Genomic DNA, 57,671 nt, shown 5'->3' on the forward strand with positions numbered 1-57,671 from the left:
ATGTGCAGGGACACGCTCACCGGTGTCGTCGTACACCAACGCTATGGACTCAACTTCGACGTGCGCGACCTCGGAGACGCGGGGAACTGACCCTCCAGGTCGCGAACCACGACCGTCGGACGCACCCAACGGAAGGACAGGGCCGCGGCTCCCCGCGGCCGGAGTGACATGAACGACACCGACCGACCGGGCCACCGCCGTCCCACCTGTCCGAGCTGCGGGGCCACCCGAGGGCCCGGCGCCGTTCCCTATCAGGATGCGAGCCACGGCTTTGCCGTCTACACCTGCGCGTCCTGCGGTGAGCAGTTCGAGACCTGGTCGGATGACCCGACGTCGACAGACGGACCCACCGAGACCGACGTCGCGGGACGGTAGCCGGGCCGTCACTCGGGCGAGGCGCGCCGAGGCCCTCGAGGGGCGGCGGACGCCGGTTGGTGCGGTCCGGACTGGGTACGCCCTCCGTGGACGTCGGATCGCCGTCGTCGGCCCAGCAACGCCTACCTCAAGGAGTGCCCGTGTCCACGGACGCCATCGTGCTGCTCAAGCAGGATCACCAGGACGTGCGCAAGCAGTTCCGCGCCTTCCGCAAGCCCGACCAGAGCGCGGTCCAGAAGCAGCGCATCGTCGACACGATCCTCGAACTGCTCACCGTCCACACCTATGTCGAGAACGAGGTCATGTACCCGCGGGTGCGGGACCTGCTGCCCGACCTCGAGGATGACGTCCTCGAGTCCTACGAGGAGCACCACGTCGCGGACGTTCTGTGCATGGAGCTCGCGGCGATGGACGCCACGGACGAGCGGTTCGACGCGAAGACGACCGTGCTCATCGAGAACGTCGAGCACCACATGGCCGAGGAGGAGCAGGACTGGTTCCCGAAGGTGCGGCAGGGCCTCGGGCGCAAGCAGCTGCAGGAGCTCGGTGAGGAGCTGATCACGGCGCGGAAGAAGGCGCCACGGCGACCCGAGCAGCCGAGTGCGATGAAGAAGGCCATCGACGCCGTCGTCTCCTGACTCGAACGGCACGGACGGCCCAGCGGCCCGGGTCCGGTGCGCATCGGCTGATGACGCCGGGACCCGGGCCGTCCCGCTCGGGCGACGTGCCGGTCAGAGCCGGATGGTCTCGACGATGTCGCGCCACCCGGGGTCATTTCACGTCTTCAGGCCGGCCACGTCCGCCAGAGCCCGGGGGACGGCGCGGGCGACGTCGCGGGCCAGGTACCCGGGCTCCCGATCCTGGAGCAGCCACCCGGCTCGGGCGTGGGCCCAGGCCCCCCAGACCGCCGCCTGGCGGGGCTCGCCGCCTCGGGCGAGCAGCGCCGCGACGAGGCCCGCCTTGACGTCACCGGACCCGGCGGTTGCCAGACCCGTGGGTCCCGAGGAGCAGGTCCACGCACACTGGTCCGGTGTCACGACGTGGGAGACGTCCGCACCACTCAGCACGACGGCACCGGACGCCTCGGCCACGGTGCGGCAGGCCTCCAGCTCCTCCTGCTCGATCGCATCGTCGTCGTCGTGTCCGAGCATGGCCGCGAGCTCGGTCATGTTGGGCGTGAGCACGACCCTGCCGGAGAGGTGCCGCACTCCACCGAGGTTGCCGGTCAGGAAGGCGGTAGCCAGCGCGTCGAGCACCACGGTCGTGTCGAGCCCCGGCACGACGTGCTCGCAGAGGAGACTGGCGCCAGCGGGGCTCCCCAGCCCGGGACCGACCAGGACGACGTCGACGCCTTCCGCGAGCTCAAGCACGCGGTCGGCGCCCGAGACCGCGAGCTCGCCGTCCTCGAGTGTGGGGAGCGCCTCGACATAGGCCTCCGGCAGGGCGATGGCCAACGCTGCCGCGGTATCTGCCGCTGTCGCCACCTGCACCTTGCCCGCGCCGGCCCGGAGTGCCGTCTCCGCAGCCAGCAGCACGGCACCGGTCGTCTGGCGCGCCCCACCCACCACCAACAGCGTTCCGCGGTCGGACTTGTCCCCGTCCTCTTCCGGGAGCGGCCACGATCGCAACAGCTCGATGTCGATGGTCTCTGGCTCGGCACGGCCCACGGTCACGACGTCCTCCAGCGCTGGTCGGCATCGGCGGGATGCTCGGCTGCCGTCTGCTCGTGGGTCTCCTCGGCTGGGGAGTCCGCCAGGTGCCGGGTGTCCGCAAAGACGTCCAGCACCAGGGAACCGTCCGGTCGGCGCCCATACCGCGTCAGCGAGCAGTTGCCCAACGGCTCGTTCCGGTCGAGCTCGAGCAGCGTCCTCTCGTCCAGACCCTCGAGGGCGAGCCGGAAACTCATGATGACGGCCTGGTGGGTGAAGACCCAGACCACCTTGTCGGCGTGCGAATGGGCGAGGTCGAGCAGCAGGAACCTGACGCGCAGGGCGACGTCGGTCCAGCTCTCTCCTCCGGGAGGGCGGTAGTAGAACTTGCCGAGGCGTGAGCGCCGTTCCGCCTCCTCGGGGTGGGACTCGCGGATCCCGAGGCCGGTGAGGCCGTCGAAGGCTCCGAGGTCGCGCTCGCGGAGGCGTTCGTCGTGGACGGGCTCCAGGCCGATCGCCGCGGCAACGGGCCGGGCGGTCATGGCGGCCCGCGCGTAGGGCGAGGTGAGCACCACGTCAGGGTGCGCGTCGGGGTGGTCGAGCAGGTGCCGGGCCAGCACGTGCGCCTGGTCCTCCCCCCTGTCGGACAGGGGGGTGTCGGGGTCGCGGGTGTCGAGCTCGAGCCGTCCCGCCCCGAGCGAGCGTGCCCGTGCGTCTGCGACGTTGCCGACACTCTCACCGTGCCGGACGAGCACGAGCTCGCGCACCTGTCCTGCCCCCACGGCATTCGTCGTCACTGCGCCTCCCCTGCTACGTCCGGATCGTCCTCGAACTGGTCCAGTCCGGCCACGAGCTCCCGGACGGACGACACCTGTGCGACAGGTACCCCACGACCTCGTGGCCAAACTCGGCGAGGCCGATACGTCGGCCTTCGTGAGGGTGCACGAGCTCGCCCCCTCGGTCGTGGCGGGGGACCGTCCGAGGAGCTGGTCGGCCGCCCCCCCGCCACTCGTGCCTCCGTGCCAGGTCAGCCCTGCGCCTGGTTCTTCACCGTGTCGGCCGACTCGGTGGCGCTCTGGCGCACGTCGTCGGCTGCCTGCCTGCCCTCCTGCTTGACGTCCTCGGCGGCCGACTGCGCCGTCGCCTTCACGGACTGGACGGCGTCCTGGGCAGGCTCCTTCAGGTGCTCGGCCGACTCGCTGGCGACGTTCTTGGCCTCCTGGACCACGGGCTCTGCCTTGTCCTTGAGCGTCTGCGACAGCTGGCGCTCCTTCTCGGATGCAGGCATGAGCGACCCCACGAGCCAGCCGGCCGCCACCGCGATCAGTCCGGCTGCCAGCGGGTTGCCCTGCGTCTTGCGCTGGACCGTCCGGCCGGCGTGCGAGGCCGTGTCGCCGACCGCGTGCGTGAGGTCCGACGTCGTGTCGCCGGCGTCGGACGCCGATCCCATGATGCGGTCTCTGACCGCTCCGGCGCTTCCCTTGACCTTCTGGGCCTGGCGGTGTGCCACGTGCGAAGGGCTCACCGACTCACCGAGGGCATTGACGTCCCGGCTGAGCTCCTCACGGGTGCGTTCGATGTCCGCCCGGATGGCATCCGGGTCATTGGTGCTCGGGTAGTTCGTGCTCATCGTGTCTCCTCGTTTCCCTTGAGCGCATCGGGCACCCGCTTCGCGGTCTCCGCCGTGCGCGGCAGTCCTTGGATCTCCTTGGTGGTGCGGCGGCCCATCGCGGCCAGCACGGCAGCGACGACAGCCCACACGGCCATGACGATGACGGCCGCCCACCCGCGGTTGTCGAGAGCGCCCGAGAGCCACTCCCACACCGCCAGCGAGAGGAACAGCACCGCCATCCAGCCGGCGAGGGCGGCGCCTCCGAACATGCCGGCCGCCTTGCTCGCGCGCGACGTGGACTCGCGCAGCTCCGCCTTGGCCAGGTCCACCTCCTGACGGAGCAGCGTGCTGAGCCCTTGGCTGATGTCGCCCACCAGCTCCCCGAGCGACGCGCGCTCCGCCTTCTCACGCGAGCTCTCGTGACCACTGGCGTCATCGAAGTCCGCGTCCGGAGGCCTGTAGCTGCTCGCCAGAGGTGTGTTCGTCACGGCAGGGTCGGCGGTCGCGTAGGACGCTGCTGTCGCCGCACCATCCGGAACGTCCCGGCTCCCGGCGCCCTCGGGCCATGGGGTGCTCATCAGCGCACCCCGCCTCGGCCTTCGGTGGCGCTCTCGTCGACGTCCTCGGACGTCATACCGTCGGTCATCGACGTCACCGCGTGGGTGTCACTGTCGCGCACCCCGACGGAGTAGGGCTCCCGGCGTACTGGAGGCACGCGGACCGCCGCCCCATCCGAGGTGGTCGCGCCAGACCCGGCGTATGCGCTGTCGACCGCTCGGCCCTGGTCCCGTGCCACGTCCCCCGAGCCGCCGGAGTCGCTCGAGTCCCCGGTCAGCCCGCGGGTCATGCGTCCGCCGACGACGCCGAGAACGGCGGCGCCCACCAGGAACGCACCAGGACGGCGTCGCGCGAACGAGCGCAGCTCCTCGAGCATGTCCCCCGGCTGCCGGTCCTCCAACCACTGGGCCGCGGTCCGGGCGCGGTCGGCGGCCTGACTCACCGCCTCACCGGCCATCCCCTGCTGCGAGCTGCTCGACGCCATCTGGTGGAGCTCGTCGGCAAGCCCGCGGAGCCCACTGGCGGCCCGCTGGCCCTGGGTCGACGCCTGGGCGTCGAGCTCGCCGCGCAGCTGGGAGAGAAGCCCGCGCAACTGGGTCGACGCCTCCGCAGCAACGTCCTTGGCGCCTGAGGCGGCCGTCGCCGCCACATCTCGTCCGCTGTCGGCGGCGTCGGACGCAACCGACTTGGCCTCGGAGCCGACGCTCGTCCCCGTGCTGCCTCCGCCGGTCCCGTTTCCGGTCCCGAACCCAGGTCCGGTCGTCGTCGCCGGGTCCGTTCCGGCGTAGCCGGAGGCCCGCGTGTCGGAGTCAGAGGTCGAACTCACGGGCGGACTGCCCGCGGTCGACGTCGATGCGGTGCCGGTGGTCAGGTCGTCCGGCACGGTCGTCTCATACGGTCGTTCGGTCATCGGTGTTCCCTTCCTTGGTGCCCACCCAGCCGGCCCCCTGCTCGAGCCGCTCGTGCGCGCAGGTCTGTCTGGTCCCTCGGGTACCCAACGCTGGACGTCCCAAGCACATCGGGACCACCTGCTCGCGCCGTCGACCGGTGGGGTATGTCGAAGGGTTCAGATGGGAGTCACGTCCCTACCCACCTTCGCGCCGCGGACGGGTCACGACTCCCCGGTGAAGGCGTGGACGAGCGCCCGCGCCAGCGCGGCCACGCTGGTGCCCGCTTGGGCGGCCGCCCTGATCAACCGCTCCTCCGCTGACTCGGGGTCGAGGTCGCGGGCGCTCACGAGCAGTCCGATCGCCTGGTCGACGTAGGCCTGCCCCTTCAACCGCGCAGGTCCCTGGACGGCCTCGAGCCGAGTCGAGAACGAGAGGTCGGCGTTGGACACCGCGTCAGGCGCCCACCCCCCGAAGAGCCGGGCGAGCTCGCTCTCGGCCCCCCTGAACGAGGTCGGTGCCCCGCCGTAGAGGTTCACCCCGCCGGTCACGACGCCCTCGCGGCCGAACGGGATCGACAGCGTGCTCCGTACGCCGGCGGCTGCCGTCGCCTGCGCGAAGAGCTGCCACCTACCCTCGTCGAGGAGCGTCTCCGCGTCCGTGCCCACGGTGCTGTCCGTGTCGACCGCCTCGATGCACGGTCCGCCGTCGACGTACTGAACCGCATCCATGACGGCGATCTCGCGGGTCGTGGCGACGTAGGTGAGCACCAGCTCCTCGGCCAGCAACGTCAGGCTCACCCCGACCAGGCTCGGGACCTGCCTCTTCGCCTCGGCCGTCAGCTCGGCCAGATCCTCGCGGAGCTCGGTGTCGCCGAACCGCTCGAGCTCCGCAAGCGCCTCATCGGTCTCTGGAATCGGTTCCATCGACGCTCGTCACCTCCTTGTCGTCGGTGGCCACGCGCCGCCGGGTCGACCACGCTGCTCCTCCGAACTCTCCTGACCGACACCTTCCCAGCGTCCACGCCCCTCAAACCTGTCTCGTCGTTCGTGGCCCGCACCCCCGCTGTCCACCGTGAGACGGCCGCGTCGACGGGTACCGCGATCCGACACCAGCGCCGTGCACATCCCGCCTGTGACTCTGGGTCGGCGCAGCGTGCGGTGGGTACGTGCGGAATGGACGTCGACGGCTGTGGCAGCGGCCGCAGCCGACGTGGACCAGTGCCGGCGTCGATGACGTCGTTGCCGAGACCGTGACGAGACCGTGACGAGACCGTGACAGGAAAGTCGACATGAACGAGACCACGACCGAACGCCGGTCCGCCCACCTTCGAGAAGTGGCCGTGGACTACCAGAAGCTGGCAGAGCAGCTCGCGAGGTCGGACGACTCCAACCCCTTCGTCGCGGTGGCGAGGCTGGCGTTCGTACGGGTGCCCGGGGCCGATGCCGCCAGCATCACGACCCTGAGGCACGATCGATTCGTCACCGCCGCCGCGACGAACGACGTGGCGCGCGCGGCCGACAGGATGCAGTACGAGCTGGGCTCCGGCCCCTGCGTCGACGCCATCGTGGACCGCGCCATCTACCATCCCCAGGATCTCGCCGATGACCCCCGCTGGCCCGAGTACGGGTCGAAGGTGGTGGCAGAGCTCGGCCTGCACAGCATGCTGTCGTTCCGCATGAACGTCGAGACCACCGGGGTCATAGCCGGACTGAACCTCTATGGCCGGCAGCCGGATGCCTTCGACGACCATGACCTCGCCGAGGGGTTGCTGCTCACGACGCATGCTGCCCAGGCCGTCACTGCGGCTCACTTCCGCGATCGCGCCCAGAACCTCGAACAGGCCCTGGCGTCCAACCGCGACATCGGCACCGCGATCGGTGTACTCGTCGCCCAGCACAAGGTCACCCGGGACCAGGCGTTCGACCTGCTGCGCATCGCCAGCCAGAACAGCAACCGCAAGCTGCACGAGGTCGCGCTGGACGTCATCGACACCGGCACAGTGAACGTGACGCCGGACAGTGGTGGCGTGGGCGGTGCTCAGCCGTAGCGCCGCGTCTGCGCAGCGCAGAGGCCTACACTGAGACTGCGTCGCGCCGCTTCGTTGAATGGTAGGTGGATCGCCATGCGTTCCTTCCCGCGACGATCGTCCGCGACGTATCCCGTCGCCGCCCTGGCCCCCGCCGTCCTCGTCGCGCTCGCCCTTCCCACCGCGACGCCCGTCTCCCTCGGTCAGGCCGGTACGGCCACCCCGCTCGTCGAGTCCGCCGCCACGGTTGCCACCACGCTGAGCCCGAGCGCCCAGGCCGAGGCGGTCTACAACCGGATGACGACGGCCCAGCGAGTCGGGCAGCTCTTCATGGTCGGAGGTGCCGTGACCGGTCTCGGTTCGGCCACGACGACCGCGATCAGCACGTACCACGTGGGCAACCTCATCCTCACCGGCCGCACGACCGCGGGCGCTCCGCCGGTGCGCTACCTCACAGGTCGAGCCGACACCTTGACGACGACGGCGGCGACGGCCGGGGTGCCGCTGTTCATCGCCTCGGACCAGGAGGGCGGATACGTCCAGGTCCTGCAGGGGCCGGGCTTCTCGCGCATGCCGACCGCCCTGACGCAGGGCACGTGGTCCGACACGTCGCTCACGGCATACGCCAGGACCTGGGGCGCGCAGGTGATGCGCTCGGGCGTCGACGTCGACCTCGCACCGGTGATGGACACGGTCGCGAAGAGCTTCGCGAGCCTCAACAAGCCCATCGGCTACTACCAGCGGGAGTACGGGTACACCCCGACGGTCGTTGCCGACAAGGGCACGACGTTCCTCAAGGGAATGAGAGCATCCGGTCTCGCGATGACGGCCAAGCACTTCCCCGGGCTCGGACGGGTGACCGGCAACACCGACACGACGGCGGGAGTGACTGACCGGGTGACCACCCGCACGTCCACCGACATCACGCCGTTCCGAGCGGCGATCAGCTCCGGCGCGCACCTGCTCATGGTGTCGTCCGCGTACTACGCGCGAATCGACTCGTCATACCCGGCCGTCTTCTCCTCCACGGTGGTTCGCGGGATGATCCGCGGTGACCTGGGCTTCTCCGGCATCGTGATCAGTGACGACCTCGGCAACGCCAGGCAGGTCGCTGTGTGGTCGCCGGGCGCACGTGCCATCGGCGTCATCAACGCGGGCGGTGACATGGTGCTCACGGTCAACCCCTCCGTCATTCCAGCGATGGTCAAGGCAGTGAGTGCACGGGCCGCCTCCGACAGCGTGTTCCGTGCAAAGGTCCAGGCCGCGGTCCTGCGCGTCCTGACGGTCAAGGCCCAGTACGGGCTGCTCGCGTCGCGCCTCCCGGTCACGGGGAACTTCGGCCCACTCACCAAGACGGCCCTGCAGCGCTGGCTCGGCATCGCACAGACGGGCGTCTTCGACGCGGCAACCATCCGCGCCCTGCAGGCCCGGGTCGGAGCACCTGTCGTGGGCGTCTGGGGACCGCGCTCCATGGCAGACCTGCAGAGCTATCTCGGCCTCTATCTCGACGGTGCGACGACGTGGAACACGCGAACCGTCGCCGGCCTCCAGCGCTACCTCGTCACCCAGCTCTGAGGACCGCCGACCCCTTCCCGCTCCTACGACGGCCTCCGGCCGAACGGGGGCCGACCCTCGACAGCAGGCGAGAGGCGGTGACACCGCACGGGTATGTCCCCCGACGTGAGCCGACCCGCAGCCCCTCCAGGCCCTCCCATCCACGGGATCGTGCGGTGACGGGCGCGGTGCGCCTGACGGACGTGGCCACCCCTGCGTCTGAGGTCGAGGCACTCGTCGAAGCCCTTCTGCACCGGCGCCGCGACGGTCGAGACCCGGTGGCGACGACCCACCTCGTCCGAGCGCTGCCTGACGCCTTCCCGCTCCCCGGCTCGGGTTCGACCCGCATGCTGTGGGAGTCGCTGGCATCCGTCGCTGCCGTCGACCTGACGGCGGCCCGCACCCTGGAACCCCACCTCGACGCCTTGGCGATCCTCGCGGAGGCGCGCTCGGGGGGTCACGCGGTCCCCTCGGCCGTCCCCGACGATGCCTCGTGGGGGGTCTTCGCCGCGGAGGGCCCCGGCGTCCGGCTCGAGGCGCACGACGACCGGGGCGGTGCCGTCGGCACCGTCAGGCTGCACGGGACGAAGCCGTGGTGCTCGCTGGCCGGATCGCTGTCGCACGCCCTCGTCACCGCCTGGGACAGCGACACCACGAGGCGGTTGTATGCCGTCCGCCTGGGTTCGTCGAACGGCGTGACCGTCCAGACCTCGACGTGGTTCGCCCGGGGCCTGACCGCCGTGCCCAGCGGTCCGGTCGACTTCGATGGCGCCGAGGCGTTCCCGGTCGGTCCGACGGGTTGGTACCTCGAGCGCCCCGGGTTCGCCTGGGGTGGCATGGGCGTGGCGGCCGTCTGGTACGGGGGCGCGGTGGGCGTCGCCCGCCGCCTGCTGCGCCGGGGACGCGAGCCCGACCAGATCGCGCAGATGCACGTGGGGGCCGTCGACGCCGGCCTGTGGGCGGCCCGCGCGTGCCTCGACGACGCCGCGGCCCGCGTCGACGACGGCCGTGCGACGGGTGATGACGGCGGGCTGCTCGCCCTGCGCGTCCGGCACGTCGTGGCCCGTGCCGCAGAGTCCGTGGTCGAGCGCGTCGGCCATGCGACCGGGCCGGCACCCCTGGCGCTCGACGACGACCACGCCGCGCGCGTCGCGGACCTGCAGCTCTACCTGCGGCAGGAGCATGCCGAGCGCGACGAGGCGGCCCTCGGCCGCCAGGTCCTCGACCGTCACGTCCTCGACGGCGGCGGCGGCACCGACGGCCCACCGTGGTGACCGGCGCGCGGCCCTTCACGCACTCCGAACCGGGCACGGCGGAGAGCCGGTGGCGCGAGCGACCCGAGTGGGCCGACCTCGAGCACGCAGACGCACTGCTCTCAGGCCGTGGGCGCCTCGTCGTCGTCGCTGCGCACCCAGACGACGAGACGCTCGCTGCGGGCGGACTCCTGGCTCTCGCGGCACGCGCAGGACTCGAGGTGACGGTCGTGCTGCTCACCGACGGTGAGGCGTCGCACCCCGATTCCCCGACCCTGTCCCGCTGCGACCTGGCCGTGCTCCGGGTCGAGGAGTCCCGCGCGGCGCTGGCTCGACTCGCGCCGTCCGCGACGATCGAGAGGCTCGGTCTGCCGGACGGCCGCCTGGCCGACCACATCGGCGAGGCCGTCACGGGCCTCGTCGACGTCGTCGGCGAGCGCGGCGGCGACACCGTGGTCGTCGCCCCGTGGCGGCACGACGGCCACGCTGACCACGACGCGGCCGGGTGGGCAGCGGGAGTGGCGTGCGGGCGTACGGACGCGGTGTTGTGGGAGTACCCCCTCTGGCTGTGGCACTGGTGCGAGCCGGCGCGCGCCCCCTGGTCCGACCTCCACGCCCTGGCCCTCGACATCGACGTGCTGGCGGCGAAGCAGGAGGCCGTGGCGCTGCACCGCACCCAGGTGGCTCCGGTCTCCAACGGGCGCGGCGACGAAGCCGTCCTCCACGAGAACATGCTCGCCCACTTCGCACGGCCCTTCGAGACCTTCCTCCGACTGGACCTGCCGAACGACGACAGCCTCGACGAGCTCCACGACTCGTCCAGCGACCCGTGGCAGGTACGCACGAGCTGGTATGAGCAGCGCAAGCGGGCGGTCACGTTGGCGGCCCTCCCCCACGAGCGCTACAGCCGCGGAGTGGAGGTCGGCGGCTCGGTCGGGGCGCTGGCGGAGACCATTGCGACACGATGCGATCGGCTGGTCGTCGTCGACGAGAGCGAGGCCGCCATCGCCGCCGCGCGGTCCTCGCTGCGAGGACTCGACCACGTCGACGTCGTGCGCGCCAGCGTCCCCGAGGACTGGCCTGCTGGCCTGTTCGACCTCGTCGTCGTCTCGGAGCTCGGGTACTTCCTCAGCCCGGCACGGTTGCGGCGGCTCGTGAGCCGGGTCGACACGTCCCTCACGGACGACGGCGCGGTCGTGCTGTGCCACTGGCGGCACCCCGTCCGCGGATGGCCGCTCGACGGCCCGAGGGTTCACGAGCTGTGGACCGGCTCCTCCGCCCTGCCCGTCGTGGCCACGCACCTCGAGGCCGACTTCCGGCTCGACGTGCTGTCGAGGTCCACGGCGCACCGGGCGGGCTCGCCATGACAGCCCACCTCCCCCGTCCCCTGACCCACGTGCACGTGATCGTGCCGGCCAACGACGAGGAAGCCCTGCTGTCTCGCGCCCTCGGCTCCATCGACGACGCCGTCGCGGAGCTGCACCGGTCCCGACCCGACGTCCACGCACGCGTCGTGCTCGTCCTCGACGCCTGCGTCGATCGCTCACGCGACGTCGCGGCCCAGCATCGCGACGTGGTCGTCGCTGAGGTCGATCGTCGGTGCGTCGGTGCCGCTCGTGCCCACGGCGTCGTCGTCGCGACGGCCGACGTCGCCGAGCCGGACACCCGTCGTCACTGGCTGGCCGGCACGGATGCGGACTGCGTGGTGCCCGCCGACTGGCTCGTCCGGCAGGTCATGCTCGCCGACACGGGCCTCGATCTCGTGACCGGCACCGTGCAACCCGACGAGGAGCTCGACCCAGACTGCCTGGCCCGCTGGCACGCCCTGCACCAGCTGCGCGACGGTCACCCGCACGTCCACGGCGCCAACCTCGGCGTCCGGCTCTCTGCCTACCTGGCGGCCGGCGGATTCGAGCCGCTCCCGGTCCACGAGGACGTGCGCCTCGTCGAACGCGTCCGTGCGTCCGGGGCCGCCTGTCTCGCCAGCTCATCGGTGCACGTGCGGACCTCGGGCCGCACGCGGGGACGCATGTCCGGCGGATTCGCCGACTATCTCGGGGCGCTGGCTGCCCAGGGTGCACTCACTGGTTGAGAACCCGACACCCTGCCGGCAGGCCGCGGCGCGCTGACGGGTATGTGCGCTGCGTGGAGCCGATACCCCAGACCCGTGACGCGCTGCGACGAATGGCACTGCGTGGAGACGTCGACATCGCCGGCCAGCTGACCACGGTGAGCGAGAGCCTCACGTCCCTCGTGCCGGCCATCGTCGCCTTCAGCATCGGCATCGCCCGCCACGACGTCACGCTGACCTACGTCTCGAGCAGCCTCGAGGCCGCCTGGCTCGACGGGGTGCAGTACGTCGACGACGGTCCCTGCGAGGAGGCGGCCCGCAGCGGTGAGGTCGTCGCCGTCGACCACCGCGAGCTCCTCGACGAGGGTCGCTGGCAGCTCTTCGCCCAAGCCGGCGCCGCTGTGGGGATCCGGAGCACCTTGTCCCTCCCCGTCCTCGACGCGTCACGCGTCATCGGTGGCGTCAACCTCTACGGCAGCGGCAACGACACCTTCGTGGGCCGTCACGACGAGGTCGCGGCCCTCGTCGGCGGGTGGGCAGAAGGCGCGGTGACGAACGCCGACCTCAGCTTCCGGACACGGGTCGAGGCCACCGACGCCCCCCGACGCCTCGAGGAGGTCGAGACGGTCCGTGCCGCGGTGGACGTGCTCGTCGACGAGAAGGGCGTGTCCCCGGAGGTCGCGGAGAGCAAGCTCTACGAGGCCGCCGCGCGGGCCGGCATACCCGTCGTGGCGCTGGCGCTCATGGTGATCGGGCAAGGTGGCGAGAGCGGAGGTCCGTGACCTCCACATCGGGCCGGCGCGGTGCCATCATGCCCCTATGACCACGTACCGTCCCGACACGACGGGGGGCGACGTCTTCGATCTGGACGCCGCGACCGTCGTCACGACTCTGGCCCGGGTCCTGGCCGAGACACCCGGAGTGCTTCCCACCCTCCACGAGATCGTCACGAGGTCGGTCGACCTCGTGCCCTGCGACTGGGCGGCTGTCGCCGTCGCGGAGCGCTTCACGGGGCGACGGGCCCGATTGGCCGACTCGACCGACGAGGCGCTCATGGAGAGCGTGGCCGAGGCCGCGGCTGACGCAGGCCACAGCCCGGGCCTGGCCGCCTTCGAGGCCGCCGAGACCGTCCGGTGCGACGACCTCGCGCACGAGTGCAGGTTCACGGCATACGCCACGCAGCTCGTCGCGCGCACGCCCATCCGCGCCGTGCTGTCGGTCCCGCTGCGCTTCCACGACGCGACGGTCGGCGTGCTCACCCTCTACAGCGCCCGGCCCCACTCCTTCGACGAGTCGTCGGTGGCGCGGGCCACTCTCGTCGCCGAGCACGCCGCCATCGCGGTCGAGGCGGCCCGCAACGACGACCGCACTGTCCAGCTGCAGGCGGCCCTGGAGCACAGCCGCACCATCGGGGCCGCGATCGGGATCCTCGTCGAGCGTCACCGCATCCTGCCCGACGAGGCCTTTCAGATGCTGCGCGAGGCGAGCCAGCACACGAATCGCAAGCTCGCGCAGGTGGCGACGGACCTTCTCGAGACCGGAGCCCTCCCCCCGGTGTGACCACGTCGCACCTGGGTGTCCGTCGTCTCTGACGGCGGACGGGGTGGCGACGACCCGCCGCGTCGTCCGGCCCCTATGCGGCCGGAGGGAGGAGCTGGGCAAGAGCGTCACCCATGCGGTCCCGGCTCGCCCCGTTGCGCCCGATGTTGCCCAGGCCGAACTGCAGGTTCGAGGACAGCGTCACCTCGACGGTGCCCGGGGCGACCTCGCGGATCCGCGCCGTCACCTTCTCCCCGAACGACAGCACCATCCGCCCGGCGGTGAAGACGAAGATGCCGGTCGCGGTGTCCGCAGAGAGATGCTGCAGGCCCGCGCGTCGCGCTGCCTCCTCGAGGGCCGTGACCGCCTCCCCGCTGCTCGCACTGAAGGTCATCGACCGCGTGTTCCTTGCGCTCATCCCACCGCTCCTCACCTCGCGCCATCCGCGACTCCCCGGCGGGGCTCGACTCGAGGGTCGGCCCATCGGCAAACCCTCACGCGCATGCGACGAGAGTAGCGACACGACGGCGGCGCGCGATGCTCCAGAGCAGCGAAGTGGGAGATCCTGCGCAGTGGCATGCGGCGACGTCCAGCGCCGCCCGACGACGCGCGTGGTCCCGAGCTGCCGCGTGTCTCCTCCGGACCGACGGCCGGGAGTCCTACATTGGGGCATGGCAGACATCATGCTTGGCCTCTTTGCGATCGTTGCCGGCGGCTTCATGCTCTTCGCCGGACAGCTGGCGCTGCGTCTGGTCCTCCCCATCTGGGGCTTCTTCGCTGGGTTCGCTTTCGGAGCGGGGCTTTTCGCGGAGCTCGCTGATGAGCGTGTCCTCGGCACCGTGCTCGGTTGGGTGGCGGGGTTCGTGTGCGCCCTGATCTTCGCCCTCCTCGCGTACCTCTACTTCGCCGTGGCGGTCGTTCTGGCCATGGCTGCGTTCGGCTTCGCGATCGGATCGGGCCTCGTCGTCGCCTTGGGTATCGACTGGAACTGGGTTGCGGTCCTGATGGGGGTCGTCGTCGGCGCGGTGCTCGGCCTGGTGGCGGTCATCGGCAACCTGCCGATGATCGTGCTGGCTGTCGTCAGCTCGATCGCCGGGGCCGTCAGCATCGTCGCCGGTCTCATGCTGTTGGTGGGGGCGATCGACTCCGCCGACTTCACCCGGGGCACCTTCACTCAGGCGGTGCACGCCAACTGGGGCTGGTACCTGACCCTGCTGGTCCTTGCCCTGATCGGCATCGTCGCCCAGACGCGGCAGCGCCTGGCGATGCGCCGCACCATCCAGGAGACCTGGTACGTCGAAAGTCGATGACTCGTGTCGGCGGGTCCGTCATCATCGACGCGTGCCGAGGCCGGGCGGGGAACCTTGGTTGGTGCGCGTGGCCCGTTCTCTCAGCGGCGTTGGGTAGGCGGCCCTGGGCGGCGTCGTCGCCCAGCTCGCTCGCCGGCACGTCGTACCGAGCACAGGACGATCGCTCGCTCCGGTAGTAGGTCCACTGTTTGTGCTTCACGACGTACCGTCCGGAGTTCTCCGTCGCAGGTGCCGGGCGTTCCCTCGGCGTAGACCTTTCGCTGATCTCCCCAGAGCCAGCGCCTGGCCGAACACGGACGGCTGATCGGTCGTGTGGCTGGAGGGGGGCATCATCACCGCCGAGCCGAGCACCTGGTTCGACACGCGTCCTCCACGGTCCGACGCAGCCTGCCGGCGGACAGTACCTCGGGTCTGTCACAGCGGGCTGGGAAGCGAGAGCGGGCGCCCGGTTCGTCGAGCACGGCGACGAGCAGCCGACCGCCTTGGACGTGGGAGCATGCCCGCGCGATTGCGCACCGCGCAACTCCGGGGGTTCGATGATCGGTATGCGCGTTCGGCACGTCGGCGGACAACGGTGGGCTGTCGCCGCAACGGCTTTCGTGGTGTTCTGCGTTGGTCTCGCGGGCTGCGACGCGGGCCGCGCCGCGAGCGACCCGAGCCGGCCGACGAACGGCCCGCTCGACCGCACCGTGCGTGTGCTGCAGATGAATCTCTGCAACAGCGGACGCGCTGACTGCTACTCCGGCGGGCGTGCCGTCAGCATGGCGGTTGCGCTGGTCCACGAGCACCAGCCGGACATGGTCAGCCTCAACGAGGTCTGCCGCGATGACCTGCCGGTCCTCGAGCAGGCGATGTCTGCCACCGTTCCGCCGACGACGGTCGTCTCGGCGTTCACGTCGGCGAAGGACCGTCAGACCGATGCACCGGTCCGCTGCCAGAACGGCCAGGAGTTCGGCGACGGCGTGCTGGTCGTGGTCTCGCCCCCGGCAGTTGGCTCCCGCAGCTACAGCGGCGTCTACCCGGTGCAGGACCCCCATGACCCAGAGGAGCGCGTCTGGGCCTGCATCGCCCTGGCCACACGTTTTACCGCCTGCACCACGCACACCACCAGCGTCGACCCGACGATGGCGTTGAACCAGTGTCGGTACCTGGTCAGCTCCGCGGTGCCGAGGATCAGCCGCCGCACGCGAGCCGGCCCGATCATCGTCGGCGCAGACCTCAACCTCGCGGCTCGCGGCTCACCCAGCCCAGAGGCCTGCTTGCCCGGTGGCTACCAGCGCACCGACGACGGCGGTCTTCAGAGCGTGATGGTGAGTCCGGGTGTCGGGGTGGTAACGCACTCCGTCATCGACATGCAGGGCACCACCGACCACCCCGGCCTGCTGGTCGACCTCGACCTCTCGCGCTCCTGACGCGTGCCGCATCCCTCCCCTGCTCATCCGACGGCAGCAACGGACTCGAGCCATGGGGGTGCAGGTCCGCGACGCGCAGCGTGGTCGAGCGGTTCTCCGTCCTCACCCGTCGCGCACACCGGTCGTCAGCCAGCACGCATGGGGCGCGACAACCCCACACGCAGCAAGGCCCCGCTCGGCTGGTACCCGGGCGGGGCCTCGCGTCAGATGAGCACGCTCTTATGAGTGGATCGATCGCCTGTCAGGGGCCAGGGCCCCGGCGAGTGCAAGCTCTGCGTCCTCGTCCGAGTCGGCCGCGAGCACCGGGCTCGACACGCCGTCGATGTCGAGGGACTCCGCCAAGGCGTCGGCCTGGACGGTGGTGGCGAGCGGCTTGTGCTTGATGAAGGCCAGGACCAGTGCGGCGAGCAGGGCGAGCGGGGCCATGAACAGGAACACCGGGGTGAGGGCGTCGTTGTAGGCGCCGACGATGATGGTCTGGATCTGTTCGGGCAGGTGGTGGACCAGGTCGGGCGTGAAGCTGTTCGTGCTGCCCGTCGTGGCACCCGAACCGGCGGGAAGACGCTCGGCGAGCATGCTGGAAAGGTTGCTCGCGAACACCGACCCGACAATCGCGGACCCCAGCGAGGCACCGACCTGACGGAAGTAGTTGTTCGACGCCGTCGCGGTTCCGACCACCTTGAGCGAGAAGGCGTTCTGCACGATCAGAATGAGATTCTGCATCGTGCAGCCCAGACCGACGCCCATGATCGCCATGTAGCTGCACAGGACCCAGACGGCCTGGCCCGGCGTGATCGTGGACAGCAGCACGAGCGCACCCGCGACGATGACCATGCCGGCCACCGGGTACCACTTGTACGTGCCCGTCCGAGAGATCAGCAGGCCCGTGACGATGGAGGTCACCAGCAGGCCCGCCATCATCGGGATCATGAGCAGGCCGGCCTTGGTCGCCGAGGCGCCCGTGGCCATCTGCAGGTAGGTCGGCAGGTAGGCGATCGCCCCGAACATCGCGATGCCGGTGATCAGGCCGCCGAGCGTGGCGAGGTTGAAGTTCCGGTTGCGGAACAGGTACATGGGCATGACCGGCTCGGCGACCCGCAGCTCGACGAGGACGAACGCGACGCCCGCGAGGACGGCTCCGATGATCAGCGCGATGATCTGGGGTGAGGCCCAGTCATAGGTCGATCCGGCCCAGGTGGTCGTGAGCACCAGGCAGGTCGTGGCGACCGCGATCAGGGCCATGCCCAGGTAGTCGATCCGCGGCTTGCTCGTCACGCGGTGCGGCAGGTGGATGAACTTGACCGCAGTCAGGATCGCGAGCAGGCCGAGCGGGATGTTCATCCAGAACGCCCAGCGCCAGCCGGGGCCCTCGGTGAAGAACCCGCCGAGCAGGGGGCCGGCGACGGAGGACACCGCGAACACGGCTCCCATGACCCCGTTGTACTTGCCCCGCTCACGCGCCGGCACGACGTCGGCAATGATCGCCAGCGCCAGGATCATCAGGCCGCCACCGCCGAGACCCTGCACGGCGCGACCGGCGATCAGGGTGGACATGCTGTCGGCGAGCCCGCCGATCACGGAGCCGACCAGGAAGATGCTGATCGCGGCGACGAACAGCCACTTGCGGCCGACGAGGTCGCCGAGCTTGCCGTAGACAGGCATGACGATCGTCGACGCCAGGATGTACGCCGTGGTCACCCAGACCATGTGCTCGACCCCGTGCAGCTCACCGACGACGGTCGGCAGGGCCGTGGAAAAGATCGTCTGGTCGAGCGAGGCGAGCAGCATCGCGACGAGCAGGCCGGCGAAGATGAGCAGGATCCCGCGCTGGGACCCCTTGTGTTCCGACGGAGCGTTTCGCTCCGCGACCGCTGTGGTCATTCCAGGTTCTCCCATGCTTGAAGCAGGAGCGCGTTGGCGCGTTCCTCGATCTGGTCGGCCGGTGCGGTCTGTTCCGCCACGGTCCATTCCTTCATTGCGACGCGTGTCGCCCCGGCGGCAGCGGCGAGAAGGACGTCGGCCCAGGCCGGGTCCGCCCCGCTCAGCACACCGCGCTCTCGCGCGACGTCACGAAGCGCTGCCGCGAACGCGTCCTGCGCGTCGGTGATGCGCCGGACCGCCGCCGCGAACAGGTGCGGGTGCCGGTGGAGCAGCTCGTGTCGCTCGTCGCGCCGGCCCCCCTGCACCACAGCGGTGCCCACGCGCTCGACGAGCAGCCGCACGGCGACCTGCCGCAGCGTCAGGCCGTCCGCGGCGGCGAGCACCTCCGCCACGACGTCCCCCGCGTCGCGGACGTCGTGCATGCCGAGAAGGGCCTCGTCCTTGGACTCGAAGTAGTTGAAGAACGTTCGCGGAGAGACGTCGGCTGCGGCGCTGATCGCCTCGACGGTGGCGCCGTCGATGCCCAGCTCGAGCGCCAGGTCGAGGGCGGCGTCCGCGATCCGCCGACGCGTCTCGACCCGCTTGCGCTCGCGCAGCCCAGGCTCTTCAGGCCGTCCCGTGAATTCTTGCATGACTGCATTATTGCATAGATGCACCCTTAGGCTCGACGACGTCGGTTGCGTCCTGCGGCGTGCCACCGTAGACAGGCGCCCCCGCCGCCGGCGCGCTCCTGCCGGTCCAGCAGTTAGCCGAGCGTCGCGTCTGTACGGGCGCGCCACCGTGCCAGCCCGCCTGCGTCATCAACGACACAGGCCAGCTCCCAGGGCATTGACTTGAGACCATTGGGGTCGGGCAGGGCACACGCTTTTCGAGGTCTGCGCCCCGGCGTCCGCAAGGGGACGCAGGGGCGGCGGCACGCTCCCGTGGGCTGGGGCCGAACGCCTCTGGACGAGGCGGACTGGGCACGAATGACACCAGAACCAAGACCACGCCGCCCTTCTCTCACCCACAACGCGCCGTGGCGCGCAAGCGGGGCGCTCGGCGAGCAGGGTCGGGTCGACAACGACGTGTCGCAGCGCCCTCCCCCGGCTGCCCCGTCCGGACGCGCCGGCAAGGCACCGTGATGGCCGCGAGCGGCCCCACGCGCCCATCCGATCCGGCGCCGGACGGTCGCGTGGATCACCGCCTGCCGCGGGACCCTCTCAGCCCTTGCACCGACGGCAGAGGTGACCTCAGACGACCAGGCTCAGCAGCATGATGAGCGCGAAGCCGAAGACCGAGATGACGGTCTCCATCACGGACCACGACTTGATCGTCTCTCCGACCGTGAGTCCGAAGTACTCCTTGACGAGCCAGAAACCTGCGTCGTTGACGTGGCTGAAGAAGAGCGAGCCGCACCCGATCGCGAGCACGAGCAGAGCTAGGTGACTCGTCGTGAGCGTCGATGCGAGGGGACCCACGATGCCGGCCGCCGTGATCGTCGCGACCGTCGCCGAGCCGGTGCCGAGCCGGATGAGCACGGCCACGAGCCAGCCGAGCAACAGGACCGAGATGTTCACGCCGGTGGCCCAGTCCTTGATGACGTTGCCGACGCCGGCGTCGATGAGCGTCTGCTTGAAGCCACCGCCGGCGGCAACGATGAGGATGATGGCGGCGATCGGGGGCAGGCTCGCACCGACGGTGGAGCTGACCTGTTCCTTGTTCATGCCGGAACCGAGCCCGAGCACGATGTAGCAGAACAGGACGGAGATGAGCAGGGCCACGGTCGGGGTGCCGAAGAAGTCGATGATCGTGCGGGCACCGCTCTTCTTGTCGGTGACGAGCAGCTTGACGATGGCGTCGATGAGCATGAGCATCACTGGGAGCGTGATGCCGATGATCGCGGCCGCGAAGGAGACGCGTCGACGGCCGGGAGGAAGGGGTGCCTCGAGGTCGTCGAACCCGGCGACGGGACCGCCCCTCCCGCGGTCGGTGGGGATGGCGTCCTCGTTGCCCGGGGTGGTGGTCCTGTCGGAGACGCCGACCCGTCCGCCGCCACCTGCGCTGCTGCCCACCCCGGCGCCGACGGGGACACGGGAGTCCGCGTCGACGAACTTGGGCACCCACTGGTCCACGTAGTGGGCGAGCAGCGGCCCCGCGACGACGACGGTCGGGATGGCGATGATGATGCCGTAGAGCAGGGTGCGTCCGAGGTCGGCATTGAGCAAGCCGATGGCCGTCAACGGCCCAGGGTGCGGCGGCACGAGGCCGTGCAGGACGGACAGTCCGGCGAGCGCTGGGATGCCGAGCTTCATCAGGGACAGCCCGGTGCGCCGGGCCACCAGCAGGATGACCGGGACCAGCAGCACGACCCCGACCTCGAAGAACAGCGGCAGGCCGAGGATCGCGGCGATGAGTGCCATGACCCAGGGCAGCCGGCCGGGGCGCACGCTGCCGACCATCGTCGACACGATCCGGTTGGCACCGCCCGAGTCCTCGAGCAGCTTCCCGATCATCGCGCCGAGGGCGATGAGGACGCCGACCGCTCCGGTCGTGGTGCCGAACCCGTCGAGGAAGCTCGCGACGACGTCTCCGGCTGGCATCGTCGCCACGGCCCCCAGAACGGCGGAACCGAGCATGAGCGACAGGAACGGATGGACCTTGCCCACGGTGATCAGGAGGACGACGGCGAGGATGCCGAGGATGCAGGCGGCGACGAGCTGGCCGTCACCGGCATACGGCACGTCGGGTGGCGCCGCAGGCAGCGCCGAGAGCGACGTCAGGGGGCCGAGGCTCGGGTGCAGGATCATGGCTGGTTTTCCTTTCGCAGACCGAGGGCAGAGAGGGCGCGATCAAGCACTTGGGCAGCGGTGCCCTCGTTCGACACGGAGATACCCGGCTCGTCGTCGCCCAGCGGCTCGAGCGTGGCGATCTGGCTCGGCAGGAGGGACGGGGGCATGTAGTGACCGGGACGGTGCTCCATCCGGTCGCGGATGACGTCAGGCGCCGCAGTGACGTGGAGGAACCGAACGTGCGGCCGATCGCGCCGCAGCAGGTCCCGATAGACGCGCCGCAGCGCAGAGCACGTCACGACAGCGGACTCGCCCGCAGCCTCCTTGGCGCTGATCCAGCTGCCGATCGACTCCAGCCACGGCCAGCGGTCCTCGTCGGTCAGGGCCTCGCCGCCGCGCATCTTGGCGACGTTGGCCTCCGAGTGGAACGCGTCGCCCTCGGCGAACTCCCACCCCATGACCACTGAGATCCCTTTGGCGAGAGTGGTCTTCCCGCTTCCTGACACCCCCATGACGATCACGACATCAGGATCCGTCGTGCCGGAACGGGACCGTGCGGCATTGTCGACCACGGGACAAACGTAGCGCCCTTGTACGCGTAGAAGGAGAATGAGGCCCCAGCTGTCCGGCGATGGCTTCCGCGGAACGTTTCACGGCAAGACCTGAACCGCCCGGGAGACGACGGGCTGCGCCATGACGGTGTGGAAGCCCGGAACCGGACCGATGGTCGACCTCTGTGGATCGGGGCGGTGCGTCGGTGCGGGCCCGGACTGTCACGGTCGGTCTGGAAGGGCGACGCCGCGAAGCACCAGGTCGACGACGCCGTCGGCCCAGGCCGCTCGGGCCCTCCCGTGCTGAAGGAGCTCGCCGAGGTAGACGCCGAAGAGCACACTGGCGAGCGCCTCGGCATTCGTGCCGGTGCGGATCCGGCCTCCTGTGACGTCGGCATCGATCTGCAGCTGGAGGGCCTCCAGCCGGGCGACCAGGCGTGCGCGGAGGGCCGCACCGAAGACCGGATCGGAATCCGCAAGCACGGCTGCGATCGAGCCCCGGCCGAGCTGCTCCTCCACGAGCACCTGCACCTGCTCGAGCAGCCACCGCAGCTTGTCCTCGACCGGCAAGTCCGGTGACGGGAAGGGCGCGTCGTCCACCAGGCCGAGCGTGGCTGCAATGAGGGCCTCGCGATTGGGGAACCGTCGGTAGATCGTGGTGCGCGCCACTCCCGACCTTTCCGCCACCGCATCGATGTGAACGGCTTGGGGACCGCGCTCGCGCAGCAGCTCCAGAGCGGCGCGTGAGATGCGCACGTCAACCCTTGAGTCACGGGGACGGCCAGGTGAGGAAGCCACCATCAATCCTTCCGGGAACAAAACACGATCCGATATCGCTACAGACAGTGTAGCGATATTGAGGAAGACACCACGCACGTAGTGAGGAGCCATCATGACCCCCGGAGAAGTCCTCGTCCCAGCTGCCGCCGCGATCGTGTTCGTGGTCGCCTGGTTCGTCGTCGGCCTGATCGACGCCACACGACCCGGCCGGCCAGCCCCGCATGCCGCCCGTCCGCCTGCCACGACGGATACCGCGCAGGCGCAAGCCGATTCGTCCCGGCGCGCTGAGCACGCTCTGCCTCGCTCATGACGACCGTGCCGCGCGGCATCGCGGTGAGTGCCCCGCGCGGATCGCCACGGCATACCCCCACAAGAGAACCGAGTAGCGGGCGGAGACGCCCGCAGACGAGAAGGAGGAGGACGACGTGGTCGTCTACAACGAACTGATTGCCATCACGGCGGGAGCAGGACTACTGGGATTCGCCTGGTTCCTCGCGCACCTCATCCGCGGCAGACGCATCGACAGCGAGGGCTGGGCCGGCTTCTTCGGCGTCACGGGGCTGCTGCTGCTGGTGCTGGGTCTGCACACCACCGTGACCTGGCCCTTCGGTGCCGACGGATTCGAGTACGCCAACATCGCCTTCGGCCAGCCGGCAGCAGGCTTCGGCGCCCTGCTCCTGTTCGCCGCCGTGTACCTGTGGCGCCACCGGACGCTGTTCGCCGGTGACGTCGAGGAGGCCAGCTCGACCGCGATCGCGGCCCTGAAGCCGGTCGCTGTGTTCGTCGGTGCCCTCGGCCTGGCCATGGGCGTCCTGGCCGTCACGTTCGTACGCTTCCAGCTCGGCGCCGCACCCCCGGAGGAGCCCATCAGCGGGCGGTTCGGCCACCTCCCCCTCCTCGAAGCCCTGTTCCTCGGAGGCCTCTGGGGAGTCGTCGCCTTCGGCGCCCTGCTCTTCGCCATCGCCCAGCTGACCAACCGGATCTCCCTGCTGCGCTGGGCGGTTCGCGCCTGGGTCGTGGGAGGCGCAGTGTTCCTGCTCTTCGGAGCGATGAACTTCTACACCCACATCGGCATGTACTACAACATCGCCCACGGGACCACACATCTGTGGTGACGACCGCTACCGCCTCCACCGAGGCACTCAACCAGGCAGGCGGAGGTGAGGCGGCGACAGTGATGACGCCCGTCGGGGGCCTGCTGACCTCTGCTGCGTGACCCCGGCGAGGACTTCTGCACCGCCGACCCGTCTACCGTCGCCAGTGGCGTATGCACTGTCACGAAGAACAGGCAGATGGGCCTGGCTGTCGCCCTAATGCCCCTCCGCCGGATGCCGTTCTTGGTCGGTAGCCCGAGGAACCCCCTCCGCATGCGGCCCGACTGACTCGTACGTCCGAGGGACCAGAACCGCCGCCCTCAAGTGGGGCCGAGCGGTTCCATTGCGACAGTGACGCGCTCGTGTCAGCGGACGACGCAGGTGGTCACCACCGTCGCGCCCTTGCTGGCGGTGACCTTCGCGCGGAGGGCGGCCGCCTCCAACCGATCGCTGCCCGTTCGTACCGAACTTCGCTGATCCGTGAACACGGGCGGCATGTGGCTTTTACCCTGACCCGGGATCATCGGACTGGGAGGGCGAATGTCCAAGGGAGCAACGCGCGTCGCGGCGGCCAAGGGGCGAGTGGCAGCCATGGTGCTGATACTTGTTGCGGCGTTGGTGCCGGTGCTGGGAGAGACCTCTGCCGGGGCCGCCCCTGGCGCGCCATCAGGGTTGGCGCCGACGGCGGGAGCGGCAACGACGACATCCCCCCTGCTGTCATGGAGTCGCCTCACTGGTGCCACCGAATACGACGTTCAGGCATCTCTGACGGCGGACTTCTCAACGACGCTGTTCTCACAGTCCACGACGAACCGCCAGATGGTACCCACGAGCCTGCTTCCAGACGGCACGGTCTACTGGCGCGTTCGCGCGAAGGACTCCTCCGGCGCCGGCGGGTGGGCCTCGACATCGATGACCGTCAAGCCGCCTGCAGCGCCGACACCAACGGGGCCGGCGAACGGCGGCCCGACGCTCAAGCAGCCGTCCAGCCCACCGGTCCTGTCGTGGAAGGCCGTTCAGGGCGCGGCGATGTACCAGGTGGAGGTTGACCCGGACGGCGACTTCATCGGCGCCGCTGTCTACTCGACCCAGACCACGTCCTTGGTGCTGCCCGACCCCGTCGCCAACGGCACCTACGCCTGGCATGTGCGCGCCCAGCTCACCAACGGCCTCTACACCGCCTTCGGACCGGCCTGGAAGTTCACCATCGGCGCCCTCGACCAGGTGACCGCGACGTCGCCGGCCGAAGCCTCGGCCGTTGAGGACGTCTACCTCGAATGGCAGCCGGTCAAGGGCGCCAAGACGTACGAGCTCCAGGTCAGCACCGACCAGGACTTCAACACGATCATCGACAGCAAGACCAACATCAAGAGCACCCGCTACAGCCCGGGGCAGACCTACCTCAATGACCAGTACTACTGGCGGGTGCGCGCCCGGAACAACCAGGACGAGACGATCGACTGGGTCGCGGTCACGCCGCTGAAGAGCTTCCAGCGCAACTGGCTCGAGAAGCCCACTCTCGTCTACCCGCCGAGCAGCGCGGCGTCGGTGGTGGGCGATGACCTGTACTTCCAGTGGACGCCGGTCGTGCACGCCACGCGCTACCAGCTGGACATCGGCACCGACCCGAACTTCTCGCCGAGCACCTACCAGACGTGCATCACCGCCTCGACGACGTTCACGGTCGGGTACCTCGAGGGCCGGGACACCGCCTGCACACCCTCTCAGGGTGTCGTCATGTACTGGCGGGTCCGCGCGCTGGATGCCCCTGCCAACGTCCAGGGCATCTACAGCTCGATCTCGACCGTCCTCTACGCCTCTTCCGCGGTCCAGCGGGTCAGCCCGACGAACGGTGCCACCGTTGCGGTGCCCACCATGACGTGGCAGGCGGCGCAGGATGCGGAGAAATACCGCCTGACCGTGGTCGACCGGCAGGGAAACACCGTTACTCAGGTCGACACCTACGCGCTCAGCTGGACGCCGTCGGGCAACTCCGGCTGGGATCCGGCCAGGGGCCCGTACGGCTGGACGGTCCAGGCGGTCGACGCCGACGGGAAGACGTCCCCGAAGTACGGCAACTGGACGTTCGACCTCAGCCCGACGGCCGGTTCTGCGACGAGCCCGGAGCCGACCTACTCCGCCGGCCCCACTCCGCGGTTCCCGACTCTGACGTGGACTCCGGTCACGGGAGCGGCCTACTACCGCGTCGACGTCGGCGTGCACAGCAGCGGCTTCTGGTTCACCTCCGCCTCTGCCCCGCTCACGAGCTCGAACTGGCCGTATGCCGCCGCGAGCGACACCGGGAAGTCGCTCATCACTCCGGGCCAGTACGACTGGCAAGTGGAGGCGTTCGCCAGCAACGGTGCGCCTCTCGGGCGCGGCAGCGTCGGCACGTTCACCATCAGCGAGCTCGCTCCGGTCGCCGGCCGGCAGATCGCCCTGACGGGGCAGCGACTCGACACGCTGACCGCCTGCTCCTTCTACCTCGACGCGCCGACGGGCTCGCGCATGTGCGAGAACGTCCCGGCCACTCCAGTGCTCGACTGGCAGCCGGTCACGGGCGCTGCCTACTACATGGTCTACATCGCTCGAGATCGGGAGCTCACCAACCTCGTCCAGACCGCGAGCACTGTCGGCACGAGGTGGACTCCCACCTCCTCGTTCGACATCGAGGCCTTGGCCGACAGTCAGGCAGGCCAGGCGTACTACTGGTACGTCCGCCCCTGCAAGGCGGTGAATGTCTGCGCGCCGGACCCTGTCTCCACCGTGAACTCTGCCACCAACGCGTTCAGCAAGCTGTCGCCGCGCGTTGCGCAGCAGTCTCCGCCCAACGCCAGCACCGTGAGCAACGCGGTGACGTTCACGTGGGCGGACTACCTCGCAACCAACCTCGCCACCACGTACGGCGAGACGGGCGAGAAGAGCAACCAGGCGGCCATGCAGTACCGCATCCAGGTGGCAACGACGAGCTCGTTCTCCAACCTCCTCGACAACCAGGTCGTCGACCAGGCGACGTATACCGCGTGGGACCGGACCTATCCCGAGGGAACGTCCTACTGGCGGGTGCAAGCGATCGACGCTCGGGGCAACGGTTTGCAGTGGTCGCAGACGTGGTCCTTCACCAAGTCGAGTCCCGCGCCTGCGCTGACGTCGCCGCAGGGAGCGGTCGGGCCCCGCACGACCGCGTGCCCCAGCGCCACGGTGACGGCCTCCTGCACCTCCGGTACCTCGCCATTCGTGTGGGCCCCGACTGACTTCGCCGGCGGCTACCAGCTCGAGGTGTACAAGAACGACGACGCGAACTGGTCGCCCTCCAACCGCGTCATCAGCGTGATCACGAAGCAAGCGGCCTTCGCGAACGCGACACCGCTGCCCGCCAGCTCGTCCGCGTACGTGTGGCGGGTGGCTCGACTGGACGCGGACGGCCGTCCCGGGCAATGGTCCGCGCCCGGTCGGTTCTACTCGATCGGAGCCTCGCCGACGCTCACCACACCGACGACGGGATCGATGGTCAATGGCTTCGCGCCGTACTTCGCGTGGTCGCCGACAACGGGAGCTGTCAGCTACCGCTTCGAGCGGCGGGCGGCGGGCACGACGACGCTCACCGAGCAGGTCGCGACGAACGCCCAGGCGTACGCGCCGACGCGGATCATCGACTCCGGAAGCTGGCAGTGGCGCGTCGTCGCCATCGACGTCCAGGGCGTCGAGATCGGCTCCAGCGAATGGCGTCCCTTCGTGGTGGACAACGCCCGCGGCACCTTCACCGCCATCACACCCCGGCGCGTCCTCGACACCCGAACGGGCCTGGGAGCCGCGAAGGCGAAGGTCAGTGCTGGCGGGGTCGTGAACGTCAGCGTCCCCGGTCTGCCCGTCGGCACCACATCGGTCATCCTCAACGTCACGGCAATCGCTCCGACCACGTCGGGCTACGTGACGGTCTATCCCGCCGGCGCCGCTCGCCCCAGCACCTACAACGTCGTCTACGCCACAGGGCGAAGTGTCCCGAACATGGTGGCCACGAAGGTGGGGCCCGGGGGTCAGGTCTCCCTGTACAACTCGTCCGGATCGGTCGACCTGGTCGCCGATCTCGCCGGCTACTTCGCGCCCGATCTCGGTGCCGGTTTCACGTCGGTGAGGCCTGCGCGGGTCATGGACACGCGCTCCGGAGTCGGAGGCCAGAAGGGGGCCCTCGTTGCGGGCAAGGTCGTGACCCTCAAGATTCCTGGCATCCCAGCGGGTACCAAGGCGATCACGGCCAACGTCACCGTGACGGCGCCCACCGCGAATGGCAGCCTGTCGCTCTACCCGTACGGGGTGACCCGCCCCAACGTGTCGAGCCTGAACTACGTCAAGGCCCAGACTGTGTCCAACCTGGTGACGGTAGCTGTCGATGCCGGTGGTCGGGTCAACGTCTACAACGCGGGTGGCTCGACCCAGGTGATCGTCGATCTCGTCGGCTACCACTCGGTCGGGCAGGGGAACAAGTACCTGGCGGTCGGTCCGAGCAAGTTCATCGACACCCGGATCGGAATCGGTCTGCCCAAGGCCAAGGTCACGGGCGGCACGACCAGGTCTGTCGTCATCCCAGGCCTTCCGGCCGGAACGACTGCGGTCGCTCTCAACGTCACCGTGTCCGCTCCGACGAGGGCCGGCTTCGTGACCGTCTTCCCCTCCGATGCAAGTCGCCCGTCACCGTCCAGCATCAACTTCGCCGCCGCTCGGACCATATCCAGCATGGTGGTCGTGCGTCCGGGCGCGGGGAACAAGGTGAGCTTCTACGTGAGCAGTGGCGCAGCTGACCTGGTGGTGCACGTCGTTGGCCGCTACACCCCCTGAGTAAACCTCAGCGCGCGGAACCTGAGGACACCTCTGACCCCGTTTCGGCCCAGGCCGTAACGGGGTCAGAGGCATTGGAGCCACCGAGTTGTGGCTCACAGGGTCGGCGACATCCGAACGCGACACTCGCGGTGTCAGGCTGGCAACCGGGGCAGCGATTCGGACTTGAGTCCGTTTGCATGATGGTGGTTGAACCATGAATCAGCCTTGTGTCGTCGTGTCAAGCACCCGTTCCGGCCGTATCGGCCCCGTGGCCGAACGGGTCTCCGCCCAGGCGCCCACGGACGAGTGGCAAGTCGAAATCGTCGACCTCTCGACCCTCCGTTGTTCGACGATGACGACGAGTCCAAGAACGACGACTACGCCAAGCCGCACACCAGGGCCTGGGTCAAGCAGGTCTTCGACGCCGACGCCCGCGTCGTCGTGACTCCGCCGTACAACCGCAGGTTCCCGGCCCCGATCAAAACCGATCGACTACCTCTTCGCCGAGTGGCATCACCGCCTCGGTCGGGTCCGTCGGCGACTCGTACGACACCGCCGTCGCCGTCGCCGTCGCCGTCGCCGAGGCACTCAACCGGCTCTTCAAGTCCGAGCTCATCCGCCGCCAGGGCCCCCGGCGGACCCTCGAGCACAGTCGGACACCTGCGCGCCGAAGCCCACACAACATGACAGCCCCCGACCAGCGTTTCCGCTGATCAGGGGCTGTCTGGTGCTGGTGGGCGATACTGGGTTTGAATTTCATTCCGGCACAATCGTGAAATCTGGCGCTGACCTCACAATATGGACTCTGACCTGCGACGATGCTAAACAGTGGCGCGTTCTTATCGTGGACAGGAATCCCCAGGGAAGTACTCTGGTGGTCCACGTCTGGTCCACGAAAGGCGAATCTGTGTCCACCCCGAAGCGTCAGTTCGGCGCGATCGAGCGGCTTCCCTCCGGCCGCTATCGCGCCAAGTACCGGGGGCCGGACCTCAAGCGCCACAACGCTCCGCACACCTTCGACTCAAGGATGGACGCCGAGGCCTGGCTCACTGACGAGCGCCGAAGGATCAGCCGAGGCGAGTGGGCTCCCCCGGTGAAGCCACGGGATGCACCAATGGCCGAGACCCTGGGAACCTACGCCGAGAAGTGGCTGCGGCGACGCGACCTCAAGCCGCGCAGCCGCGAGCACTACAGATCCATCCTGAACCGCCACATTTTGCCGACGTTCGGCGACGTGCCGCTCAAGGCAGTGACAAGCGAGGTCGTCCGCGACTGGTACGCAGACCTGGAACCAGATCACCCGACATTGCGAGCACATGCCTACTCGCTACTGCGGACCATATTCGCCACCGCGGTCACCGACGAGAAGATCACATCGAGCCCATGCCACATCCGCGGCGCGGGCACGACTAGACGCGCCCGCAAGATCCAGCCGGCCACGCTGTCCGAACTCGAGGTCATCACGGCGTCACTCCCGGTGAAGTACCGGCCGCTGCTCATGCTGTGCGCCTGGTGCGCTCTCCGTTTCGGCGAAGCGACCGAGTTACGCCGGAAGGACCTTGACCTGACAAACGGCGTGATCCACGTCCGACGTGGCGTTGTCCGCGCCGAGGGCCAGACGATGGTCGGATCTCCCAAGTCCGAGGCCGGTGTCCGCGACGTGGCCATCCCGCCCCACCTAATGCCAATGCTCAAAGCCCACGTCACGGCGATGCCGATGCGAGGTAAGGACGCACTGTTGTTCCCCGCCACCGATGGCGTCTCGCACATCGCGCCGAGCACCCTCTACAGGGTCTTCTACCCGGCCCGGCAAGCCGCTGGACGGCCGGACCTTCGGTGGCACGACCTGAGGCATACCGGGGCAACGTTGGCCGCACAGACCGGTGCGACGCTGGCCGAGCTCATGGGCCGTCTCGGTCACTCAACGCCGCAGGCCGCTCTGCGCTATCAGCACGCCGCACAAGGCCGCGACGCCGAGATTGCCGCCGCGTTGTCACGTATCGCCGAAGCCACCAAGTAAGCCCCCGCATGCCACGCCTCGCACCGGGCCGCCCGACGGGGTCACATCCGCGCACAGAACGGTGCCTCCCTTCAGCCGCTTGCCGGGCCCGAACGTGGCCCGGCCCCTGAGAAGCCGACACATCCGTGTCCTTTCGCCCAGATAGACGCACACTCGAGCACCTTTGGGAGGGAGCGGGGTACGTCAGCCGAACGGTGCAACTGGCGTTTCGCGGTTAGCGGTTCTCCGCTTATCGCATCCGGTCGGCGAAGGTGATCGGGGGACCGCATGCCGGCCCCCGACCGAGCCGGGCGCTTCGCCTCCGGTGCCTCCGGGCAGACGGGGGTCAAGTCCGTATCGGTGGTGTACGACGGTGATCCGTCGGGGTCGTTCGGTTAGGCGGTGATCGCCGCGGCGATCAGGTCGTTGGTCACCTCCTCACGATCGTCGTCGGTGGTGCGGTCGGTCAGGACGGCTCGGGCGTTCTTCAGCGCTTCCAGGCCGAGGTAGCGGCGTTGTTCGGCCCACTCGTCGTGCTGCTCGGCCAGCACCGCTCCGACGAAGCGGATGATCGCCTCCCGGTTGGGGCGCCGCTCTCGTCAAGCGGCGGCGGCCGTGGTGCCTGGTCGTGGTGGTTCTTGGGCTTGGAGGTCGCGGAGCATGGCTCTGTACACGACGGCGGCGAGGTGACGCTTCAGGCACCGTCGGGCTTCGGCTGCGCTCTTGCCTTCAGCGCGTTTGCGTGCGAGGTAGGTGCGGGCGTCGGGGTGCCAACGTGCCTGGGACCGAGCGATCGTGTACAACGCGCGGTTGAGCTGACGGTTGCCGCCGCGGGCGAGGCGATGACGGGTGGTGTTGCCGCTGCTGGCAGGGATCGGCGCGGAGCCGGCGTGGGCTGCGAAGGCGGCCGCGGAGGGAAAGTGCCGGGCGTCGTGGGTCTCACCAAGGATCTTGGCGGCGGTCAGTTGTCCTACGCCGGGAATGGCGAGCAGGTGCTCGTGGGTGTCCTGGCGCAGCTGGTTGGCGATTAGGACCCCGAGTTCGGCAGTCTCCTTGCCCAGTGCAGTCAGCCGCCTGATCGCCACCAGCGCCAGGTGTGCCCGCACCGGGTCGCTGGTCCTTTCCTTCATGGCCAGCACGCGGGCGCGCTGCAGGGCGGCCTTACTGGTTAACGCTCCGGTGACGGCCCGGTGACCGGGACACAGGCCAATCAGTAACGCGTGCAACCGGTTCCGCACACGGATCTGCTCTTGCACAAGCTGGTCCCGTGCGTCGACCAGCAGCTTCATGTCCGTGTTCAGATGCGCCGCGTCCATCCGAGGCAGGGTGTCCTCGCGGATGGCGACGCGGGCGATGATGATCGCGTCACCCTCATCGTCCTTCCCTCGGCGACGACTCGTGCGTCGTCCGTGGGCGGTCAGGTGCGTGGGGACGTCGACGACCTCCTCCCCGGCAGCCAGGAGCAACAGCGTCAGCGGACGGCCGAAACCCTTGGCTCCCTCCACGGCGATCTCCCGAGGAACGGGCAGCGCCTGCACCCAGGTCAGCATCCGTCCCAGCTCGGAACGGTCTGTGCCTGTCTCGAGCTGGGCAACGACCCGGCCTCGGGAATCGACTGCCGCGGCCGCATGGACCTGGCTGTGCGCGTCGATACCGACGGTGATGACATCTCGCATCAGCAACTCTCCTTCAACCCATCGACGATGAATGTTCGTGGTGGTCGAGGACAGTCCTGCCGTTCGGTCAGCACGCCGCTCTGAGGTCACGCGACCACCGGTGTAGCGAGAGCCCGGAGGGACTGGCCCTAACCGGGTCAAGGCCCTGCGGCCCGACAGAAAGATTCCGGGTCACCCCCGGGCTCCCAAGGCTCAGACAACCACGCAGGAAGATGCCGACGACGTCGGTGCGGCGGCGGATCTCACGGTTGAGGCGCTCGTTCGGGTTGTTGGACCAGATCTGGCGCCAGATCTCCTTCGGGAAGACGGTGAAGGCGAGGATGTCGGCGCGGGCGAGCTCGAGGTGCTCGGCCACGGCGGGGAGCTTCTCGTACAGGCCCTCGAGGACCCGGTCGAACTGGGCGTTCACGGCCTCGGAGTCGGGCTGGTCGTACACCGAGTGCAGTAGCGCCTTGACCCACCCCCACTGCGACTTCGGCGTCACGGCCATGAGGTTCGCGGCGTAGTGGGTGCGGCAGCGTTGCCACGACGCGTCCGGCAGGGTCGCCCCTATGGCCTCGACGAGGCCGGCGTGCGCATCGCTCGTGACAAGCGCGACGTCCTTGAGGCCGCGGGCCGTCAGGTCCCGGAAGAACCCGAGCCAGCCGGCGCCCGATTCTGTTGTGGCCGTGTGGATCCCGAGGACCTCACGGTAGCCGTCAGCGTTGACACCGGTCGCGACCATCACCGCCACCTTCACCACACGGCCGGCCTCGCGGACCTTCATCGTCAGCGCGTCGGCCGCGACGAACGTGAACGGCCCCTCGTTCAGCGGTCGGGTGCGGAACGCGGCGACCTGCTCGTCGAGGTCCCGGGCCATCACCGACACCTGCGACTTCGACAGGCCGGTGATGCCCAGGGTCCTGACGAGCTTGTCCATCCTTCGGGTGGACACCCCGAGCAGGTAGCAGGTCGCGACCACCGTGGTCAGGGCCGCCTCCGCGCGGCGGTGCCGCTCGAGCAGCCACTCGGGGAAGAACGTCCCTTCGCGCACCTTCGGGATCGCGACGTCGATGGTGCCGGCGCGGGTGTCGAGGTCACGATGCCGGTACCCGTTGCGGGAGGTGACCCGGTCCGGGTTGCGGGTGCCGTACTCGGCGCCGCACACGCTGTCGGCCTGCGCCGAGAGCAGGGCGTTGATGAAGGTGCCGAGCAGCTCGCGCATCAAGTCGGGACTGGCCTGGGCCAGCTGCTCATGCAGGAAGACGTCGGGGTCGATAATGGGTCCAGCGGTCATCGTGGTGTCCTTCTTCGAGTCGTTGTGAGAGATCACTCGAAGGATCACAGCGGTGACCGCACCTGCCGTCAGCAGGACACGCTCACCGGGATCGTCGTACACCACTCTGCTGGACTCAACTCAGACGGGACCGCTGACGGTCTGGTTGACAGGGGTGGTGTGGGGTTTTAGGCCGCGTGTGCGGCTGCGTAGATGGTCTCAAACTCGATGGGCGTGAGCTTGCCGAGTGGTCGTTGTCGGCGTCGGCGGTGGTATGTCCTTTCGATCCAGGTGACGATGGCCAAGCGCAGCTGCTGGCGGGTGTCCCAGCGGCGGGTGTCCAGGACGTTCTTCTGGAGCAGGGCGAAGAAGCTCTCCATGGCGGCGTTGTCGGCGCTGGAGGCGACCCGTCCCATCGACCCGAGCAGCTCGTGCCGTTCGAGCTCGTGAACGTAGCGTCGGGATCGGAACTGGGCGAGTTCAATGGGTCGTTGTGGACCACGCAGCCGGCGGTGACGTCGGGGCCGCCGCGGCGCGTGACGGCCATCTGGAGGGCGTCGACGGCCAGGTGTGAGGTCATCCGGTCATCGATCGAGTACCCGACGATCCGACGCGACCACGCGTCCTTGACGGCGCACAGGTACAGCTTGCCCTCGCGGGTCGGATGCTCGGTGATGTCGGTCAGCCATAGCCGGTTCGGCTGCTCTGAGGTGAAGTCGCGTTCGACGAGGTCATCGTGCACCGGCGGTCCGGGCCGGCGTGACTTGCCGCGTTTACGGGCGTGCAGGGACACGATCCCAGCTTGGGAGCACAGCCGCCACACCCGCCGCTCGGACAGGTCGTGGCCGCCGTCAGCGAGCTCGTCGGCGATGAACCGGTAGCCGAAGCCCGGGTCGTCGGCGTGGACCTCGACGGCGGCGTTGGTGGCGTAGGCGTCGACGAGGTGGTGCTCGCTCACCGGTGCGGCAGCCCAGGCGTAGAACGCTTGGCGGGAGAAGCCCGGTACCCGGCAGGTCACTGCGACGGGAATCCCGTCAGCAGCAAGGTCGCGGACCAGCGGGTAGCTCATTTTGGGGACTGACCCAGCTTCAGGTTCGCTTGGGACAGGTAGGCGGCGGCTCGACGCAGGACCTCGTTCTCCTGCTCCAGCAACCGGTTTCGCTTCTTCAGCTCGCGCAGCTCCTCGGACTCCTGCCGTGTTGTGCCGGGTCGGATCCCGTCCTCGACGTCGGCGGTCTTGAGCCAGTTGCGCAGGCAGGACTCGGAGATCCCGAAGTCTCTGGCGACCTGGCCGAGCGAGGCCTCGCCGCGCCGGGCGAGGGCCACCACGTCGTCGCGGAACTCCTTGGGGTGGGCTGCAGGCATGGTGAACATCCTTCCAGCGGCGACCTCCGTCGCCACAGGTCAGGTGTCAACCAGACCGTCAGCAGTCCCGGCTCCTGGCTGAACCTCGTCGAGGGCTGGTTCGGCATCATCGAACGCCAAGCCAGCCACCGCGGAACCTTCGGCTCGGTCAAAAACCCGACGCGAAGATCCGCGCCTTCACCGACGGCTGGAACGACCGCTGCCACCCCTTCGTATGGACCAAGACCGCTGAGCAGATTCTCAAGAAAGCGAACCGTCAGACCACTTCAAACACGAGCCACTAGACGCAGCCTGGCGGGCCGCCTATCACCGCCGCGAGCGATAGCGCACCCTCCACCGGTCCCCATCAGCCGGAGATCATCCTCTGCAGTACGCGGACCTGGTCGAGCACGAGCGGCTGCACGTTCGCCGCCACCTCCGGGTTCTCAAGTCTGAGCTCTTCGTATGCATGCACCAGTCGGTCGATCCCGACGCGATAGTCGTCCGGTTTCGGTACACCGAAGTGTTGCTTCGGAATAGGGTGAGTGATTCTGTCCCACATGTCCATGAATCGTTTGTAGTCAGTTCCCCATCCTTCTGTGACACCGTCGCCAGTGAACGTTGTGTCCGCTTTAATGGGGTCGCGCCACGTAACGTCGTCGCTGGCGCTGGCCCGCACCTTGACTACGAACCCGGATACACTTGGATGGTCGGAGAGCAACAGCACCCCGGTTTCCGGATCTATAGAGAAGTCGAGGTCGACATAGGTAACCACACCCTCCGGATGTACGGAAGCGACGCCGGTCAGACCTACCGGCTGCACATCACCGACATACCAATTGACGTCTACCGCCGATGGCCCGTCGGTTGTCCCGGCCCCGCCGAGTCCGTACACAACAGGTGTGTAGGTTGCGGTGGTTAGCGTCTGTCGCCTCTCCCAAGTGAATGGGCCCGCCCATTCCCATCCCGGGGCAAGGCGCCGCTCGGAAGACAGGACCTTCTGCACTTTTGACTCCGCCTCCTTTATGGAGACCCATGGAGCGTACGCACGGCCCACCCGCACACGCACGTATCCCGGCTTCTCTTGCTGCACGGATTCTTGGCTCACTGTCACGGTTGCCAAACCACGCGAGGTGTCGACTCTGAGGTCGGCATCGGCGCATGGGAAGACAATGCGACCGGCGTACCAAACGGCCGTTGCGGTGCCTTCAGGAATGTCCTTTACCACGTGCACAACAAGGCCACAGTTGTCACGTTCCGTGCCGACATTCGAGAGACCGCCGTCCCATCGAGAAGACCAATTGAAGTCGAAGGGCTGCCGATACTCGACGTAGACGCGGCCGCGCGCGGCGGGATCCTCGTCTATGGGGTGATAAACCAAGAGTTCCGGGTCGCCCCCAACTCGGTGGCCGGCCGGGTGGAGGGTGACGAGCGAGCTGTCGCCGCCCTCGTATATGTGTCGTACCCGTCCTGTGGCCTCGAGTGCTGCGGGCTTGGCGAAGTGGAGGTTGGCCCGAGAGAGCATCGGACCGGCCTTCAATGCGTTGGGGAAGTTGTCAATGGCCTGATCGGGTGTCAGCACCAGCGTTGGGTCTGCTGCACCGAAGGCGGCAGAGGACATCAGGTCGTAGGGATCCCCGTACACCTCAAATCTTTCCCCCGTGCCCGACCAATCTGCACCAGTATTCAAAAGCCCATACGTGTGGAAGAAGCCTAGAGCATGTCCGATCTCGTGACAGAAGAAGGTCCGATCCCCGGTTGTGGGAAGAATGCACGAAGATCCAGGCCCCTCGGCCCCGTGCGTGCCTGCGTCGTATCCCACTCCACCTGCCGACCCAGGATGAACGAACACGATCAGGCCGTCGTAGGGCGCCAGATCCACGCCGGCGTTCTGCGCCGCCGCTCGCGCAACATCCAAAATCGCCCCACGGCTGGTCTTGGCCTGTCCCGGCGGTTGTGGAGGCGGCAAGGTGACGTCGTACGACCCGAAGAAGTCTAAGCGTGAAAAGGTGAACCAGCCCTCGGCGTTCTCATCCCAGTACCTGAAAACTGAACTCTGATCACTCAGCATCAGCCGCGTAGCCTGTTCGATCGTCACCGGCGGGTACGCAGCAGACGCGTCGTTTCGCACGAGAACCACTGCAAGTCGTCGTTGTTCGGACATAAGACTTCTCCTGTTGGGCGATCTAGGTCATGGCCGCGTTAGTCGAGGTATCCGGGGATGCGGTCACCTGGTCGCAACTGTTCGATCAGGAGCCGACAGGTGTTCTCGCGCACGAGGCTGCCGGCAGCAAGGACAGTGATCCGTAGGGATGCGTCGTCGTTGAGGCCGTCCAATGCCCACGTGATATGTGCGTCCGTTGAGCTCCGGTCATAGCGGGGAGCACGGCCACGGTGCAGGGAGCCCAGAGGGGTTGCGCGACTGTCAGATTCATAGCCTGCCTGGGCACCCAGCCGTCAAGTGCACCGGGCGCGCACTGCCGCACGGACCCGGACGGCACCCAAGGCAGACCAGACGTCGTAAACCGCTTGCGGCGTTTGTTGTCCTAACGCCGCCCGAACGGAGTATCCCGTCGGTACCACCCACTGATCGTGGAGATTCGACCAATAACTCTCAAGTCCCACGTCCCGACTTAGTCCAGGCAGTCGCAACTGGACCTTCGGCGCAAAGTCGCACAGCTCGTTCTCCCCTGGATTCTTGGCATTCGGGGGTGGAGTGAGGCGATATCCAGACGCGCCATCCGGATCAGTGCAGGCCTCGACCAGTTCATGGGTAAAGACAGATGCCAAATCCCCCCAAATGTTCTCGACAGTGTTCCCTGAAAAATTCAACACAACGCCGAAGTCATAGTTGCGACCATTATGCGCGAAGAAGTAGTGAAAACCCCCCGCGTCGGTGTGTTCGCTGAGAACGGGCTGTGTTTGACTACTAATGATAGCCATATACAGCGTCTGCTCCCCCTCAGGGCGAGGAGCCGCATCTATGTTTACTCCAAGGGCGTCGGTGATCTCTTTGTCGCTGATCAACTGTACGGTCGGAATGTACTGGCGGGGATCCGGTGCGATCTTTCCGATGCTTGTCGGGCCATTGCTAACAGCGACAATTTCTGCTTTACAAATGCCCTGATATTGCGCAAGGTATGACATATACGGCGTGGCCAACGTCGCACGAAACATCGCCTCTGCATCTGACCGCGATGGGAGACCCGCATCAGTCCAGCCGTCCCCCATGAAGACGAGTACGATCCTCGCCCGGGTGATGACCCGGCCGCCGTCTGGCTTACTGGCCTTCACGGCTTAACCCAACCCCACCAGAACGAGCACCCGGCCAGTGCCTGATGCGAGCGGCGTCAGTGCTTTGCCTATAACGGAGCCGAATGCCCGGGACTTGTCCATGGCGCACATCGCGTGGCCGGGGCGAGACGAAGTCGTGAGAAGGTCACCAACGGCGATTGGGGACAGCGAAGCGTCGGCCAGACACCAAGCCTTGCCCACCACAGCAACCGGTTGACGCTTTGCGACACCGGCGACTCGGTCGAGCACCACGGCAGGCTTTCGGTCACCGAGACCAGAAACGATACCTGCCACGCGGCGGTCGTAGGGCTTGACGCAACGGTCTAGGTGAGCCTGGTCGTCAAGCACCACGACGCTCCCCGGGGATGTAGTGGAGAGCATGTTGAATTCCTCCGCGACGTCCGCGCCAGTCAATATGACGTCACCGGTTACTGCAACGTTGCCTTCGAAAAAGCCCGCGTAGCCGACAGTTCCGGACTTCTTCGCGTACAGAGCCGCACCGGTTCCAACTTCGTTGGTACTGAACGCTGATATCGCTGCGACCGTTGGTGAGTTGGTTTCCGCACGGATGGCTTCTCCGGTTGCGCTAGAAGCGCTGACACCTATGCCGGTGGTACTAACACCGTAGATGCCTGTGCCGTTACCGGGGACGCCTGCCGCGCCGTCATCCCGCGCTTCGCCCATGACCGCAATACCCTTGTCGCCCATAGACTTGCCATACACACCGACCCAAGTCGAGCTTTCTCCCACCACGCCGGCGTTCTTCTCGCTGTGGCCGTAAACCCCCTGGAAGTCACGGCTCGTTCCAACTACACCCTTCGATCCATCGGACTGGCCCTCGACTCCATGACCGTGGGGGGCGTACCCATGAACCGCTATGCCTCCGGCCGGATCGGTGTTCGACGCTTCAACTGCAGGGACTTTCGAATTTGCTGAAGTCGGGGAAATCGGCGCGGACATGGCAACCCCCTCTGTGGTGGGGCGACTGCTGAGGTTCGGCTACGCTCCCATCCACACCTTCCACCTGCCCAGTATCAGGGTCAAGGGGGTAGGTGTAGGTTGCTCAGTCGCCTGCCGGCCGCGCCCGCTGCGCCAGCCCGGCCCGACCGGCGCTGGACCGCGCAATCCGCGACGTGACCCATCGCCTCCCAGTCGGTGGCGAGATCCGCAGGGATCTCCTCAACATCCGCTCGCCCGAGCCTTCGGCTCAGGCGCGTACCTCCTGGTCGTGTTCCCAGCCATGACTCCAACCTTCCAAAGGTTTGAAGTCTCCCGACCTACCCGGGGGGTCACGCGGCGGCCTTGCTTCGCTGGAGGGCGCTCATTTGGCCCATTCGGCCCCCGGCCGGCCCGGCTTGGGTGGAGGATTATCGACGATCGTGTTTTGGTCGCTCCAGTCGCTGCCGTCCGGGGAGAACGCACGAACGCTCTGACGGGTGAGTAGTGGCGCACCATATGCGACCGCTCAACTCGACGGAGGAGGCACCGTGCGCGTTCAGGACAACCCACGCGGAAGGCGGACCCGGGGACCACTCGCAGTCCTGGCGGTTGGCACGACTGTGGCGCTCATGGCGGCGATGTCGCCGGCTGCCGGTGCCGCATCGGCACCCAGAGCGCCTGCCGGACCTGCAGCCCCGAGGCCGGCCCCGAGCGCGGGGCCTGGCGAGGTGAAACCCAACTATGACGCACGCACCGCCGGCGCGACTCGCACGACGCTGGCGCAGCGCGCCGCGGGACTGGCCGCCAAGCCGGCCCCGGGAGTCAGGGCGCTGCGCGGTCAGCTCGGCATCCAGGGCATCGTCGAGCTCGACCCGCTCACAGGCACGCCGCGGCGCGTCGCCCGCACCGACGGGTTCCTGACCGGACCGAGCAGGAAGGCGGCGGAGTGGATCGTCCGCGACTTCGTCAATGCCCATCCGGACGTGTTCGCGCTCACGCCCGCGGAGGTTGCCAGCCTCCGCCTCCGCAAGAACTACGTGGACATCGCGGGCACCCGCCACCTCAGCTTCATCCAGACGGTTGGCGGAGTCCCCGTGTTCGGCAACGGTCTCAGGGCGCACGTCACGAAGGATGGCCGCCTCATCCAGGTGGACGGTTCGCCTCTGGCCAACCTTCCCGCCACCAGCGGCGGCTCCCGGTTGACCGCGGCGCAGGCTCGGAGCGCCGCAGTCGCGGACGTGTTCGGGTCCTCGAAGGCCACGGTGACGAGCCAGACCACGACGCCGGAGCACACGACCACTTTCGCCGGCGGTGACCGGGCCCAGCTTGTCGTCTTCGACCTGCTCGGCGGACCTCGACTGGCGTGGCAGACGATCACGATGAAGGAGGGCTACCTGCACGTGATCGACGCCCAGACCGGCCGGACGTTATTCCGACAGAACCTCGTCCTCTCCGACGACGCGCTGGTGTGGAAGAACTACCCCGGCGCGCCCCGGGGCGGCACCGCGAAGGTGGTCAGCCTCACGAGGCCAGGCTGGCTGCCGAACGGCTCACCTGAGCTGGCCGGCAACATCGCTCACGTCTTCAAGGACGTGAACGACGACAACACGGCCCAGGCCTCCGAGGAGGTCCGACCGAGCGGGAGGAACTCGTTCCGCTACCCTCTGACGCACTTCACGCCGACGGCGTGCCCGTCCCGTTTCGTCTGCACCTGGAACCCGGAAAGAGCCAACTCCTGGCAGCAGAACTCGGCTCAGAACGCGGTCCAGCTGTTCTACTTCCTCGGCACCTTCCACGACCACCTGAAGAAGGCGCCGATCGGATTCACCCGCGCGGCAGGCAACTTCGAGGCAGTCGACGGCGACGCCGTGCAGGGGAACGCCATCGACGGTGCCAACCTCGTCGCGGGCCTGCCCGACGGCAACCACGTCGACAACGCCAACATGACCACCCCACCCGACGGCCTGGCCCCGACGATGCAGATGTACCTGTTCCACCAGCCCGGTAGCGCGTTCCCCGACGAGGACCCGTACCTGGCGGGCAACTCCGGTGACGAGGCGGACATCGTCTACCACGAGTACACGCACGGGCTCTCGAACCGGCTCGTCGTCGACGCCAACGGGGTATCCACCCTGGGCGGAATCCAAGCCGGCGCGATGGGTGAGGCCTGGAGCGACTGGTACGCGATGGACCTCCTCGTCAACCAGGGCATGTTCACCGACACGGGGGCAGCCGGAGACCTGCGCGTCGGCGACTACGTCGGCTGGGGCAACGACCTCATCCGCACCCAACCCCTCGACTGCCCCGTCGGGACGACCTCCTCGCGCTGCCCTGGTACGCCCGGGGCCGGGCCCGGCGGCTACACCTATGGTGACTACGCCCGGATCATCGGCGACCCCGAGGTCCACGCCGACGGCGAGATCTGGGGCGAGACCCTGTGGGACCTCCGCAAGGCGCTCGGCTCGAGACTCGCCGAGTCACTCGTCACCAGAGCCATGGAGCTATCGCCGGGGAACCCGTCGTTCCTGGACATGCGCAACTCGATCCTGCAGGCCGACCTCGTTGTCGACGGGGGCAGGAGGCAGGCCCAGATCTGGAAGGTGTTCGCCGCCCGCGGGATGGGCTACTTCGCCGGCAGCCTCGACGGTGACGACACCGCTCCCGTCGAGAGCTTCTCCACGCCGCCACCCGCATCCACACCGCGCGGCACGCTGACCGGGACCGTGACCGATGCCGACTCCGGCTCGCCCATCTCGGGTGCGGCGGTGGCCTTCGGTGGCCTGAGCTCAGGCTTCACGGGCAGCAGCTATGCGGCACTCACCGATGCGACCGGCAAGTACGCGATCACGGGCATCTTCCCCGGCACCTACCCCAAGGTGTCGTCCCGGGGCGCCGGCTTCGACACGAAGAGCCAGACGGTCAGCATCGCCTCCCAAGCGCAGGTGCTCGACTGGGCCCTGCGCCGTGACTGGGCGGCGTCGAGCGGTGGGGGTGCGATCGGCGCCTTCACACCGCCTGACTACACGCCGTTCGGCTGCGGCCCAGGCTCGCTGATCGACCAGTCGCAGGGCAGCGGGTGGGGCAGTGACGCTCCGGACAACCCATCCCCCTCGACCCAGCCGAAGTCCGCCGTCGTGGTCCTGCCGGCGGCGGTCAACATCCGGGAGATCGTCGTCAACCCGTCCAACACGTGCGGCGACGCCGGAAGCGCCTCGACGGGCGACTACCGGGTGGAGACCTCCACGGACGGCATTACGTGGGCGGTCGCCAACCAAGGCCACTTCGGGCTGGCCGACCGACAGCCGACCTCGATCCCGTTGGCAGCAGGGAGCACGGCCGCGGTCAAGTTCGTCCGCTACACCATGGTCTCGACCCAGGTCGCCGACCTCGGGGGGAGCTGCCCCGGATTGTTCTCGGGCTGCGACTTCATGGACTCTACCGAGCTATCCGTCTACGGCACCCAGCCGTAAGCCACGCCCCTCACGTCATCTGGCCCGCGCGTCCCGAGCGAATCTCGGGACGCGCGGACCACTCGGCGGTGCACGATGTATGAGGAATCGGACCTCCCAACGCCTCCCGAAACTGCGACGCTCCTATGCTTCGTCAAGCAGCTGCGGGCCCACTTTCCAGTAGGCGGTAGAGGTCGCGGGCGACGTAGCGGGCCAGGCAGCGTTTGATCTCTCGGCTGGTCTTGCCTTCCGCACTGCGGCGGGCGACGTAGTCGCGGGTGGCTGGTTGGTACTGGATGCGGCTCTGGACCACGGTGTGCAGTGCGTTGTTGAGCTGGCGGTCGCCGTACCGGTTGAGCCGATAACGGGTGGTGACCTGTCCACTGTTCGCCGGGATCGGCGCCACGCCGGCGAGCGTCGCGAACGCCGCCTCGGAGTGCAGGCGATCGGGGTGGGACCACGCGCACAACACCGTGGGCAGCCACGATCGGTCCGACGCCGAACTGCTCGAGCAGGTCAGGGCGCCAGCCACGGATGATGGCCACGATGGCCTTCTGCAGCTCCCGGGCCCCTTTCAGCATCGCGTGCGCGCGACGAGCCAAGGTCCGCAGCGCCACCACGGTGCTGGTCGTCTCGATGTCCCAGCAGGAGCGCACGCGCGGGTTCGCGGCGGTATTGAGCATCGCGGCAAGCTTCTGGCCGCGGAACCGGGCTCGGATCGGTTCGGGTGCAGCGATGACCAGGCCGAAGACCTGCAGCTGCGCCTCGGTGGAGGCGTTCACCGCGGAGCGGCGAGCGGCCAACAGCACTGACAGTGCTTGGCGTTCACCCCCGGTGCGGGGAGTGCCCAGCCGCGGTCGAGCCAGTGCTTCCCGCGCGGCTCGGATCGCATCGAGCGGATCCGACTTCGCGCCGTTGCGGCGCGCAGCCCGCTTCGGGCGGTCCACCTCGATGACCAGCTCCGAGGCCTCCAACAGGTGGCGACACAGGCCGGCGCCGTGACCGCCGGTGCCCTGGATCGCCCACGCCCGCAGCATCGGGTGGTTGTTGGCGAACTCCACCAGCTCGGCGTAGCCCTCGGTTGTGGCCTCGACAGTGATCTCGTCGAGGACACCACCGGTCGCGGTGTCGAGCGCGGCCGCGGAGTGAGTGTGGACGTGGGTGTCGACGCCGATGACGACATCGACCACCTCACGCAGATCGGTCAGACTGGTCATGCGTTCTCTCCTTCGCCGGATTGGGACGTGGGTTCCGGTCCGGGACGAAGGCTCGGCAGGACTGTGATGAGACACGCCAGGCGCTGCTAACGCCAGGCGGTCAAGCTCCTGATCAGGCCAGCTCCTCCAACCGGGCCGGGCCGGCGACCACGAGCGGACAAGTCGCACCAAGGCACGAGGCCAGTCACATCGTGGGTCACACTCGTGGTCACCAACCACAGCCCAGCACCATCAGGCTGCAAACGCGATCTTCACAGTCACTTCGCCGCCAGTCGACCATCCTGACGGCGGAGTAGCGGACTTCGATGAAGCGGATGTCGGAGGTGCCGCCAGGGCGTCGGCGGCTACGGGAAGGGAGTCCGGCGTCGGCACCCACCTGCATGCGCAAACCTCCACTCTGGCAGCGAAGGGATGCAACGTGACGCACCCCGGCCCCCTTCTCAGGAGACCGGGTGACGGTGAGAATGGGCAGGTGTTCATCACACCCGTAAGCGAAGACGATGCTGACGGCGACCTCGCCCAGTACTACCGGAGTCAACGCGCCGCTTGGGGCTTCCTGCCGAACTACGCCGCAGCCTTTTCGACTCGACCTGACGTGGCGCAAGCCTGGAACGCGCTCAACTCGGCCATCCGGGACGGCATGGATCGGCGCCGGTTCGAGATTTCCACCATTGCCGCCGCCCGGGCTCTGCGGTCGACGTACTGCACCGCAGCCCATTCAAAGTTTCTGAGGGATGTCTGCGGTGACGCAGCCACGATGCAATCCATCACCGAGCAGCCCGACGGGGCGGCGCTCGACCCTCAGGACCGGGCGGTCTACGAGTTCGCCGTCAAGGTCGCCACCGACGCGGCCTCCGTCGAGGCCCAGGATGTGAACCGGCTCCGAGCCGCCGGACTCACCGACCCCGAGATCGCCGATGTCGTCTTCGCTGCTTCGGCTCGATGCTTCTTCACCGCCGTTCTGGACGGACTCGGCGCCCAGCTCGACATACAGACTGCAGAAACGTTCCCGGAAGAACTGCTGAACTCCATGATCGTCGGCCGCCCCGTCGCGGGACGTGGCTAGCCGCTTTGCCCTTGGGTCACACAGCCGCGTGCCGTCCCGCAAACCCGCTCTTCGCATCTGGAGCGGAAGGATCTCGCGGTTGTCATCACGACGGCACGGGTCGCCGCGTGGGAGCGGCGCAGCCGAAGGCGGCCCTGTCGCGCCACGTGGTTCGGACCGCGCAGCACCGCAGCCCCGAACCCCCGGGGGTAGGTCAGCGGCGGGCGAAGAAGACGTCGGGGTCGTTGCGTCCACGGGGATGGGTGAAGTTGGTGACCCGGTCACGGTTGTCGCCCCAGGCGAGGTACTGGTGGGTGCCGTCGGAGACGTTGGCGATCTAGTCGCCCATGTAGCCGAAGGCGATCTGCGGGTCGAACTGGGGGACGGTGTGCACGCCCGGGAACGACCTCGTCGTGACCGCGGTCGCGGTGAAGTGGATGCCGCTGTCGGTGGAGTCGGCGAGCACGGTGTGGAGGGAGTTGTTGGCGTTGCGCTGGTAGTAGGCCAGATGCAGCCCCGCCGCGTCGACGGACAGGGCCGGCTGGAGCTCGTCGCCGCCGCCCCGGGTGGCGGCGCTCACACGCCACGTCGCGCCGGCGGTGTTGGAGGTGGCGAGACGGATGTGGCTGCGGCCGGTGGCACCGTCGTTCCAGGCCGCCCACAGGGTCTTGCCGCGCAGTGCGAGGGTCGGGAACTCGGCGGTGCGCACGAACTGGCCGGGGCCGAGTTCGAGCGCACCGGTCGGCGTGGCCGGCGTGATGGACGCGATGCTCACGGCCCGGCCGAAGGTGAGTCCGCCGTCCTGCGAGGTGAAGGTCACCTCGCTGAAGGTGGACTGGCCACCGGTGCATTTCGGGTCAACGACCACGATCTTCTCAGCGGCGACGTACAGGGTGCCGTTCGCGGGGTCGACCAGCGGCTGGGCGCCGATGTATTGGACGAAGCTGCACGAGTTCGGATCGGTGACGTTCTTGTCGGCGTAGTGCAGCGACCAACTCGCGCCGTGGTCGATCGAGGTGGCCACCGCCAGCCCGGCGGACGCGCTCCCGGTGCTTTCGGCGGCGATGTCGTCCCACGTCACGTACAGGTTATCCCGGCCGGGCACCTTCGGGTCCCGGCCAGCAGTGATGGCATCCTTGTCGCCGACGTAGAACAGGTTGTCGTCATTGGGCGACGCCAGCCTCGGTTCGGACCAGGTCTTGCCGCCATTGCCCGAGCGGGCGACGCCGATCTCGAGATTGCCGACGTTCCCACCGAAGGGCAGCGTCGAGTAGTACATCCGCCCCGCCCGGTCCGCGGTCAGCCACGGGTCGCCGAAGTTCACGAAGTTCCCCGGGTTGGGCAGCGTCCCGCCGTCGGTGAACGTCTTGCCGCCGTCGGCGGAGTAGGCGTACCCGCTGAAATCCAACCCGTCCGTCAGCGCCAGCAGCGCCTGCTGCGAGTCGTTGAACCCGACCGCCACCTTGCTGCCGGATACGGCGATCGAGGTCTCGCTCTGCGTGGTCTGGTCGACCTGGAACCGGTCCGCGGCAGGGTCGTTGACCCGCACGTTGGCTAGCCGCGCCCGAGGCAACACCGCCGCGACACCCGCCGCCCGAGCACCCGCGCCGCCGGCCCCACCGGGCAGGGCCCGACCCGGACTCTGCTGCACGCCTGCGGCCAGCCGCAGCGCCCGCGACAGCGCCGGCGTCGCGAACCGGTCGCGGTGGTGAGCCAGCAACGTCGTGGCCAGCGCCTCCCGGCTCAACGTCGGGGTCGCCGCGGTCGCCGAACCCGGCTCAGCCTTCACCACGAACAGCCCAACCACCAACATCAGAACCGCCACGCCGGGCAGGAGCACTCACCGAGTCACTCGTCGTCGAGTCATCTGACACCTCATCCAAGTCAGCGAAGACAGCCGCCCGCTGTCCCATGGTGGGGATCCACCATCCCGCTCCCCCGAGCCCGCGGCAAGAGGGCTGACACCGTCGCCATGTCTTTGATCCCGCGATGGCCGGCGAAAACGGTGCTGTACACGCCACGGTCCTTCACCCGGCTCACAACCCGAAGGCTCCCGTGGTGGGGCTCCCTCTGTCCGGCATCTGAAGCAGGAGGCGTGCGGCTATGCCACAACAAGGTCGAGTCGTGGCCCGCACGATGGTGTTCGCCGCCGCTCTGGGAATGGGGCTGACTCTGGTGACGCTCGGCACATGGGACGCCAGCGGCGCATCGCCGTTGGGAACAAAGAACGCGTCGCACGCCTCCTCGGCGCGGACCGGCTTGGAGAAGGACGGTGAAGGGGTCAACGGTGGTCCGGGCGACCCGACCTCAACAGGACTTGCAGATCGGCTGCGCCGCATGGACCCCAAGGCCCTGGACACGTCCGTCGCGAGGGAGGACGCCGGCGGGGGGCGTACGCGAGCCCAAGGGACGTCCACCAAGACCGCATGGTTCGTCGGGGACGTGGGCACGTATCTCGTGGGGCGAGGGATACCCCCGGGCAGGTACGAGTCCGTCGGGTCTCGGGACGGCAGGATCTGCCGGTGGAGCGTCATCGGGGCTGATGGCGTCCCCACGAGATCGGGGTCCAGCAGCACCCGCACCATCGTGACCCTCGACAAGGATGCGGGGTTCTTCCAGTCCAAGGACTGTGCGAACTGGCACGCCATCTCGTGAAACGCTGCCCGGTGCCGGACTCTGGTGGCCGCCGCGGAGTCGCGAACGAGGGCGAGAGTGAGGCACGGCGTTCATGCACCCGTTGAGATGGCATGCGGTCACCGGGCCATTTGCTGGAGCTGTGGGCCTCGCGCAGATGTCTGTGGCTGCCTGCGGTCCGAGTGCTCCCGCGGCCGCGCCGACGGTGACCACGACCGTGACCGCCCCTCCCTCAATTGTCGTCTTCGACCCGGCCAGAAGCGGCAACGCGCTGGCAGCCCGGATCGCGGCTCGCGCCAGGGCGAACAGGCCTTCCGACAAGATCGTCGGCGTCACCTGCGCGAACTTCCCCAACCTCGCGGTCGGGACCCACACCGACTGCCACCTGACGATCAACGGGGTCAAGACCGCGGTTCGTGCCACCTTCACCGGGCGCAGCGGGCACTACGTGCTGGCCCGCATCAAACCCTAGAGCCGAGCGCCGGACGAGATGTCGACGTCGCGTTGACCGCCCCACCGGGACGTGGTCCGCGGGACTGTCTCGGACGGACGAACGCACGCCGATCCTGCTCCCGTACGCGAAGTCGGACTGGTCGGGAGACGAGTCCGACATCGCCCGGGCGCTCGCCCCTCGCGGACGGCGGCAAGCAACGGGTGGCGGGCTGATGGCTTGCCGGAAACATCGCCGGCATCGACCTCGCCGTCGTGACCCGCGCCACCCCTGCCCGCACCACCTGGGGCGACAACCGGGTCTATGCAGCGTCGGAGGAGCAGGACCTCGCGCTCGTCAGACAGCTGCCCGACCACGTAGGGACGGGTCGAGCTCGTCGACCACAAGCCGGGCCTCGGGGACCTGGCCTCGACCGCGATGCCCACCTGCACCCTGGCCGTCATCACGCTCTCCAGTTCGCTTGCACCGCGCCAGACCAGACCTGGACCACGCAGACGGACGTTGACGCCCGACCCGGTCCCAACCCGCTCCTTGGACCTTGTCCGTTTGCGCTGATCCGTCGGCGGGCACGTACTTACCGGACCGGCTCACCATCACGGCGGCCGACGAAGGAGGACGGATGATCAACGACGCGCCACTGCCAGCCAGATCGACACGCGCGGCCAGCCGCTACGGGGCGCGCAGGATACTTCTTGCGGCCGCGCTGCTGCTCGTCGTGATCCCGTTCGCGGGGCTCCTTCTCCTGGTCGAGGACAAGTGGGGTCCACTGGCGTCCGCAGACTTCGCCGCCAGGGACCAGCTGCACCAGTACGCGCTGACCCACTCTGCGTTCGTCGCCGTCATGCGAACCGCCAGCGACGCCGGGTCCGCCCTGTCGTGGCAGATCATGACCGCGCTGGCCGTCATCTGGCTGCTGTGGCGCCGAAGGTGGCGTCTGGCCGCCTTCGCCGTGGTCACCATCGCTGGATCGTCGCTGCTGAACACCTTGGTGAAGGCAGCCGCTCACCGCACCAGGCCGGTCGTCAGCCAACCCTTCGTCCACGAGCCGGGTGCCAGCTTCCCGAGTGGTCACGCCCAAGCTGCCGTCGTCGGCTTCGGGGTGCTCCTGTTGTTGCTCCTTCCGGTGCTGGGCAGGCTCGGGCGCCGGGTCGCCGTCTCCGTAGCGGTCCTGATGGTCCTGCTCATCGGCTTCTCCCGGGTCGCGCTCGCCGCGCACTTCGTCTCCGACGTCGTCGCCGGTTTTGTCCTCGGCGCGGCGTGGCTGGCGGCCATGACCGCACTCTTCAGGGCGTGGACGGTGATGTCCGGCGATGCGCCCGTGCGTCCCGCCCAAGGCCCCGAGCCTGACCACGGCAACGAGATCGAACCCAGCTCGACGCCCCTCGCTAGACACCAGGACGCCGAACGGTAGGAGCCGACTGCCGACCGGTACCGATGTGGGGGGTTATCCACGCCGCCCAAGGCACGGGCGCCACTATGGGTCAGGGGCGAGGGCGGAACGCCGATGGGTCGATCCACCTCGAGCCGGCTTCGCAGGACGCGAATGCTGCACGCACGACGCCCCGCAGGATCACTCGCTGCAGTAGGCCCATGCCGATACCTGCTCGCAATCTGTGAAGCCCGCTCGCCACGGGCTCCCGGGAGGCGGGCGCGGGTCAACGTGACGAACAGAGTTGGGTGCTGCCTGGCTTCCCTGGCTGTTGCGGCGTTGCGGGCGCGCGCTGGGGCTCTAGGTGGTACATCTGCCTTATGCGCGCCACGACGGCGCACACCGACAGGCAGAAGTCATCATGGGCGACATCGCGAGCAAGGTCGACAAGGCATTCGAGGCTTCGTCGGTGAGTGAGCTCGCCGACGCGCCCGTAGATGCGCTGCAGGGAGTCAGCGCCGGTGACGCGGAGCACCTCAAAGCCGCGTTCAACATCACGACGGTGCGCGACCTCGGCACCAACAAGCACTTCCTGTGGGCGCAGGCCATCGCGAAGCTGGCCGAGTAGTCCGACAGGTCCGGCAGCTCTACGGGGCGGTCCCCGGCGGTCCGGCTCATCGTCACCTCGAGTCGACGGTCGGTCCCCGGGGCGGCTCGTCGCGCCCCCGATGTGGAAGCCCACACCAATGGCGACACCGCAGCGGTCGTCCTCCCCAGCGAGATCCGGACGTCGTTTGCTCGCTGCGCTTCGCGGTCGCGCGAGGGCGCAACGTCCGTGCCCCATGGCCGGGGCTCGTACAGGGTCCCGCGATGGTCTCCGAGAAGGGGACTCCTTCGGGCTGGCCCTGGCGCTGCCGCCAGCGGCGCCGGCGGCGACCTGGTCCCCGACCACGAGGGCGGGAACCGTGGCCCATGGCAAGGCAGCCCCGGGTCCTCTCAAGTAGCGTCGTCACTCGTTCTGTGCTGGCGCACCCACCCGACGGCCACGGGCGCGAGGGACACCAGGAGGATCGCGACGATGGCCACGTCCAGGTTCTTGCCGATCGCGGGGAAGGCAGCGCCGAGGGAGTAGCCGAGCACGGTGATGACCACCACCCAGAGCACCGCCCCCACACCGCTCCACGTCAGGAAGCGTCGCTGGGGCATCTGGCTGGCGCCGGCGACGAGGGTGATGAAGGTCCGCACGAACGGCACGAACCGCCCGATCACGAGGGCCCGGTCACCGTGCTTGTCGAAGAAGGCGTGCGACTGCTCGAGGTGCCGGCGCTTGACGATGCGACCGTCGCGCTGCCGCAGGGGCACGCCGATCAATCGTCCCAGCCAGTATCCGACGACGTTGCCCAGGAAGGCCGCCCCGGCGAGAGCGAGTATCGCGGTCCCTGGCGATGGCAGGTGGGGCTTTCCGGAGGCGATGAACAGCCCGATCGCGAAGAGCAGTGTGTCGCCGGGGAGGAAGGGAAAGAGCAGGCCGCACTCGATGAAGACGAAGGCGAGGGCAATCACGAAGAACGCCGCACCGTAGGTGGCGAAGAGGTTGTTCGGGTCGAGCCAGCTGGGGCCGAGGGCCGGTGGCATCAGCAGGGCTGACGCGGGGATCACGCGGGCATCCGCAACGGTCGGGTGCTCATGGATTGGAGCCTTTCTCAGGAGGAGTCTCAGGGAGTTTCTCGAGGCGTTCGAGTGGGCGAGTGGGTGGCCGGTCGAGGCGGTAGCCGTGTCCGCGCAGGGTGGTGATGGTGGGCAGGAGGTGCGTGGGTCCGTCGGCTGCGGTCGCGAGCGCGGTCCGCAGGTGGGCGATGGTGACGTCGAGGGTCTTGGTGGACCCGTACCAGTTTTCGTCCCACACCTCGGCCATCAGACCGGACCGGCTCACGGCGGTGTCGGGCTGCGTGGCCAGTGCCTTGAGCAGGTCGAACTCCTTGGGCCGCAGGGCCACCTCGTGGCCACCGACGAGGACTCGCCGCGAGGAGGGGTCGACGGTGAGGTCCCCGAGCACGATGGCGCCCTGCTGGGCGTTGTCGGAGGGGAGATGCCGCCGTAGGTGCGCTCGCAGGCGAGCCAGGAGGACGGTCACGGTGAAGGGTTTGGTGAGGTAGTCGTCGGCGCCGGCCTCAAGCCCGGCGATGACCTCGATCTCGTCGGTTCGAGCCGTGAGCATGACGATGAGCAGTGTGGGGTGCTCGGCCCGGACCTGCCGGGCGAGGTCGACGCCGTCGATGTCAGGTAGTCCCAGGTCGAGGAGCAGCACGTCGCAGGGAGCTGACCGGAGGTGCTCTAGGGCGCGCCGGCCGGTTTGGTACCAGCTGGTGCGGTAGCGGTGGCTGTCGAGGGCCTGCTGCAGGTGGTGACCGATGGTGGCGTCGTCCTCGACGATCGTGATCTCGACGCCCGAGGGTATCCACGTCGGCGGCATGGTGTTGATGCTAGGGCCAGTCATGGTGGCCGGTTTCGTGGGTGATTGGGTACCGGGCGAGGCGGGCGCGTCTTCTACAGGTCACGTAGCTCCTCGACGGCGGGTCGGGTGGAGGTTCGGGCGCTGAAGGCGGCGGCTGCCGCGAGGGCGAGCACCACGGTGAGGACGGTCGCGGCGAGGTAGACGGCGGGGACGGCGACGCTCGCGGGTGGCGGGTCGAAGACTCCCGTGAGCACCTTGACGAGCATCTGGGTCAGGGCCCATGAGATGACCGCACCTCCGAGCAGGCCACCGACAGCGACGACGGATGCCTCGGCCATGACGAGACCTTGAAGCTGGCGGCGTCGGGCGCCGAGGACGGAGATGATCGCCATGGTTCGGCGTCTTTCGGCCAGGCCGATCGCGAGGACCAGTCCTCCAGAACCGGCGGCGAGGATGACGGCGAACGCGAGCTCCAGCCGGGTCAGCCCGGCGAGGTTGACGGAGGTGAGGCTGGATCCGACCGCGGCCCGGGTCTGGGTGACGTCGGTGACGCTGGCGCTGGATCCGAGGGCGCGGCGCAGGTCGGCGGCGACGGCGGCCTGGTTGGTGCCGGAGGTGTCGACGAGGTAGGTTCCGACCGCGTTGGACCCGGTGGCCTTGGTGACGTAGTCGGCGTTGGCGATGAAGAAGCTGTCCTTCGGGGCGGTCGGGAACTCCTTGGCGATACCTGCGTAGTGGAAGGGGATGGTCTTCAGCTGGTGGGTGGTGCGGTCCTCGAGGCGCAGGTTGAGCAGGTCCCCGGGCTGCAGCTGGAAGTCCTTGACGGTCTCGTCGCTGACCAGGATCGAGTCGGGCTTGGCGGCGAGGGCAGCCATGAGCTGCGCTGCCGTGCCCCCTTGGAAGTAGGCGTCCTGCAGCGAGGTCACCGAGGTGATGGTGCCCGGGTTCACCCCGTACAGGTCCTGCAGGTCGGCGCCGACGTAGGCGAAGCGGTGTTGCAGTGGCTCGACGCGCGTGACGCCCGGGGTGGCGGCGATGGCCGCGGTCGCCGTCGATGACAGGGGTGCCCCGGGCGCGGGGGTCACGGCGACGTCGGCTCCGTTGGTCAGCTGGGCATCGGCTTCGGCTTGCTGCTGGTAGGTGGCGTTGAAGGTTGCCGTCGAGGCGGCGAAGGAGATCGCGAGGGCTAGCAGGACGACGGAGCGGGTCAGCGGGCGGCGTCGCCGGGACATGGTCGCTGCGGCGGGTCTGGCCAGGCGCCCGGTGAGCGGGGCGATGACACGGGCGAGCGGGCGGCGGCCGCGGGTCAGGGCCACGGTGGCCAGACGCCACAGGAGCATGGCGCCGCCGAGCCACAGCAGGGCTGGGCCGAGGAACGCCCAGTACGACACCGAGATCGAAGGGACGCCCTCGGGCGCGAGGACGAGGGCGTAGTTGTCACTGCTGGAGACCCAGAACACGACCAGGGCCGCGCCAAGCACCGCGAAGTCGAGTCCGTAGCGCATCCACCACGACGAGCGTGCCCGGCCCACGGCGTGCCGGGCACCGGATACGGTCAGGCCGCGCAGGTCCCGGGCGGCCGGCGCCAGGACCGTCACGCCGGCGATGAGCGCGCCGAAGAGGACAGCCACCAGAGACCAAGCAGGTGAGAGCCCGAGGAGCCCGGTGCGCCCAGCGGGTTTGGCGCCGTCACCGAAGGCCCATCGAGAAGCGAGCGCGCCGCCAGCCAGGCCCAGCACCGCGCCTCCGGCGGCGACCAGTGCTGCCTCGAGGGCCGCGAGTCGCCCGATCGCTCGGGGCGCAAGTCCGCGGGTGCGTAGCAGAGCTTGTTCGTCACGGCGGCGCTGAGCCCCGGCGCCGACCAGGGCAGCGGTCAGCAGGGCCGCCAGCAGGGCGCCGGGCAGACCGAGGAAGAGGAAGAGCATCTGGGCGTAGGCGGCGTCAGAACGGGCGGCGTCCAGGGCTGCGCCGACGTTGTTGCCGACCACGCCGGTCCCGGCCAGGGTCGCCTCGAGGTTGTGGGCGGCTCCGAGGACCTCGGCGTACGCGGCGGCCGGGTCGGTCGGCAACGGCGCCGATCGGGCGACGTGAACCTGGGTCGTCACGGGCGTCACCGACGTCACCGGGGTCGGGTGTGCCCCGCTCGGTGGTGTTGTCGTCGGCGTGCCGAGGACTGCGGCGAACGTCGCCGCGGGCAGCAGGATGATGTTGTCGGGCGGGGCCGAGGGCTGGGCGCCGGTGGGAGCCCCCACCTTCTGGAAGAGCGAGTCGGCCTGCGGCAGGTCCACGACGCCAGCGACGGTGACCGTGGCCGGGCGTGATGTCCCAAGGCCGATGCGAACCTGGCTGCCGGGGCGGACATGCAGGTTCGAGGCAGTCTGCTGGGCCACGAGGACACCCGTCGGGGAGCCGCTCAGCTGACGGATCTCACCGGGGAACTGGGTGCGGTAGCCGTCAGGGAGCCCGAGGACCACTGCGGCGCCCGTGGTCTGGGTCGTGCCTCCCGCGGTGGCTTCCAACCCGGTGCTGCGGGCCATGGATACCGGCAGGGCGGCACGGACACCGCTGGAGGCCCCGACCGCGGCCCGGACGGCCGCGGGGTCGGCGCCGGGCTGGACCTGCACCTGCCAGTCGACGGCGACCGAGCGCAGTGCCCGCGTCGTCATCGTCTCCTGGGAGATGGTGAGGAAGGTTCCGAGGGACGCGATGAGCGCGACGGCGACGCCGATGCCGACGGACACGGACAGCAGCCGTCCCCCGCGCCGGCGGAGCAGGCCCGTGAGCCAGGTCTCGATCATCGCCGGAACCCGACGCTGCGGCTGGTGGCGGGGCTGGTGGTGGGAACGGCGGGCTGGTCGATCTGCCCCGCCGACATCCGCGGGTCGGGGTCGTCCAGGCTCAGGCGTCCTTCCTGCATCCGCCACTGCGCGTCCAGCCGGTCGGCCACCTCGGTGTCATGTGTGGAGACGACCAGAGCGGCACCGATCTGCTCCGCCGTGGCGAGCAGCACGTCGATGAGGTGCTGGCCGCTGGCCTGGTCGAGCTGCCCGGTGGGCTCGTCGGCCAGGATGAGGGCCGGTCGGCGGGCCAGGACCCGCGCGACGGCGACGCGTTGGGCCTGCCCTCCAGACAGCTCCTCCGGGAGCTGGTCAGCCAGGTCCTCGACGTGCACGAGCCGCAGGGCCTCGCTGACCCGTTCGGCCGTCTCCCCTTCGGGGAGGCCGGCCAGGACGAGAGGGAGGGCGGCGTTCTCGGCCACCGTCAGGGCCGGGACGAGGCTCGGGCTCTGGAAGACCACGCCGATCTGCCCTTGCCGTTCGTGCTCTGTCGTGGACAGACCGGGCCAGCTCACGTTTCCGGCGGTCGGCCGTTCGAGTCCCGCGAGGATGTGCAGCAGCGTGGACTTGCCGGAACCGGAGGATCCGACGATGGCGGTGCGGGTTCCGAACCGCACCGAACAGCTGCTGCCGTGCACGGCGACGACGGCCCGTTCGCCTTCGCCGAAGGTGCGTGCCACGCCCTCACACGTCACCACGAGCCCGGCAGGCTCCGCGGCACTTTGCGGCGGGCGGGTTTGCAGGGGCGTGCTCCCCCGGGGGGAAGCGGTCTCGCCGTGGGTCGACCTGGGGGAAGGGACCGGGGGCGGGGTGTGGTGAGTGCCTGAGCTCATGAGGTGACCGTCCCGTCGTGAAGGGTGATGACGCGATCGGCGATGGCGACCACGCGTGGGCTGTGGGTGACCACGAGCAGGGCGGCGCCCGCGCCTGCGCGCTCACGCAGCAGCTGGAGGATGTGCTTCTCGGTCTGTCCGTCGAGCTCACCGGTGGGTTCGTCGGCCAGGACGATGTCGGGGTCGTTGGCCAGAGCCACCGCCAACCCGGCCCGCGCCAGCTCACCGCCGGACAGCTCAGACGCGTACGCGCCCCCACGCCGGGACAGCCCCACCCGGTCCAGCAGCTCGTCCACCTCAACGCGCGGGGCACCGCGTCCGGTGGCATGCCCCCCCGACCGGCGCAGATGACCGGCGGTGCGTGCGAGGCGGACGTTCGCCCGGACGTCGAGGTGCGGCAGCAGGTTTCGGGATTGAAGCAGAACGCCGATGCGCTCGGCTCGCAGTCGGGCGCGATGGGCCTCCGGGCGGTGGCTGAGTCGTTCACCGCCCACCCGGACCGTTCCACCGTCCGGCTCGTCGAGCCCGGCGAGGCACCCCAGCAGGGTTGACTTACCGCACCCGGAGGGCCCCACCACCGCCACGGTTTCTCCCGGCGCGACGCTCAACGAGACTCCCCGCAAGGCAAGGATCTCCTCGTCGCCGGTGCGGAAGAACCGGTAGAGGTGATCGGCTGTCAGGGCGGCGTTGCCGGACCCGTCCTCGCCCGCCTGCCGCGGTTGGGAAGCCGGCGCCAGCGGCGGGCGTGGGGCGGCGGTGCGGGTCGTGCTCACGGGGTCCACCGCAACGAGTTGGACACGGTCCGCCACGGGTCGACGTTGTCGGCGCTCACGGGGCCGGACAGGGTCAGATCCACTCGGGTCCCGGCCCGGAAGTACGAGTACCGCTCGAACGCGTCGCGAACGACCTTGCCGGTCACGGGGTCGACCGCTGAGTCACCTTGGTAGGTCAGCAGAACCACCGGTCCCGCTGTCCGCGACACGGCGACGACCCTGGGTGAGGCGAACTTCGGCACCTTTGCCTGGAGCCGGGGCACGTCGGCGGAGGTGACCGATGCGGTCGTCGGTGCCGATGTGGCCGTGGCCGTCTGGATCTCGATGCGGTTCAGCTTGTCCGTGAAGACCGTGATCTTCCCGGTCGTGGAACGGGCCCACCCCTCAGGAACCTTGACACTGATCGTGGTGCCGCTGGGGGTATAGGCGACGTACGCCTGGTTGTCGGGGATATCTCCTGGTGGATTGCTCTCCGTCGCTACAGGCCCCGGGACCGCCGCGGACGCCGGCGCGGACGAAGCCGCCGACGCAGAGCCCGACGGGGCGGATGCCTGCGACGACGAGGAAGTGGGAGGGGCTGCGGTGACCTGGACGGGTGCAGGTGCTGGGGCGGTGGTGGTGCCGCAGCCCGAGAGTACGACGGTCCCGAGCGCTGCTGCTCCGAGAAGGAGCGTCCTGGTGACGGTCATCGTGAGTCCTCTTCCTGGGTTCGCACAGGGGGTCGCACGGGGTCTGTCCCGCGTATCCACGGTAGGAACGGCCAGGTTAGAGGCAGCCTTACGCCGGGTTAGAGGACGGTAAAGCTTTCCCGGGAATCGTCGCGGCCGGCCGGTCGGGGCTGCAGGCGCGCGAGGATGACAGGCATGCGTCGACGAATCCTCCATGTGGCGGTGGTGGCCGTCTCGGTGGCCTTGCTCCTCTTCGGGGTCCCCCTGGCCCTGGTGGTGAGGACCATGATCCTCACCGAGGAACAAGGAGAGCTCGAGCGGACGGCCTTGGTCGCCTCCCAGCAGGTCGGGCCGGACTTCCTGGCCGGCGACCCGCTCGAGCTGCCGTCGGTGGAGAGCGACAAGACGGTCGCCGTCTATGACGCCTCTCTCACCCGCAGAACCGCTCCGGCAACCGGGCCCCCGATCGCGGATCCGGTCACCAGGTCCGCGGCGTCCGGAGCCCAGGCCGGCGGTCAGGTTGCGGGCGACCTTGTGGTCGCGGTCCCGGTGAGCGTTGCCGAGAAGGTCATCGCGGTGGTGCGGGTCTCGACGCCGCAGCGCCTTGTCTGGCGATGGGTCCTTCTGGCATGGGCGGTGCTGGCACTATCGGCTGCAGCCGCGCTGGTCGTGGCCGTGCTGGTGGCGCGGCGGCAGGCAAGGCTCCTCAGCACCCCTCTCGAGGCGCTGGCCATGGCAGCCGAGCGCGTCGGCGCCGGAGACCTCCAGATCCGCGCGGCGCCAGCCGGCGCACCCGAGCTGGTGCGTCTGGCTCAGTCGCAGAACGAGATGCTCGACCGGCTTTCGGCGCTCATCGCCCGGGAGCGGCGCTTCACCGCTGACGTCTCCCACCAGCTGCGTACGCCCCTGACGGGCTTGAGTCTCAGCCTGCAGAACGCGCTGCGCTCGCGCGACGCGTACCCGGCCACCGACCTACGGCCGGCGCTGATCGACGCGACCGACCAGGTCCGTGACCTCGAGCGAACCATCGAGGACATTCTTCGGCTGGCCCGCCCCGAGAGCCGAGCGCACACCGTCGGCGCATCCCAAACCGTGGCGGACCTCACCGCCGAGCTCGAACGCCGATGGCGCGGACCGCTCGCCAGGGCAGGGCGACGGCTGGACATCACGCACGAGACCGATCCGGCGCAGCCCCTGCCGGTCTTCGTCACGACCGAGGTCCTCAAGATCCTCCTCGAGAACGCGACGCGCCACGGCACCGGGCGCGTCACGGTCTCGTTCCGGGACCT

44 protein-coding genes and 6 pseudogenes (1 of these 50 running past the window's edge) are annotated in these 57,671 nt (G+C 68.8%); 22 read left to right on the top strand and 28 right to left on the bottom strand.

Going from position 1 to position 57,671, the window contains the following annotated elements; genetic code table 11:
- Positions 1 to 515 precede the first annotated feature (515 nt).
- Positions 516 to 1,013, top strand: coding sequence for a hemerythrin domain-containing protein (locus NR112_RS21775; RefSeq protein ID WP_256796378.1), 498 nt, complete (start codon positions 516 to 518; stop codon positions 1,011 to 1,013).
- A gap of 138 nt (positions 1,014 to 1,151) precedes the next feature.
- Here NR112_RS21775 and NR112_RS21780 read toward each other — a convergent pair whose 3' ends face one another.
- From NR112_RS21780 to NR112_RS21805, 6 genes are all read right to left on the bottom strand, one after another.
- Positions 1,152 to 2,048 carry an NAD(P)H-hydrate dehydratase gene (locus NR112_RS21780; protein ID WP_256796379.1) on the bottom strand — a complete coding sequence of 299 codons (897 nt, stop codon included), beginning with the start codon at positions 2,046 to 2,048 and terminating at the stop codon, positions 1,152 to 1,154.
- A complete protein-coding gene (locus tag NR112_RS21785; protein WP_256796380.1) occupies positions 2,045 to 2,821 on the bottom strand; it encodes a histidine phosphatase family protein in 777 nt (258 codons plus the stop codon). Before NR112_RS21785 ends, NR112_RS21780 begins: the two co-directional genes overlap by 4 nt.
- Positions 2,822 to 3,051: 230 nt before the next feature.
- Entirely contained in the window at positions 3,052 to 3,654 is a 603-nt protein-coding gene (locus tag NR112_RS21790) for a DUF3618 domain-containing protein (RefSeq protein WP_256796381.1), read from the bottom strand.
- Entirely contained in the window at positions 3,651 to 4,214 is a 564-nt protein-coding gene (locus NR112_RS23245; RefSeq protein WP_374513580.1) for a phage holin family protein, read from the bottom strand. The genes NR112_RS21790 and NR112_RS23245 overlap by 4 nt, the downstream gene beginning before the upstream one ends.
- On the bottom strand, positions 4,214 to 5,020 hold the full coding sequence (locus tag NR112_RS21800; protein WP_256796382.1) for a hypothetical protein: 807 nt from the start codon (positions 5,018 to 5,020) through the stop codon (positions 4,214 to 4,216). The genes NR112_RS23245 and NR112_RS21800 overlap by 1 nt, the downstream gene beginning before the upstream one ends.
- Before the next feature lie 285 nt (positions 5,021 to 5,305).
- Positions 5,306 to 6,007, bottom strand: a complete 702-nt coding sequence (locus NR112_RS21805) for an ANTAR domain-containing protein (protein WP_256796383.1) — start codon at positions 6,005 to 6,007, stop codon at positions 5,306 to 5,308.
- A gap of 365 nt (positions 6,008 to 6,372) precedes the next feature.
- Here NR112_RS21805 and NR112_RS21810 point away from each other — a divergent pair, with 365 nt between their 5' ends.
- From NR112_RS21810 to NR112_RS21840, 7 genes are all read left to right on the top strand, one after another.
- On the top strand, positions 6,373 to 7,131 hold the full coding sequence (locus NR112_RS21810) for a GAF and ANTAR domain-containing protein (RefSeq protein ID WP_256796384.1): 759 nt from the start codon (positions 6,373 to 6,375) through the stop codon (positions 7,129 to 7,131).
- A 75-nt stretch (positions 7,132 to 7,206) separates the two neighbouring features.
- Complete coding sequence (locus tag NR112_RS21815; RefSeq protein ID WP_256796385.1) at positions 7,207 to 8,685, top strand: glycoside hydrolase family 3 N-terminal domain-containing protein; 1,479 nt, start codon at positions 7,207 to 7,209, stop codon at positions 8,683 to 8,685.
- A 257-nt stretch (positions 8,686 to 8,942) separates the two neighbouring features.
- On the top strand, positions 8,943 to 9,938 hold the full coding sequence (locus NR112_RS21820) for an acyl-CoA dehydrogenase (RefSeq protein WP_256796386.1): 996 nt from the start codon (positions 8,943 to 8,945) through the stop codon (positions 9,936 to 9,938).
- Entirely contained in the window at positions 9,932 to 11,284 is a 1,353-nt protein-coding gene (locus NR112_RS21825) for a bifunctional PIG-L family deacetylase/class I SAM-dependent methyltransferase (protein ID WP_256796387.1), read from the top strand. The genes NR112_RS21820 and NR112_RS21825 overlap by 7 nt, the downstream gene beginning before the upstream one ends.
- Positions 11,281 to 12,009 carry a glycosyltransferase family 2 protein gene (locus NR112_RS21830; RefSeq protein ID WP_256796388.1) on the top strand — a complete coding sequence of 243 codons (729 nt, stop codon included), beginning with the start codon at positions 11,281 to 11,283 and terminating at the stop codon, positions 12,007 to 12,009. The genes NR112_RS21825 and NR112_RS21830 overlap by 4 nt, the downstream gene beginning before the upstream one ends.
- 92 nt (positions 12,010 to 12,101) lie before the next feature.
- Positions 12,102 to 12,770, top strand: coding sequence for a GAF domain-containing protein (locus NR112_RS21835; protein WP_256796389.1), 669 nt, complete (start codon positions 12,102 to 12,104; stop codon positions 12,768 to 12,770).
- 37 nt (positions 12,771 to 12,807) lie between these two features.
- Positions 12,808 to 13,548, top strand: a complete 741-nt coding sequence (locus NR112_RS21840; RefSeq protein ID WP_256796390.1) for a GAF and ANTAR domain-containing protein — start codon at positions 12,808 to 12,810, stop codon at positions 13,546 to 13,548.
- Positions 13,549 to 13,621: 73 nt separating this feature from the next.
- Here the strand turns inward: NR112_RS21840 and NR112_RS21845 are convergent, their stop codons facing one another.
- Entirely contained in the window at positions 13,622 to 13,945 is a 324-nt protein-coding gene (locus tag NR112_RS21845; RefSeq protein ID WP_256796391.1) for a hypothetical protein, read from the bottom strand.
- 253 nt (positions 13,946 to 14,198) lie between these two features.
- Here NR112_RS21845 and NR112_RS21850 point away from each other — a divergent pair, with 253 nt between their 5' ends.
- Complete coding sequence (locus tag NR112_RS21850) at positions 14,199 to 14,837, top strand: DUF4203 domain-containing protein (protein WP_256796392.1); 639 nt, start codon at positions 14,199 to 14,201, stop codon at positions 14,835 to 14,837.
- 536 nt (positions 14,838 to 15,373) lie between these two features.
- Positions 15,374 to 16,249 (top strand): endonuclease/exonuclease/phosphatase family protein, encoded by an 876-nt coding sequence (locus NR112_RS21855; RefSeq protein ID WP_256796393.1) that lies wholly within the window; start codon positions 15,374 to 15,376, stop codon positions 16,247 to 16,249.
- 219 nt (positions 16,250 to 16,468) lie between these two features.
- Here the strand turns inward: NR112_RS21855 and NR112_RS21860 are convergent, their stop codons facing one another.
- The 5 genes from NR112_RS21860 to NR112_RS23040 all read right to left on the bottom strand — a co-directional run bounded on the left by NR112_RS21860 (position 16,469) and on the right by NR112_RS23040 (position 22,208).
- Entirely contained in the window at positions 16,469 to 18,130 is a 1,662-nt protein-coding gene (locus tag NR112_RS21860) for an MDR family MFS transporter (RefSeq protein ID WP_256796395.1), read from the bottom strand.
- Positions 18,127 to 18,762, bottom strand: coding sequence for a TetR/AcrR family transcriptional regulator (locus NR112_RS21865; protein ID WP_256796396.1), 636 nt, complete (start codon positions 18,760 to 18,762; stop codon positions 18,127 to 18,129). The genes NR112_RS21860 and NR112_RS21865 overlap by 4 nt, the downstream gene beginning before the upstream one ends.
- A 600-nt stretch (positions 18,763 to 19,362) precedes the next feature.
- On the bottom strand, positions 19,363 to 20,919 hold the full coding sequence (locus NR112_RS21870) for an SLC13 family permease (RefSeq protein WP_256796397.1): 1,557 nt from the start codon (positions 20,917 to 20,919) through the stop codon (positions 19,363 to 19,365).
- A complete protein-coding gene (locus tag NR112_RS21875) occupies positions 20,916 to 21,473 on the bottom strand; it encodes a gluconokinase (RefSeq protein WP_374513592.1) in 558 nt (185 codons plus the stop codon). The genes NR112_RS21870 and NR112_RS21875 overlap by 4 nt, the downstream gene beginning before the upstream one ends.
- Positions 21,474 to 21,674: 201 nt before the next feature.
- The gene (locus tag NR112_RS23040) at positions 21,675 to 22,208 is read right to left on the bottom strand and encodes a TetR/AcrR family transcriptional regulator (RefSeq protein ID WP_256796398.1); all 534 of its coding nucleotides are present in this window, start codon (positions 22,206 to 22,208) and stop codon (positions 21,675 to 21,677) included.
- 449 nt (positions 22,209 to 22,657) lie between these two features.
- On the opposite strand from NR112_RS23040, the gene NR112_RS21885 reads away from it, so the two are divergent.
- The 4 genes and pseudogenes from NR112_RS21885 to NR112_RS21895 all read left to right on the top strand — a co-directional run bounded on the left by NR112_RS21885 (position 22,658) and on the right by NR112_RS21895 (position 30,164).
- Positions 22,658 to 23,347 carry a DUF981 family protein gene (locus NR112_RS21885; RefSeq protein WP_256796399.1) on the top strand — a complete coding sequence of 230 codons (690 nt, stop codon included), beginning with the start codon at positions 22,658 to 22,660 and terminating at the stop codon, positions 23,345 to 23,347.
- A gap of 798 nt (positions 23,348 to 24,145) precedes the next feature.
- A complete protein-coding gene (locus tag NR112_RS21890; protein ID WP_256796400.1) occupies positions 24,146 to 28,162 on the top strand; it encodes a DUF4962 domain-containing protein in 4,017 nt (1,338 codons plus the stop codon).
- 288 nt (positions 28,163 to 28,450) lie between these two features.
- Positions 28,451 to 28,570: pseudogene (locus NR112_RS23250) on the top strand (hypothetical protein); the annotation flags it as partial.
- Positions 28,571 to 29,051: 481 nt separating this feature from the next.
- Positions 29,052 to 30,164 (top strand): site-specific integrase, encoded by a 1,113-nt coding sequence (locus tag NR112_RS21895; RefSeq protein WP_256796401.1) that lies wholly within the window; start codon positions 29,052 to 29,054, stop codon positions 30,162 to 30,164.
- A gap of 374 nt (positions 30,165 to 30,538) precedes the next feature.
- Here the strand turns inward: NR112_RS21895 and NR112_RS21900 are convergent.
- The 4 genes and pseudogenes from NR112_RS21900 to NR112_RS21915 form a co-directional block, all read right to left on the bottom strand.
- Positions 30,539 to 30,730: pseudogene (locus tag NR112_RS21900) on the bottom strand (IS256 family transposase); the annotation flags it as partial.
- 12 nt (positions 30,731 to 30,742) lie between these two features.
- Positions 30,743 to 31,819, bottom strand: coding sequence for an IS110 family transposase (locus NR112_RS21905; RefSeq protein WP_256796402.1), 1,077 nt, complete (start codon positions 31,817 to 31,819; stop codon positions 30,743 to 30,745).
- A gap of 208 nt (positions 31,820 to 32,027) precedes the next feature.
- Positions 32,028 to 33,095, bottom strand: a pseudogene (locus NR112_RS21910) (IS256 family transposase); the annotation flags it as partial.
- A 167-nt stretch (positions 33,096 to 33,262) separates the two neighbouring features.
- A pseudogene (locus NR112_RS21915) lies at positions 33,263 to 34,439 on the bottom strand (IS3 family transposase).
- Positions 34,440 to 34,508: 69 nt separating this feature from the next.
- Here NR112_RS21915 and NR112_RS23255 point away from each other — a divergent pair.
- A pseudogene (locus NR112_RS23255) lies at positions 34,509 to 34,723 on the top strand (IS630 family transposase); the annotation flags it as partial.
- 62 nt (positions 34,724 to 34,785) lie between these two features.
- Here the strand turns inward: NR112_RS23255 and NR112_RS21920 are convergent.
- From NR112_RS21920 to NR112_RS21930, 3 genes are all read right to left on the bottom strand, one after another.
- Positions 34,786 to 36,582: a hypothetical protein gene (locus tag NR112_RS21920; RefSeq protein WP_256796403.1), complete on the bottom strand. Its 1,797-nt coding sequence runs from the start codon at positions 36,580 to 36,582 to the stop codon at positions 34,786 to 34,788.
- Positions 36,583 to 36,875: 293 nt separating this feature from the next.
- Positions 36,876 to 37,712: a hypothetical protein gene (locus NR112_RS21925; protein WP_256796404.1), complete on the bottom strand. Its 837-nt coding sequence runs from the start codon at positions 37,710 to 37,712 to the stop codon at positions 36,876 to 36,878.
- Between the two features lie 3 nt (positions 37,713 to 37,715).
- Positions 37,716 to 38,672: a hypothetical protein gene (locus tag NR112_RS21930; RefSeq protein WP_256796405.1), complete on the bottom strand. Its 957-nt coding sequence runs from the start codon at positions 38,670 to 38,672 to the stop codon at positions 37,716 to 37,718.
- A gap of 707 nt (positions 38,673 to 39,379) precedes the next feature.
- On the opposite strand from NR112_RS21930, the gene NR112_RS21935 reads away from it, so the two are divergent.
- Complete coding sequence (locus NR112_RS21935; protein ID WP_256796406.1) at positions 39,380 to 42,121, top strand: M36 family metallopeptidase; 2,742 nt, start codon at positions 39,380 to 39,382, stop codon at positions 42,119 to 42,121.
- A gap of 133 nt (positions 42,122 to 42,254) precedes the next feature.
- Here NR112_RS21935 and NR112_RS23260 read toward each other — a convergent pair whose 3' ends face one another.
- Complete coding sequence (locus NR112_RS23260; protein WP_374513621.1) at positions 42,255 to 42,632, bottom strand: transposase; 378 nt, start codon at positions 42,630 to 42,632, stop codon at positions 42,255 to 42,257.
- Positions 42,633 to 42,864: 232 nt separating this feature from the next.
- Positions 42,865 to 43,317: pseudogene (locus NR112_RS23265) on the bottom strand (transposase); the annotation flags it as partial.
- A gap of 472 nt (positions 43,318 to 43,789) precedes the next feature.
- On the opposite strand from NR112_RS23265, the gene NR112_RS21945 reads away from it, so the two are divergent.
- Positions 43,790 to 44,383 carry a peroxidase-related enzyme gene (locus NR112_RS21945; protein WP_256796408.1) on the top strand — a complete coding sequence of 198 codons (594 nt, stop codon included), beginning with the start codon at positions 43,790 to 43,792 and terminating at the stop codon, positions 44,381 to 44,383.
- A 316-nt stretch (positions 44,384 to 44,699) separates the two neighbouring features.
- Here the strand turns inward: NR112_RS21945 and NR112_RS21950 are convergent, their stop codons facing one another.
- Positions 44,700 to 46,202: a sialidase family protein gene (locus NR112_RS21950; RefSeq protein WP_256796410.1), complete on the bottom strand. Its 1,503-nt coding sequence runs from the start codon at positions 46,200 to 46,202 to the stop codon at positions 44,700 to 44,702.
- Between the two features lie 284 nt (positions 46,203 to 46,486).
- Here NR112_RS21950 and NR112_RS21955 point away from each other — a divergent pair, with 284 nt between their 5' ends.
- From NR112_RS21955 to NR112_RS21970, 4 genes are all read left to right on the top strand, one after another.
- On the top strand, positions 46,487 to 47,017 hold the full coding sequence (locus NR112_RS21955) for a hypothetical protein (protein ID WP_256796411.1): 531 nt from the start codon (positions 46,487 to 46,489) through the stop codon (positions 47,015 to 47,017).
- A gap of 196 nt (positions 47,018 to 47,213) precedes the next feature.
- Positions 47,214 to 47,468, top strand: a complete 255-nt coding sequence (locus tag NR112_RS21960) for a DUF4333 domain-containing protein (RefSeq protein WP_256796412.1) — start codon at positions 47,214 to 47,216, stop codon at positions 47,466 to 47,468.
- Positions 47,469 to 48,066: 598 nt separating this feature from the next.
- Positions 48,067 to 48,858 (top strand): phosphatase PAP2 family protein, encoded by a 792-nt coding sequence (locus NR112_RS21965; protein WP_256796414.1) that lies wholly within the window; start codon positions 48,067 to 48,069, stop codon positions 48,856 to 48,858.
- A gap of 379 nt (positions 48,859 to 49,237) precedes the next feature.
- A complete protein-coding gene (locus NR112_RS21970) occupies positions 49,238 to 49,444 on the top strand; it encodes a hypothetical protein (protein ID WP_256796415.1) in 207 nt (68 codons plus the stop codon).
- Positions 49,445 to 49,812: 368 nt separating this feature from the next.
- Here NR112_RS21970 and NR112_RS21975 read toward each other — a convergent pair whose 3' ends face one another.
- The 6 genes from NR112_RS21975 to NR112_RS22000 form a co-directional block, all read right to left on the bottom strand.
- The gene (locus NR112_RS21975) at positions 49,813 to 50,475 is read right to left on the bottom strand and encodes a VTT domain-containing protein (RefSeq protein WP_256796416.1); all 663 of its coding nucleotides are present in this window, start codon (positions 50,473 to 50,475) and stop codon (positions 49,813 to 49,815) included.
- A gap of 25 nt (positions 50,476 to 50,500) precedes the next feature.
- On the bottom strand, positions 50,501 to 51,289 hold the full coding sequence (locus tag NR112_RS21980; RefSeq protein ID WP_256796417.1) for a response regulator transcription factor: 789 nt from the start codon (positions 51,287 to 51,289) through the stop codon (positions 50,501 to 50,503).
- Positions 51,290 to 51,363: 74 nt separating this feature from the next.
- Positions 51,364 to 54,069, bottom strand: coding sequence for an FtsX-like permease family protein (locus NR112_RS21985; protein ID WP_256796418.1), 2,706 nt, complete (start codon positions 54,067 to 54,069; stop codon positions 51,364 to 51,366).
- Positions 54,066 to 54,788, bottom strand: coding sequence for an ABC transporter ATP-binding protein (locus NR112_RS21990; protein WP_256796419.1), 723 nt, complete (start codon positions 54,786 to 54,788; stop codon positions 54,066 to 54,068). The genes NR112_RS21985 and NR112_RS21990 overlap by 4 nt, the downstream gene beginning before the upstream one ends.
- 149 nt (positions 54,789 to 54,937) lie before the next feature.
- Complete coding sequence (locus NR112_RS21995) at positions 54,938 to 55,714, bottom strand: ABC transporter ATP-binding protein (protein ID WP_256796421.1); 777 nt, start codon at positions 55,712 to 55,714, stop codon at positions 54,938 to 54,940.
- Positions 55,711 to 55,923 (bottom strand): hypothetical protein, encoded by a 213-nt coding sequence (locus tag NR112_RS22000; protein ID WP_256796422.1) that lies wholly within the window; start codon positions 55,921 to 55,923, stop codon positions 55,711 to 55,713. The genes NR112_RS21995 and NR112_RS22000 overlap by 4 nt, the downstream gene beginning before the upstream one ends.
- 654 nt (positions 55,924 to 56,577) lie before the next feature.
- Here NR112_RS22000 and NR112_RS22005 point away from each other — a divergent pair.
- A protein-coding gene (locus NR112_RS22005; protein ID WP_256796423.1) for a HAMP domain-containing sensor histidine kinase crosses the window boundary here: on the top strand, positions 56,578 to 57,671 show its 5' portion. Its footprint extends 286 nt past the window's final position; only the first 1,094 of its 1,380 coding nucleotides appear in the window; it begins with the start codon at positions 56,578 to 56,580; the stop codon falls past the right edge of the window.

It is taken from the genome of Terrabacter sp. Ter38, assembly GCF_024519435.1.
Lineage (GTDB): Bacteria > Actinomycetota > Actinomycetes > Actinomycetales > Dermatophilaceae > Terrabacter.

Excerpts from the sequence above, each read along its gene's own strand:
- NR112_RS21805 (WP_256796383.1), bottom strand. The coding sequence starts at position 6,007 with ATGGAACCGATTCCAGAGACCGATGAGGCGCTTGCGGAGCTCGAGCGG.
- NR112_RS21930 (WP_256796405.1), bottom strand. The coding sequence starts at position 38,672 with ATGTCCGCGCCGATTTCCCCGACTTCAGCAAATTCGAAAGTCCCTGCA.
- NR112_RS21790 (WP_256796381.1), bottom strand. The coding sequence starts at position 3,654 with ATGAGCACGAACTACCCGAGCACCAATGACCCGGATGCCATCCGGGCG.
- NR112_RS21855 (WP_256796393.1), top strand. The coding sequence starts at position 15,374 with ATGATCGGTATGCGCGTTCGGCACGTCGGCGGACAACGGTGGGCTGTC.
- NR112_RS21865 (WP_256796396.1), bottom strand. The coding sequence starts at position 18,762 with ATGCAAGAATTCACGGGACGGCCTGAAGAGCCTGGGCTGCGCGAGCGC.
- NR112_RS21920 (WP_256796403.1), bottom strand. The coding sequence starts at position 36,582 with ATGTCCGAACAACGACGACTTGCAGTGGTTCTCGTGCGAAACGACGCG.
- NR112_RS23245 (WP_374513580.1), bottom strand. The coding sequence starts at position 4,214 with ATGAGCACCCCATGGCCCGAGGGCGCCGGGAGCCGGGACGTTCCGGAT.
- NR112_RS21830 (WP_256796388.1), top strand. The coding sequence starts at position 11,281 with ATGACAGCCCACCTCCCCCGTCCCCTGACCCACGTGCACGTGATCGTG.
- NR112_RS21890 (WP_256796400.1), top strand. The coding sequence starts at position 24,146 with ATGGTACCCACGAGCCTGCTTCCAGACGGCACGGTCTACTGGCGCGTT.
- NR112_RS21980 (WP_256796417.1), bottom strand. The coding sequence starts at position 51,289 with ATGCCGCCGACGTGGATACCCTCGGGCGTCGAGATCACGATCGTCGAG.
- NR112_RS21840 (WP_256796390.1), top strand. The coding sequence starts at position 12,808 with ATGACCACGTACCGTCCCGACACGACGGGGGGCGACGTCTTCGATCTG.
- NR112_RS21860 (WP_256796395.1), bottom strand. The coding sequence starts at position 18,130 with ATGACCACAGCGGTCGCGGAGCGAAACGCTCCGTCGGAACACAAGGGG.
- NR112_RS21850 (WP_256796392.1), top strand. The coding sequence starts at position 14,199 with ATGGCAGACATCATGCTTGGCCTCTTTGCGATCGTTGCCGGCGGCTTC.
- NR112_RS21835 (WP_256796389.1), top strand. The coding sequence starts at position 12,102 with ATGGCACTGCGTGGAGACGTCGACATCGCCGGCCAGCTGACCACGGTG.
- NR112_RS21810 (WP_256796384.1), top strand. The coding sequence starts at position 6,373 with ATGAACGAGACCACGACCGAACGCCGGTCCGCCCACCTTCGAGAAGTG.
- NR112_RS21815 (WP_256796385.1), top strand. The coding sequence starts at position 7,207 with ATGCGTTCCTTCCCGCGACGATCGTCCGCGACGTATCCCGTCGCCGCC.
- NR112_RS21970 (WP_256796415.1), top strand. The coding sequence starts at position 49,238 with ATGGGCGACATCGCGAGCAAGGTCGACAAGGCATTCGAGGCTTCGTCG.
- NR112_RS21985 (WP_256796418.1), bottom strand. The coding sequence starts at position 54,069 with ATGATCGAGACCTGGCTCACGGGCCTGCTCCGCCGGCGCGGGGGACGG.
- NR112_RS21905 (WP_256796402.1), bottom strand. The coding sequence starts at position 31,819 with ATGCGAGATGTCATCACCGTCGGTATCGACGCGCACAGCCAGGTCCAT.
- NR112_RS21870 (WP_256796397.1), bottom strand. The coding sequence starts at position 20,919 with ATGATCCTGCACCCGAGCCTCGGCCCCCTGACGTCGCTCTCGGCGCTG.
- NR112_RS21965 (WP_256796414.1), top strand. The coding sequence starts at position 48,067 with ATGATCAACGACGCGCCACTGCCAGCCAGATCGACACGCGCGGCCAGC.
- NR112_RS21845 (WP_256796391.1), bottom strand. The coding sequence starts at position 13,945 with ATGAGCGCAAGGAACACGCGGTCGATGACCTTCAGTGCGAGCAGCGGG.